Source organism: Streptomyces dioscori (genome assembly GCF_003024195.1).
Taxonomy (GTDB): domain Bacteria; phylum Actinomycetota; class Actinomycetes; order Streptomycetales; family Streptomycetaceae; genus Streptomyces; species Streptomyces dioscori.
Genome location: NZ_KZ679047.1, coordinates 170522 through 228192 on the forward strand (window position 1 = coordinate 170522; position 57671 = coordinate 228192).

Consider the following 57671-nt stretch of genomic DNA (forward strand, 5'->3'; position numbering starts at 1 on the left):
CGACGGTGAGTCGTTCCTGAAGTTCAGCCTGAACATCAGGATCACCAACTGCCTGCGCAAGAACGCCAGTTACGAACTGTCCGGCGCCGTCGCGCTCACCCGGGTGCTGGGTCCGGTACTGGCCGACCTGGCCGAACGGTTCCCCGGCAGCGCGGTGCTCCGCGAGCCCGCCTACCGCAGTCTCGCCCTGGCGGGCCCCGACGGGACACCGGACCGCGACCTGCTCGAAGGCTTCGGCGTCATCGTCCGCGAGGGCCTGGCCCACCGGCTCCTGCCCGGCACCACCCCGCTGCTCGCGGGCGCCGTGGCGGACGAGTACCCCACCGGTGCCGCGCACATCTCCCGGCTCCTCGACGGGGCCGGGCCTCGGGCCGCACTCGACTGGTGGGCCGCCTACCTGCGGCTCCTCGTGCCGCCCGTACTCGCCGCCTACTTCGACCACGGCCTCGTACTGGAACCCCATCTGCAGAACGTGCTGATCTGCGTCGACGGCGACGGCATGCCCGCCCAGGTCCTCTTCCGTGACCTGGAGGGCACCAAGCTGCTGCCCGAGCGGCACGCCGGGACCCTCGCCTCGCTGCCGCCCGAGGTCGCGGGCCCGATGACGTACGACGCGCAGCGCGGCTGGGACCGGATCGTCTACTGCCTGCTCGTGAACCACGTCGCCGAGCTGCTCGCGGCCCTCGCCGATCTGCACCCCCGTGCCGAGGCCGCGTTGTGGGCCGAGGTCCGGGGCGCCCTGAGGACGTACGCCGACCGCTACGGCTGCCCGCCGCCGCTGGCCGCGCTGCTCGCGGGCGTGCCCCTGCCCGCCAAGGCGAACCTGCTGACCCGCTGGGAGCGCAAGGCCGACCGCGAGGCCGGATACGTCCGGCTGCCCTCGCCCCTCGGCGAGCCGATCACTGCATCAACCGATGCCGCTGCCGCTACCGGGGGCACCCGATGACCGATCCCACCGACGCCGTACGGAACCGGGTGCTCTCCCTGCCCTCCGGCGAACTCCCCGCCTACCTCTACGACTTGGCGGCGCTGCGCGCGCACGCGGCGGCCGTGCGAGCCTCACTGCCCGAGCGCGTCGAGCTGTACTACGCGGCGAAGGCCAACCCGGAGCCGGAGATCCTGGCCGCGCTGAGTGCGTACGTGGACGGCTACGAGGTCGCCTCGGGCGGTGAACTCGCCCATGTCGCCCAGGCGGTGCCGGGCCGCCCGCTGGCCTTCGGCGGGCCCGGCAAGACCCCCGCCGAGATCGTCGCCGCGCTGGAGCTGGGCGTGGAGCGTTTCCATGTGGAGAGCGAGTACGAGCTGCACATGCTGGCCGAACTGGCCCGGCGGGTGCTGCCCGCCGGCCGGGTGGGCGTGCTGCCGCGCTTCAACCTCCCGGTGGCCGCGGGCTCGTTGGCGGCGAGTTCCCTCGCCATGGGCGGGCGTCCCTCCCCCTTCGGCCTGGACCCGGCCCAGGCGGACACGGTCATGGGTCTGCTCACCGATGACACATACCCGCAGCTCGAACTCAAGGGTGTGCACGCCCATCTGGCGAGCGGACTCCGGGCTCCCGAGCAGTTCGCGGTGGCCGAGTCCGTCGTGGAGTGGGCCGTCCGGCTCTCGGAGCGGCACGGGGTCCGGCCGGCGGAGGTCAACGTCGGCGGGGGCATGACGGTCGACTACACGGCCCCCGACGAGCGCTTCGACTGGGTCGCGTACGGTGCCGGGCTCGCCCGGCTCCTGTCGCGGCACCCGGATCTGGTGGTGCGTGTCGAACCCGGGCGGGCCCTGACGGCGTACTGCGGCTGGTACGCCACCGAAGTCCTGGACGTGAAGCCGAGTCACGGCGAGGAGTTCGCGGTGGTGCGCGGCGGCACGCACCACCTGCGCACTCCGGCGACCAAGGGGCACGACCAGCCCTGCACCCTGCTGACGGTGGAGGACTGGCCGCATCCGTGGGTCCGGCCGGCCGCCCGAGGCGAACTGGTCACGCTGACCGGCCAGTTGTGCACGCCGAAGGACGTCCTGGCCAGGAACGTCCCCGCGGCGGCGTTGCGCGCGGGCGACCGGGTGGCGTTCGGGCTGGCGGGTGCCTACGCGTGGAACATCTCCCACCACGACTTCCTCATGCACCCGCGCCCCGGCTTCCACTTCATCGACGCACCGGGCGGGTGACCGAAAGGGCATGACCCCTGGCGAGAAGGTTCAGCCCTGCTGGAACAGCTCCGCGGGCAGCGGCTTCAGCAGCGCGTACAGGTCGTCGGTGATGGGGCGGTCCCAGGCGGCGATCGTCACGAGGACCTTGTCGCTGCGGTCGAACTGCACACAGGAGATCCGCGTCTCGGAGAGCTTCAGGCGGCGCACGATGAGGAGGTTGTCACCCTGCATGACCGGCATGTCCTCGGCTCCGGTGACGACGACCTCTTCGTCGTTCTCCAGCGCCTGCAGCAGCTGGGCCACCTCGAACGGGACCTCTCCCTCGGCGACCTCCCGGGCCGGTGAGCCCTCCGGCAGATTGCCGATGATCATCGCCGGACCGCGGCCGCCGAACAGGTCGTAACGCAGGAACACACCCTGGCAGCTGCCATCGGGGGCGGGCAGCAGGCCCGCGCCGAGATTGCCCGGCCAGTCGCCCGGATCCATGGCCAGAACGTCGAAGTCTGGCCCGGCGGGAGTGGCGCTACGGCGGCGGAGGAAGGACATGCCGCAATGGTACGTGCATCGGAGGGCGTACGGCCGGGGGGTCGGCGGCCACGGACCCGGAGACGCACGGATCCCCGGGAGGGATCGCCGAGCGGCCCCCTATGCGCCGGGGCTCTCCCTCCTCGCCGTCCCCAGCGCCGCTCCGAGCCCCGTGCGCTCCGTTCCCACCTTCCGGTACACCGCCGACAGCAGCCGTACCACCGTCGTCTCCTCCGTGTGGAGCTGTTCGGCGATGGCCGCCGTGGTGAGGCCCCGCACGGCCAGTTCCGCGACCGCGCACTCCCGGGCGGTGAGCGTGTCCGTCTCCGCGCTGTGCAGGCGGCGGGGCCGCAGCCCGGCGGCCTGCAGTTCGTCGCGTGCCGCCTCGGCCAGTCCGTCGGCGCCGCACTGCACGGCCGCGTCGAGCCCCCGGTAGAGGTGCTCGGCGGCCTCTCCGGGACGGCTGCCGCGGCGCAGCTCGGCGCCGAGGGCGACCAGCGCGCAGGCCAGTTCGTACGCTGCCGGGGAGCGCTCCAGATGGTCGACGGCCTCCTCCAGGAGGTTGACGCGGGCCAGTCCCGAGGAGACGTCGGCCGCCGCGCGCAGCGCCTGGCCGACCGCCGACGGCGCTCCGTACAGCCGGGCCCGCCGCACCGCGTCGGCCGCCGTGGCCACGGCCCGTTCCGGGGCGTCGTGGCTCTCGGCGCGGGCCAGGTGCAGCTGCCACGGGCACCAGGCGGGGTTGCGCATGCCGCGCGGGTTGAGGCGGCGCCCGGCCGCGGCGAGTTCGGCGGCGGCGTCCTTCGCCAGGCCCCTGGCCAGCAGCAGCTCACCGTGCACGGTCTGGGAGTCGGGGAAGACCACGGCGGCGGGGAACGGCTCCTCGAAGGCGTGGTCCTCGGCGAGCTGCGTGGCCTCGGTGAGCCGGCCGCGGGCGAGGAGGACCTCGACGAGGATGCCGACCGCGTACCAGTGGGCCGGGGTGCCGGGGCCGACCCGCTCGGCGAGCCTGAGCCCCGCGCGGACGAAGTCCTCGGCCTCGGCGAGCCGGCCCCGGCGGAAGCGTACGTACGCCAGCAGGGTGTAGCCGAAGGAGAGGTGGGCGCCGTGCCAGCCCTGCCGTTCGAAGTCGGCGATCCCGGCGGCGAACAGTTCCTCGGTGCGCCCCGGCCGGTCGGCGTACATGAAAGTGAGGGCGACGAGGACGGGCACCTCGAATCCGCGGTCGGCCTCGGCCCAGCCGAAGCCGCCGGCCAGGGCGCGCTCCGCGTGGTGGACGGCGATGTGGGCGGGTTCGCCGCGCAGGGTGGCGTCCCAGGCGCGCAGGCCGATCACATAGCGTTCGGTGAGGTCGCGGCCGGTGAGGCGGTCGGCGAGCCGGGCCAGCCGGCGGGAGCGGGCCGGTGATTCGGGTTCGTCGGCGCGGAAGGCGTCCCACATGAACTGTTCCGACTGCATCCGCAGTCGTACGCGTACGTCCCCGGTCACCTTGATCTCGCGGGCGAGGGTGTCGGAGGCCTCGCCGAGCCGGTCGCTGTGGGCGAGGACCTGGGAGAGCCGGTAGACGATGTTGTGGCGCAGTCCGGGGTCGTCGATCGGCTCTTCGAGGGCGGCCCGCAGATGGTTGACGGTGGTCGCCGGTTCGGTGAGCAGGGAGGCGCAGCCGAGTTCGTAGAGGACGGCTGCGCGTTCCGCGAGGGGCGGGGGTTCCCGCAGGGCGCGGGCCAGGTGGCGGCGCGCGGCGTCGGGTGCTCCGGCGCGCAGGGTCTCGCGGGCGGCGGCCCGCAGTTGCTGGACGACCCAGGTGTCACCGTCGGGGTGGGTCTCCATGAGGTGGCGGGCGGCGGCGGACGGGCCGAGCCCCGCGTCGATGACGCACCAGGCGGCCTGTCCGTGCAGGGCGACCCGGAAGCTGCCGGGGATGGCCCGGTAGACGGCGGTGGCGATGAGCGGGTGGACGAATTCGAGAGGGCCCTCGCCCGTCCCGGCGCCGGTGAGGATACGGGCGTCGCGCAGGGCGTCCGCCGCGTCGGCCGCCTCCTCGGAGCCGAGGCCCGCCACGGCCGTGGCGAGCGTCGGGGAGATCTCGGTGCCGAGGAGGGCGCAGGCCCAGGCGAAGCGGACGGTGGAGGTGCCCAGGCGTTCGAGGCGGGCGACGAGGCCACTGCCCTTGACCGCGGCGGCCAGGTCGCGCAGCAGGTGCGCGCCGGGTTCGGTCGGGGTCAGGCCGCGGTCGCGTACCTTCGCGGTGAGTTCGACGGTCTCGAACGGGTTGCCCGCGGTGACGGCCCAGCACTCACGGCAGAACGCGTCGTCGGCCCGCGTGCCGAGGCTCTCGCGGACCAGGCGGGCGACGGCGTCGGCGCTCAGCGGTTCCAGGTCGAGGGGGCGCCCGCCCGCACGGCCGGGCAGACCTCTGAACGCCTCGGCGTGGTCCGGGAGTTCGTCGGGACGGTAGGCGACGACGAGGAGCAGGGGCAGTTGTTCGGCGCGGGGCGCGAACGCGGCGAGCCACTGCAGCGACTCGGGGTCGGCCCAGTGCGCGTCGTCGAGGACGAGCACCATCGGGGCCCGGCGCACGGCGAGATGGGTGAGGACCCAGTCGAGGCCGTCGCGCAGGCCCTGCTGGTCGGGCGGCGAGCCCTCCGTGGTAGCGCACAGGCCGAGCGCGGGTCCGACGATGGCGTACCAACTGCCCAGCGAGGTACGGAGTTCGGCCTCCGGGACGCCCGCGAGCTGGGGTTGGAGGAGTTGGCGTGCGACGTGGAAGGCGACGCGCTGTTCCTGGTCGCCGCCTCGTGCGGACAGGACCGTGCAGCCCATGGCCTCGGCGCGCCTGCGCACTTCGGCGAGGAGGCTCGTCTTGCCGATACCGGCCCGTCCGGCGAAGGCGAGCAGCCCGCCCCGGGGCCGGTCGGGCGGCTCGGCGCCGTCTCTGAGAGGGGCGGTGCTCCTGGGAGGGGTGGTGCTCCCGGGAGAGGTGGTGTTCCTGGGAGAGGTGGTGTCCCGTTGCGGCGCGGCGCCTTTTCGACGGGGCCACATGCCTTTGCGGTGCGGCTCGGCGCCTGGCCGGTGACGTTCGGTGCCTGGCCGGTGCGCCTCGGCGCCTTCGCGGTGCGGCTCGGTGCCGGGCCGGTGCGCTTCGGTGCCTTCGCGGTGACGTTCGGTGGCTTCGCGGTGCGGTTCATGAGCCGTTCGCTGCGGCTGAGGGGGCTCGGGGGTGTCCGGGTGAGCCCCGGTGGCGGTCGCACGGAGTCCGAGGGGGTCCGGGCCAAGTCCGTAGGTGCCCGTGCGCAGCCCGGTCACCTCGCCCAACGCCTCGTCCACCGCGGCGAGTTCCATCTCGCGCTCGAAGAGCGTTCCGCTGCTCCGCATGCCCTGCCGCCCCATGACGCACCCCCTGCCACGGTGGTGCGGCCGACGCGGGGAGACGGTGCGCACCGTGGCTTACAGGCACCTCAGCGTACGCCGGGGGCGAGTGCCACGGGCCGGTCCGGCCGTTACCGACCGGAGCGTTCGGCCAGCTGTTCCAGCAGGGTCACGGCCTCGGCGGCCCGCTCGTGCGGGACGAAGAGGTGGTCGTGGTGGAAGCCCGCGACGACGTTGCAGCTCAGACCCTCTGCGGCGAGTGCCTGGGCGACGGCGGCCGTGAGCCCGACGGCGTCCAGCGCCGAGTGGATGCGCAGAGTGATCCACCCGGCCACGTAGTCGTAGGTCAGACGTGCCCTGTCGGCGTCCTCCTGTTCGACGACGAGGGTGAGGCCCTCGTCCTCGACGACGGTGACGACGGGTGAGAGACCAGGGGGTGCCGTGCTGCCGGGGACGGCGGTGAAGACGTAGCGGCCGGGGTGCAGGGCGGGTTCCATACCGCTCAGCAGCCGACCGAGGTCACGTTCCGCGCCCGTTCCACCGCTCGCTCCGCTCATGCCAGGAGGTTATGCCGTTTTCTTGTGCCGCTCGTGGTGGCGGGCGACACGGGCACGGTTTCCGTACGAGGGTTCGCACCACTCCTGGCGCGGGTGGTCCTTGAGGAAGTAGCGCACACAGCGCGGTGCGTGGCAGGCGCGCAACCGCTGCCGGTCGGTGCTCGCGAGAAAGGCGATGGCGGCGCGGGCAAGGGTCGGCGCGAGGGTCGACCCGTCATATGCGGGCCCCTGACCTGCGGAGGGGTCTTGGCGTACGAACGGTTCCTGCCGCCGCATTGATTCGTGCCGTACGAGCGGTTCCTGCCGTACGAGCAGTTCCTGGCGTACGAACGGTTCCTGGCGTACGACGGGTTCGGCGCCCTCGGTCCACGACAGCACCTGGACGGTCGGAACCTGGGCGGCCCGTGCGTTGAGCCGTTCGACGGCGTCCCGTGGGTGTTCATGGGAATCTCGCCTCCGGAACGTCTTCTTCCGCTTCCTGTGGCCGGCCTCGCTCAGGCAGGACCCCAGGAAGGGGTCGAAGATCGCGTGTCCGGAAAAAGGGACGGGAAACTCCCCCTCCTCAGCCGGCGACCGGAGCTCACACCGGGCCGATTCCCTCAGGGGGTCGACTCGTGAGTCAGGTCGGATCCCGGCCGAGGCCGGATCTCAGGTGAGGTCGAACTCCCCCTCCCGCGCCCCCGACACGAACGCGCCCCACTCCGCGGGCGTGAAGATCAAGGACGGGCTTTCCGGGCGGCCGCTGTTGCGCATCGCGATGAAACCCTCGACAAAGGCGATCTGGACATCCCCCCGCCCACGGCTGCTCGAATGCCAGTCGGCGCTGCTGAGGTCAAGCTCCGGCTTGTCCCAGCCCGCGAGCGGGTGCTGCTGGATGGTGCTCTCGGCCACGTCCGTGCTCCTCCCGGTTCGTCGTCCGCGGCCAGCCTAGCTTTCGGCACCTGCCGCGCACAGGCCACGTAAGAAGGACAGTTCAGGAGGTGGGCGGCTCGGCTCCGACCAGCCACATCGAGAAGAACTGGGAGCCGCCGCCGTAGGCGTGCCCGAGGACCCGGCGGGCGCCGTCGACCTGGTGTTCTCCGGCCTGGCCACGCACCTGGAGTGCGGCTTCGGCGAAGCGGATCATCCCGGAGGCCCCGATGGGGTTGGTGGAGAGCACCCCGCCCGACATGTTCACCGGAAGGTCGCCGTCCAGTTCCGTGACCCCGGACTCGGTGAGCTTCCAGCCCTCGCCCTCGTCGGCGAAGCCCAGATTCTCCAGCCACATCGGCTCGTACCAGGAGAACGGGACGTACATCTCGACCGCGTCGATGTCCCGGCGGGGGTCCGCGATGCCCGCCTGCCGGTACACGTCGGCCGCGCAGTCCTTGCCGGCCTGTGGCGAGACGAAGTCCTTGCCCGCGAAGAGCGTCGGTTCGCTGCGCATCGCACCGCCGTGCATCCAGGCGGCCGGCCGCGGCGAACGGGCCGCGCCCGCCCGGTCGGTGAGGACCATCGCGCAGGCGCCGTCGGAGGACGGGCAGGTCTCCGAGTAGCGGATCGGGTCCCAGAGCATCGGCGAGGCCTGGACCTTCTCCAGCGTGATGTCGTGCTCGTGCAGATGCGCGTACGGGTTCTTGAGCGCGTTGCGGCGGTCCTTGTACGCGACCAGGGAGCCGACCGTGTCGGGCGCGCCGGTGCGCCGCATGTAGGCGCGCACGTGCGGGGCGAAGAAACCGCCCGCTCCGGCGAGCAGGGGTTGCTGGAAGGGGATCGGCAGGGACAGGCCCCACATGGCGTTCGACTCGGACTGCTTCTCGTAGGCGAGGGTCAGTACGGTGCCGTGGACGCGGCCCGCGATCAGGTTCGTGGCGACGAGCGCGGTCGAACCGCCGACGGAGCCCGCGGTGTGGACGCGCAGCATGGGTTTGCCGACCGCGCCGAGGGCGTCGGCGAGGTACAGCTCGGGCATCATGACGCCCTCGAAGAAGTCGGGCGCCTTGCCGATGACGACGGCGTCGATGTCGGCCCAGGTCAACTCGGCGTCTTCGAGCGCCCGTCGGGCTGCCTCGCGGACGAGTCCCGCGATCGACACGTCCCGTCGGGCCGCCACGTGCTTGGTCTGGCCGATCCCGACGACGGCCACGGGCTCCTTGCCCGTCGCGGGGGTCGTTGCCTGACTCGACGCCGGGCTCGATGCCCGACTCGACGCCGGGCGGGTTGCGGGGCTCATCGCGGGTCTCCTTCCAGTACGGCGACCAGGTTCTGTTGCAGGCAGGGACCCGAAGTGGCGTGTGCCAGCGCCCGGTCGGAGTCACCGCGCCCGATCCGGGCGGCGGCCTCGCCGATCCGGATGAGCCCCGCGGCCATGATGGGATTGGCGGCGAGCGCTCCCCCGGACGGATTGACGTCGACACCTTCACCCAGCCGCAGGGCTTTGCGCAGCACCACTTCCTGGGAGGTGAAAGGCGCGTGCAACTCAGCGGTGTCCACCGGCCGTTCGAAGGCACCCGCCCGTTCCGCCGCCAGCCGCGCGGAGGGTGAGTCGGTCAGATCGCGTACCCCCAGGCCGTGCGCCTCGATGCGGTGGTCGATGCCCCGTATCCAGGCGGGCCGCTCGCACAGTTCACGGGCCCGCTCCCCCGCTGCGAGGATCACGGCGGCGGCCCCGTCCCCGATGGGGGGACAGTCTCCGGTGCGCAGAGGGCGTACGGCGTGCTCGCCCCGTGGCACCGAACCCCGCAGCTGCGCATGGGAGTTGCCGGTGGCGGAGGCCCGGCTGCGAGTGGCGACGGCGGCGAGCGCCGGCTCGTCCGTGTCGCCCGCGTCGATGAGCGCCTGCGCCTGGAGGGCGGCCAGCGCGACGGAGTCGGGCCACAGGGGGGCCACGTAGTACGGATCGAGCTGTCGCGTCAGCACATCGCGTACGGAGCCGGGGGACGACTTGCCGTACGCGTACACCAGCGCGGTGTCCACGTCGCCGGTGAGGAGCTTCGTCCAGGCCTCGTACAGCGCCCACGCCCCGTCCATCTCCACATGCGACTCGGAGATCGGCGGCCAGGCGCCCACGCCGTCCAGGGCCATGGTGAAGGAGAAGGCCCGGCCCGCGAGATAGTCCGTGGAGCCGGAGCAGGTGAAGCCGATGTCGCTGGTCCTCAGCCCGGTCTGCGCCAGCACCCGGTGCAGGACCGGCATGAGCATCTCCACCTCGGAGAGCTCGTCGCTGGTGCGCCGGTGGTCGGTCTGCGCGAAGGCGACGACGGCGATGTCCCTGAGCGGGCGGGGGGCGGACCTCGGTGCGGGCATCTACAACAGCTCCTTGTACGTCTCGTAGTCCGCGTCGGGTTCGCCGGTGGGCCGGTAGTGGTCGGGATGGCCGCCCCCGTCCGACCACACCGGCTCGACCCGCAGCCCCATGCGCACCTGGTCGTAGGGGATGCCGCCGATCCGGCCGTGCAGGGCGAGGTCGGCGCCGTCGAGAGCGATGTGCGCGTAGACGTACGGCACCTCGATGTCGAGGTTCTTCGCCTTGATGTTGACGATGCAGTAGGTCGTCACTGTGCCGCGCGGACCCACTTCGACCCGTTCCGATGTGGCCACCCCACATGTGGGACACGCACCCCTCGGTGGGACGTACACCTTGCGGCACGACGGGCAGCGCTCCCCGACGACCCGCCGCTCGGCGAGCGCGTGGATGTAGGCGCTCTGGGCACGGCCCGGCGAGTACGTGTAGTCGAGCCGGGCGGGCGCGACGATGCCGGTCACCGGGTTCTCGAACCGCCCGTCACTGCCGGTGAGTTCGGCGATGCCGTCGTCGTGGGGCTCGAAGCAGGCGATGTCCGTGATGGCACCGGAGCGTTCACCTGCCCAGCGGACCCGGACGCGCATACCGGTGTGCACGGAGTCGGGCCCGCCGGGGGCGTCGAGAGCGTGCAGCAGCCCGGTGTCGGCCCCGTCGAGACGTACCAGCACCCAGGCGAAGGGCCGGTCCAGCGGCTGCCCCCGACGGGACTCATGATTCCAGGCCCAGGTGGTGACGGTCCCGGTCCCGGCGACCTCGACGAGCTCGCTCAGCTCTTCGGAGGTGACGGGGTCGTACTCGACGGGCGGCACCAGCGTGCGCCCGTCGACGGTCCTCACCCCCAGGACGACCCGCTCACGCAGCCCGGTCAGAAACGCGCTCTGAACGGGCCCGAGGGACCGCGTAAAAGGAAACTCGACGACAAGCGGAGCTTTGAGCACTTCAGGCACGGCATCTCCTCACACACAGGGGGCTCTCGGCCCCTTCAGGGGCAGCACCCCGCCAGGGGTGGCGCCCGTCAGGGGCGCGGGGAACTGCGCGCCCAGCCACATCGGACCCGCAGCAACAGACCGTCCCGCTGACGGCACGTCACTCCCGCCGATAGACCGGAGGTCGCCGCTCGGCGAAGGCCCGAGCCCCTTCCTTCGCATCGGCGGTGTCGAACACCGGCCACCCCCGCTTCAGCTCGGCAGCCAGCCCCTCCGGCTCGCTCATCTCGGCGGTCTCGTACACGGACGCCTTCACCGCCTCGACGGCGAGCGGCCCGCACGCGTTGACCTGCTCGGCAATACCGAGGGCCTTCTCCAGCGCGGTCCCGTCGGGCACGACATGCCCGATCAGCCCGATGCCGGCGGCCTCCCGCGCCGAGTACGGCCGCCCGGTCAGCAGCATCTCCAGCGCGTGCGTACGCGGGATCTGCCGCTGGAGCCGCACCGTCGAGCCCCCGATCGGAAACAGCCCGCGCCGCACCTCGAAGAGCCCGAACGTGGCGGACTCCCCCGCGACCCGGATGTCGGTCCCCTGGAGGATCTCGGTGCCGCCGGCCACACAGTGGCCCTCGACCGCGGCGATCACGGGTTTACGCGGCCGGTGATGACGCAGCATCGCCTTCCAGTGCAGATCGGGGTCGGCCGTCAGGCGCTCCCGGTGCTCCTGCCCCTCCATCCCCTTGCCCGCGAGGGCCTTGAGGTCCATGCCCGCGCAGAACGCGCCGCCCGCGCCGGTCAGGACGATCGAGCGGATGGCGTCGTCCTCGTCGGCCTCGACCCAGCCGTCGTACAGGCCGACCAGCATCGGCAGCGAGAGCGCGTTCTTGGCCTCGGGCCTGTTGAGCGTGAGCACCAGTGTGGCGCCTTCGCGCTGCACGGTGAGGTGTTCCGTCCCACCCATAGCCGTCCTCCCGTCTCAGGAACGAGAACAGGTTGCAGGAGGCGCCGAAGCAGTTCAAGGGTTTTCTGACAGGCAGTCAGATTTCTTCTGCGCGGACCCTTCACAGTTGAGGCGGGCTTTGCTCTGATGACCGGCGAAGCGATGACGCACGTCGAAGTCCGTCGATGCTTGCCGGGGTCTGGAGGAGCGGTGGAGTACAACCTTGCCGACCTGTTCGAGTCGGTGGTCGACGTGGTCCCCGACCGTGAGGCACTGGTCCACATCGACCATCCCGGTACGGGGGCCGAGCGCCGCCGCACCTACGCGGAGCTGGACGCGGCGGCCAACCGCATCGCCCACCAGCTGATCGACAGCGGCATCCGCCCCGGTGAGCACCTCGGACTGCACCTCTACAACGGCATCGAGTACCTGCAGACCGTCCTCGGGTGCCTGAAGGCGCGGATCGTACCGGTCAACGTCAACTACCGGTACGTCGAGGAGGAGTTGATCTACCTCTACCGGGACGCCGACCTGGTCGCGCTGGTCTTCGACGCGGAGTTCACCGAGCGGGTGGCCGCGGCCCTGCCGCGCACCCCGGCGCTGCGCCTCCTCATGCGGGTGGGGGTTCCGGCCCTGGACGCACCCCCGCTGCCGGCCCTGGACTTCACCGCCGCCGAGGCCACCGGGTCCCCCGGGCGGGGCTTCCCGCCACGGTCGGCCGACGACCAGTTCATCATCTACACCGGCGGCACGACCGGAATGCCGAAGGGGGTGATGTGGCGTCAGGAGGACCTGTTCTTCTCGGGGTTGGGCGGCGGCGCTCCGACCGGTGACCCGGTGAAGAAGCCGGAGGAGCTGGCCGAGCGGGTCGCGGCCGGCGGCGACGGGATCACCTTCTTCCCCACGGCTCCACTGATGCACGGCACCTCGACCCTCACCGCCTTCATCGGCTTCCACTTCGGTCAACGCATCGTGATCCACAGCAAGTTCGTGCCCGACCAGGTGCTGCGGACCATCGAGAAGGAGAAGGTGACGAGCGTGTCGCTGGTCGGCGACGCGATGCTCCGGCCACTGATCGACGCGCTGAACGGATCGATGAAGGGCACCGACTGCTCCTCCCTGTTCAGCGTCTCCTCGTCCGGCGCGATCATGTCGGAGACGGTGCGCGCCCAGTTCCAGACCCTCGTGCCGAACGTGATGCTGCTCAACAACTTCGGCTCCTCGGAGTCCGGCTTCAACGGCACGGCGACCGCCGACTCGGGCCCAGGGCGCGGCTTCCGCATCCAGGTCAACTCCCGTACGCGGGTGGTGGACCCGGCGACGTACGAACCGGTCGCCGTCGGCGAGCCCGGACGCATCGCGCAGCGCGGACACGTGCCTCTCGGCTACTACAACGACCCGAGGAAGACCGCCGAGACCTTCTTCGAGAAGGACGGCGAGCGCTGGGTGCTGCTCGGCGACATGGCGACCGTGGACGAGGAGGGCATCGTCACCGTGCTGGGCCGCGGCTCGCAGTGCATCAACACCGGTGGCGAGAAGGTGTATCCGGAGGAGGTCGAACAGGCGCTCAAGTCGCACCCCGATGTGTACGACGCGCTGGTGGCAGGAGTGCCCGACGAGACGTGGGGCAACCATGTGGCGGCCGTGGTGCAACTGCGGGAAGGCGGGGGCCGGCCCTCCCTGGACGAGATCCAGACCCACTGCCGTACCCATCTGGCGGGTTACAAGATCCCGCGGCAGCTGGTGATCACCGACTCCATCCAGCGGTCCCCGAGCGGCAAGGCGGACTACCGGTGGGCACGATCGGTGGCCGCGGAGGCGGCGGAGACGCCCCGCTGAAAGACCGGTTCACGCGCTGAAGGGCCGGCAGTCGGTTCATGTATCGAAGGGCCGGTAGTGGACGAGGGCGCGGCCGTCACCCTCGTCCCGTACCGTCACCTCCACCGCCACGGCACCCCCTTCGGCGTACGGGTCCAGGGTCAGGGTCCCGCAGCGGTCGGCATCCTCCTGGACACAGCCCGTACGCAACTCCAGGCCGGGATACACCTCGCCCAGCCAGGCGCCGAGGCCGGTTCGGGCGATACGGAACCGGATGTCGTACAGCGTGTCGATGCCGTGGTGCATGACGCAGGCCGCGTCCTTCGCTCCGGACGGCAGCCGCACCTGGTCAGCGAACCGCAACGCCTCCCGGCACGGCACCTTCACCCCGGCGGAGCGCGGGTCCCCGGTCCGCGCACCCTCGCCCTCGTCCAGCCCTGCGGAGGCCGTCGCCCACACCGCCCAGCCGAGACAGACCAGCGCCAGTGCGGCGACCAGCCCGCCCACCCCGGCGGCCCTTCCCCCAGTACGTGACACCCGCGCCCCTCCGTCCCCTGCTGCCGCACACCGGTCGTCCGTCCGTCCGCTCGGCAGGGAAGAGGGGTGATCGGCGGACCCGGTTCCCGCCGCACGCCTTGACGGCCGCCCGTACGGCTGGATTACTTGATCCGCAAAGGACACGACCGAATGATCGGTCGCCCGAAATGGTCCAGAGGTGAGGGAGAAGGCCTGTGGCGGATGTGACGGACGTGCTGGACGCGGGCGAGCGGCTCGACGCCGACGGCCTGCGCGCGCTCCAGCTGGAGCGGCTGCGGACCACCCTGCGGCACGCGTACGAGAACGTGCCGTTCTATCGCGACTCCTTCGACAAGGCGGGGCTGCGGCCGGAGGACTGCCGCTCGCTCGCCGACCTGGCCCGCTTCCCCTTCACCACGAAGGCGGACCTGCGCGACAACTACCCGTACGGGATGTTCGCCGTGCCCAGGGACCGTGTTCGCCGCATCCATGCCTCCAGTGGCACGACGGGGCTCCCCACGGTCGTCGGCTACACGGAGAACGACCTCTCCATGTGGTCCGACATGGTGGCCCGTTCGATCCGCGCGGCGGGCGGCCGACCTGGAGACATCGCACATGTGGCCTACGGCTATGGCCTGTTCACAGGTGGGCTCGGCGCCCACTACGGCGCCGAACGGCTCGGCTGTACGGTCATTCCCGCGTCCGGCGGCATGACCGCGCGCCAGGTCCAGCTGATCCAGGACCTGAAGCCCGGGATCATCATGGTGACGCCCTCCTACATGCTGACGATTCTCGACGAGTTCGAGCGGCAGGGTGTGGATCCGCGCCACACCTCGCTCCGCGTGGGCATCTTCGGTGCCGAGCCGTGGACCGAGGAGATGCGCCAGGAGATCGAGGAGCGGTTCGCCATCGACGCGGTCGACATATACGGGCTGTCGGAGGTGATCGGTCCCGGGGTGGCCCAGGAGTGCGTGGAGACGAAGGACGGACTGCACATCTGGGAGGACCACTTCTACCCGGAGGTGGTCGATCCGCTGACGGGCGAGGTGCTGCCGGACGGCGAGGAGGGCGAGCTGGTGTTCACCTCCCTCACCAAGGAGGCCATGCCCGTGATCCGCTACCGGACCAGGGACCTGACCACGCTCATGCCGGGCACGGCCCGGGTCTTCCGCCGGATGCGGAAGATCACCGGCCGCAGCGACGACCTGGTCATCGTGCGCGGGGTGAACCTCTTCCCCACCCAGGTCGAGGAGATCGTCCTGCGCACCCCGGGCGTCGCCCCGCACTTCCAGTTGCGGCTGACCCGCGAGGGCCGCCTCGACTCGCTCACCGTCCGGGCCGAGGCGCGCGCGGGCGCCACCCCGGAGATCCGCGACGCGGCCGCGCGCTCCATCGCGGCGGCCGTGAAGGACGGTATCGGCGTCTCGGCGCGGGTCGAGATCGTCGAACCGGAGTCGCTGGAACGGTCGGTGGGCAAGATCAGGCGCATCGTGGACCTGCGCCCGCGATAGCCCCGCACCGAGTGGCATATGGGTCCGAACCATATGGGTCCGGACCATATGCGTGTGGGCTACGGGTGGGGCGTCGAGCCGTATGCCGTCAGGAAGCGGTCGCGGAAAGAGTCCATCCGCCAGACCGGGGCCGTGTCGTCGGGCTTGAGGCCCTCGGTCCAGTTCCAGTCGTCGATCTTGTCGAGTACGGACTTGTCGTGGGCGACGATCGACACGGGCACGTCCCGGTTGGCATGGTCGCCGCTCACCCTGGCCAGAGGCTGGTGGTCGCCCAGGAAGACCAGCACGGTGTTCTTGTCGCCGTACTTGACCACGTAGTCGATGAGGCTGGTCACGGAGTACTCGATGGACCTGCCGTACTCCTCCTTGACCTTGGTGGAGTCGTAGAAGACGTCCGATGCTTTCTTGCCGTCCTTCTGGATGTCCTTGTAGACCGAGCCGTCGCCGACCTCGTCCCAGGGGATCGTCTTGGGGATCGGCGCCCACGGCTGGTGGCTGGAGGTCAGGATGATCTCCGACATCAGCGGCTTGTCGCGCTTCTTGCCGTGCTCAAGGCGCTGGTAGGCGCTCAGGGCGTACTGGTCGGGCATGGTCGACCAGCTGAACTTGGGACCCCTGTAGCCGAGTTCCCGGGAGTCGTAGACGTTGTCGAGGCCGTAGAACGAACCCTCGGGCCAGTTCTTCTGGACACCCGGCATGATGCCCACGGTCCGCCAGTCCCCCGTGCGCTGGAAGGCGCCGGTGAGCGTCAGGTGGTCGCCCGCGGTGACGGTGCGGTAGCGGGCCTGGTTGCTGATCCACAGCCCGGACAGGAAGGTGGAGTGGCCGAGCCAGCTGCTGCCGCCGTACGTCGCCGAGGTGAGCCAGCCGCTCTTGGCCGCGTACCCGGCCTCGGTCAGCTCCGCCGTCTTGTCGTCGAGCACGGCGTCGACCCCGGGTGCCGTGACCGGGTCCTCGATGGCGCTGCGGCCGTAGCTCTCGATGAAGGCGAAGATGACGTCCTTGCCTCGCAGATCGGGGACGAGCTGGGCCGGCGGCGTCTTCGCGAACTTGTCCTTCTTGGCGATCTTGGCGAACTCCGCCTCGTCCTTGAGGGTCGCCTGGACCCGGTCCACGCGGTTCTGGACGGCCCCCGCGGTGCTGCGGGCCGCGAACTGCACCCCGGCGAACTGCACGCCGAGCGCCGAGCAGGCCACCCAGACCGTCCCGGCGACCAGCGTGGCACGGGTCGCACGGCCGCTCTGGCGGGCCAGCAGGTTGGCGAGCCGGACGACGGAGAGGGCCATCAGCGCGAACACGGCGATGACGAGCACGATGACCGCGACCACGACGGCGACCGCGCCGGTCCTGCCCATCGAGTCCTCAAGGTACGTCCGGGCGTCGTCGAACAGGACCCAGTCGAGTACGAGGTTGAAGCCGCGTCCGAGGAATTCGTTGAAGCCGAGGTCGAGGAGGTTCAGGACGGTCATCGCGCCCAGGCTCAGACCGGCGAGGACGGCCGTGATCAGCCGGAGTGTCTTCGGCAGGACCATGAGGACGGCCGCGCCGAAGATCGCCTCCACCGGCAGCCGGAGGAACACGGCAGGCCGGAAGCGGTCGGGCTCGTTCGGCATGAGCAGCGCGAAGAGCACCAGCAGGGCGGCGAGGGTGGTGATCGTGTACGTCACGGTCCGGGCTGCGCCGGGATGCTTGGCTCGCCGGCCGCGGGGGGTGGGGGGCGCCTCGACCGTCTTATCTGAGCCTCCGGAGGCGTCCTCGGCGCTGCTGGAGGCCTCATCGGCGGCGTCGGGGACGGCGGACGCATCCGCGTCGGCGGATATGTCCACGTCGGCGGGTTCGGTCTCGTCGGTGGCCGAGTCCGTCTGTTCGGCCTGCTCGGCCTGCTCGGCGGGCGTGGCCGCCCTCTCGGCGGGCGTCCCCGCCTTCTCGGTGGGCGTGCTGTCCGCCGGAGGCGCTGCCTCGGGCATCTCGGGTTCCTTCGGGGTTGTCCGGTCCAGGTCCGGCAACTGGTGAGAGTTCGTGGTGCTAGACAACCCGAAGGTCCTTCCGTGCGAAACCCTGTGGTGGCTGGGCGGACCAGGCTCGGGTGGTCGGACCGCCGTAACGTAAGTGGTACGGCCCACCGGCGGGTTCAGTTCAGTGGGGCGGGGGTTCGCCCGGCAAAGAATCGGTCACCGGAGGGTCAAGGTCACCGGTGTCACCGGTGAGCGCCACCGGGGAGCTCTCCCCGAACCGGTCCCGCAACTGCCGCTTGAGGATCTTCCCGCTCGCGTTGCGCGGCAGCTCGTCCACGAACACCACCCGCTTCGGCGCCTTGAAGTGGGCGAGCTTCTCGCGGGCGTGGGCGAGCAGTTCGTCCTCCGTGACCTCGCCGCGGCGTACGACGACCGCGGTGACGGCCTCGATCCACCGCTCGTCGGGCAGCCCGACCACCGCGGCCTCGGCCACCTCGGGGTGGGTGTAGAGCGCGTCCTCGACCTGCCGTGAAGCGACCAGTACGCCCCCGGAGTTGATGACGTCCTTGACCCGGTCGACGACCGTGAAGTACCCCTCGGCGTCCCGCACCACGAGATCACCGGAGTGGAACCAGCCGTCCCGGAAGGCCTCGGCGCTCTCCTCGGGCTTGTCCCAGTAGCCCTCGCAGAGCTGCGGCGACCGGTAGACGACCTCACCGGAGGTGCCGTCGGGCACGTCCTTGCCGTCCTCGTCGACCACCCGCGCGTCCACGAACAGCACCGGACGCCCGCAGGAGTCCAACCGCTTCTTCCTGTGCTCGTGCGGCCCGAGAACCATGGCCAGCGGACCGATCTCGCTCTGGCCGAAGCAGTTGTAGAAGGCCAGCTTCGGCAGCCGGGCCCGCAGCCGTTCCAGCACGGGCACCGGCATGATCGACGCCCCGTAGTACGCCTTGCGCAGTCCGCTCAGGTCGCGGGTCGCGAAGTCCGGGCGGTTCGACAGACCGATCCACACGGTGGGCGGCGCGAAGAGGCTGTCCGCCCGGCCGGCCTCGACCAGGTCGAACAGCTGGTCCCCGTCGGGGGCGTCGACGATGGTGTTGGAGGCGCCGACCGCGAGGTAGGGCAGCAGGAACACGTGCATCTGCGCCGAGTGGTAGAGCGGCAGCGAGTGCACGGGCAGATCGCCCGCGCTCAGGTCGAGGGCGGTGATCGCGCTCAGATACTCGTGCACCAGCGCGCGGTGGGTCAGCATCGCGCCCTTGGGCAGGGCCGTCGTGCCCGAGGTGTAGAGCAGCTGCACCAGGTCCTCGGTACGCGGCTCGGGGCCGTCGTAGGGAGGCGTCGACCTCAGCCGGGCGAGCAGCGAGTCCTCGGCGTCGCGCAGCGGCAGCACCCGCACGCCGTCGGGAAGCCGGTCCGCGAGGTCCGGGTCGGCCAGGACCAGTGTGCTGCCCGACTGGCCGACGATGTACGCGAGATCGTCGCCGGTGAGGTTCTGGTTCACCGGCACATGGACGAGTCCGGCGCGGGCGCAGGCCAGGAAGCCGATGAGGTACGCGTCGGAGTTGTGCCCGTAGGCGCCGACGCGGTCGCCCGGGGCGAGCTGCGAGGAGCGCAGTACCCCGGCCGCGCGGGAGACGGCCTCGTCGAGTTCGGCGTAGGTCCAGGTGCGTTCGCGGTAGGTGACCGCGACGCGGGCCGGGGTGCGCCGGGCGCTGCGACGCAGCACCCCGTCAACCGTGCTGCCGTGTCCAGGCGTCATGGGACTTGATCCTGGTTCCGTCCAGGTCGCAGGTCAAGCCGGGCGGCACGGGCTGCGGAACGGGCGGTGCGGACGGTTACTTGTGGCATGGGACCACATAGGGCCGAAGAACATGCTGGCCGGATCCACATGGATCCGGACCACACGGGCCCGACCCACACAGGTCCAACCCCCACAGGCCCGACCCACACAGGCTCGACCCACACAGGCTCGGACCACACAGGTCCGGACCACACGGGCTCGACCGGACCGCATCCGCGCCGAGGCCTCACACCGGTCGCGTACGCCCCTCCCAGTACGGGTCCCGAAGCCGTCGCTTGTACAGCTTCCCGTTCGGGTCGCGTGGCATCGTCTCGATGAAGTCGACGCTCCCGGGGCGCTTGTACCCGGCCAGTTGCTGGGCGCAGTGTTCGAGGATCCGCGCGGCCAGTGCCTCGCCCGGTTCGAAGCCGGGAGCGGGTTCGACGACCGCCTTCACCGCCTCGCCCCAGTCGTCGTGCGGGATCCCGAAGGCGGCCGCGTCGGCGACGGCGGGGTGGGTGAGCAGCGCGGCCTCGATCTCGGCGGGATAGATGTTGACCCCGCCCGAGATGATCATGTCGATCTTGCGGTCGCGGAGGAAGAGGTAGCCGTCCTCGTCGATGTACCCCAGGTCGCCGACGGTGAAGAAGTCCCCGATGCGGTTCTTCCTCGTCTTGGTCTCGTCCTTGTGGTACGAGAATCCGCCGGTGCTCATCTTCATGTAGACGGTGCCGAGTTCGCCGGGCGGCAGCCTGTTCCCGTCGTCGTCGAAGACGGCGAGTTCACTGATCGGCCAGGCCTTGCCGACCGTGCCTGGTTTCTTCAGCCAGTCCTCGGCGGTGGCGAAGGCCCCACCGCCCTCGCTCGCCGCGTAGTACTCCTCGACGCTGTGGCCCCACCACTCGATCATGGCCCGTTTCACATGGTCGGGGCAGGGGGCGGCGCCATGGATGGCGTGCCGCATGGACGACACGTCGTACGCCTCCCTGGTGTGTTGCGGCAACGCCAGCAGGCGGTGGAACTGGGTCGGCACCATATGGGTGTGGGTGCACTGCTGGGTGTCGATGAGCCGGAGCATCTCCTCGGGCGTCCACTTGTCCATCAGCACCAGCCGGTGCCCGATGTGCAGGGACGCGCCCGCGAACTGCAGAACCGCCGTGTGGTAGAGCGGCGAGCACACCAGATGCACGTTGCCGTCGAACGGCCTGATACCGAAGATGCCGAGGAAGCCGCCGAGGTACGTCTCCTCGGGGAGCTTGCCGGGCAGCGGGCGGCGGATGCCGCGGGGCCGACCCGTGGTGCCGGAGGTGTAGTTCATGACCCAGCCGAGCGTCCGGTCCGCGGGCACGGTCCCGGGCTGCCCGTCGAGCAGGTCACCGTACGGCCGGAACCCCTCGATCGCACCGGCCGTGCCAGCCACACCGCCTGCACCGCCTGCACCGACCGCACCGACCGCGTACCGCCGGTCCGCGGGGAGTTTCGCCTCGTCGGCCGCGTGGCGTGCCGCGTCGCCGAACCGCTCGTGCGCGATGAGCGCCTTGGCCCCGGAGTCGGCGACGATCCAGGCGATCTCGGGGCCGACCAGATGGTGGTTGACGGGCACGAGGTAGAAGCCGGCCTGGGAGGCGGCGAGGTGGACGGTGAGGAACTCGACGCTGTTGGGCAGCACGACGGCGAAGGAGTCGCCGCGTTCCAGCCCGGCGGCGCGCAGTCCGTGGACCAGGCGGTTGGCCTCGGCGTGCAGCCGTCCCGCGGTCCACTCCTCGCCGTCGGTCGCGACGAGCACGACGCGTTCGGGGTCGGCGGTGGCCTGGGACCAGAAACCGTTGGGGGGCTGGCTCACTCGTGGCTCCTTCCGGCGATGCGGTCGAGTCGGTCCACGGCCTCCTCGAAACCGCGGGTGAGGTCGTCGACGACCTCCTGGACGGGGCGTTCACTGTTCATGCGGCCGACGATCTGTCCGACGGGTGTGCCGAGCAGCGGTTCGACCTCGTGCTTCTGGATCCGCGAGAGCGCCTCGGCGACCAGGAGTCCCTGGAGGGGCATGGGCAGCGTGCCGGGTCCGTTCGGGTCGTCCCAGGCGTCGGTCCACTCGGTACGCAGCTGCCGTGCGGGTTTACCGGTCAGCGCGCGCGAGCGGACCGTGTCGCCGGACCCGGCGGCGAGGAGTTTCCGTGTCACGGCGCGCGAGTGCATGTCGGCCTCTGTGGTGGTCAGCCATATGGAGCCGAGCCACACACCCTGGGCACCGAGAGTGAGTGCGGCAGCCATCTGCTGTCCGCTGCCGATGCCCCCGGCGGCGAGCACCGGCAGGGGCGCGACGGCTTCGACGACCTCGGGGGTGAGCACCATGGAGCCGATCTCACCGGTGTGGCCGCCGCCCTCGTAGCCCTGGGCGACGACGATGTCGATGCCCGCCTCGGCGTGCTTGCGCGCGTGCCGGGCGCTGCCCGCGAGGGCTGCCACGAGTACGCCCTTCTCGTGGGCGCGCTCGATGACGTCGGCGGGCGGCGAACCGAGCGCGTTGGCCAGCAGCTTGATCGGGTAGTCGAAGGCGACGTCCAGCTGGGTGCGGGCGACCTGTTCCATCCAGCCGGTGATGCGCCAGCCGGAGGCCTCGCCCTCGTCGAGTTCGGGGACCGCGTACTTGGCCAGGGTGTCCCGGACGTACTGGCGGTGGCCCTCGGGGATCATCGCCTCGACGTCGGCCTCGGTGACGCCCTCGACCTTCTTGGCGGGCATGACGACATCCAGCCCGTACGGCATCGAGTCGACGTGTGCCTCGATCCAGTCGAGGTCCCGTTTGAGCTCGTCTGGGTCGGTGTAGCGGACCGCGCCGAGCACACCGAATCCACCGGCCCGGCTGATGGCAGCGGCGACGGCGGGGAACGGCGTGAAGCCGAAGAGGGCGTGCTCGACGCCGAGTTTCTTGCTCAGCTCCGTCTGCATGGGCGCAGGATGCCGCAGTCCTGTGGACGAGGGAAGACCTTTTCTGATGACCCGTCAGTTTTTTGGACCGTGGAGGAGTCGGGGCGCCACCGTTGACACCGCCCTCCTCTGACATAAAAGTTTCACCGGGCACAGTGCGGGCGGAAAGATACTTTCAGGCGGCGCGACGGCGTGACGGGAGGCTCTTCAATGGCATCGATGTCATCGGCGGGGGACAGAGCGGGTGGCGGGCCGACCCGTCGGCAAGTGGGGCGGGGCCTCACGGCGTTGGGAGGCGCACTGGTCCTGGCTCCCCTGCCCGCGGCGTCGGCGGCGCCCGGCCAGGCCAGGAGCGACGCGGCAGGCCACAAGCACCCGACCCTGCGCCGCGGCTCCGCCGAACGCGCCGGTCTGCTTCCCGCTCCGCTGCGCCGACTCGTCACCGACGCCGAGACGTTCCTCGCCCCCTCCCCCAAGTACCCCTGGTACGCGGGTGCCGTGCTGCTCGCGGGCCGCGGCGGTACCGTCGCCCTGCACGAGCCGATCGGCAAGGCGGTGCGTTACTCGGCGTACGACGAGAAGACCGACACCGCCGTGGAGTTCCCCCCGGAGCGGCAGATCGCGATGGCCGAGGACACGGTCTTCGACCTGGCCTCGGTGTCCAAACTGTTCACATCGATCCTCGCCGTGCAGCAGATCGAGCGCGGCACGCTGGAGCTGGAGGGCAAGGTCGCCTCGTACCTCCCCGACTTCGGCGGCGCGGGCAAGCAGGACATCACGATCCGCCAACTGCTCACCCACACCTCGGGGTTCCGTGCCTGGATCCCGCTCTACAGCGCGCCTGCGTACGAGGAGAAGCTCCAGCTCATCTGGAAGTAGGCGCCTCTGAACCCGCCGGGCACCAAGTACCTCTACTCGGACCTGAACCTGATCTCGCTGCAGCTGGTCCTGGAGAAGGTCACCGGTCGGGCCCTGGACGTCCTGCTCCGCACCGAGATCACCGCGCCGCTCGGTATGCACCGCACCCGCTACAACCCGCCGGCTTCCTGGCAGCCGCGCATCGCCGCCACCGAGGACGCCCGCAAGCCGTGGTCGGGGCTCGACCGGGGGCTCGTGTGGGGCGAGGTGCACGACGAGAACGCGTACAGCCTGGGTGGTGTCGCGGGGCACGCCGGTGTCTTCTCCACCGCGTGGGACCTCGCGGTCCTCGGCCGGACGCTGCTCAACGGCGGGGTGTACGGCAGGGCGCGCATCCTGGAGCCGGAGTCCGTGGACCTGATGTTCACCGACTTCAACACGGCCTTCCCCGGCGACGAGCACGGTCTCGGTTTCGAGCTCTACCAGCACTGGTACATGGGCGCGATGGCCACTCCGCGCACCGCGGGGCACACGGGTTTCACGGGGACCTCGCTCGTCCTCGACCCGACGACCGACTCGTTCCTGGTCCTGCTCGGCAACTCGGTGCATCCGGTGCGCAGTTGGCGCTCCGGTTCCGCTCCCCGGGTCGCCGCCGCCGACAACCTGGCCCGCGCTGTTCCGGTGCGGCCCGCGCGGGGGCGTACGGCCTGGTTCTCCGGCATGGCGACCGCTGCCTCCGCGACGCTGACGCTGCCCGCGCTTGACGTGGGCGCCGGCGGGCGGCTGCGGTGCGCGCTGTGGTGGGACACCGAGCCGCAGGCCGACGCGCTCTTCCTGGAGTCGTCGGAGGACGGTGGGGAGACGTGGCAGGCGGTGCCGTTCACGACCGTCCGCGCCGGGGAGGCGCCGGCCGGGCATCCCGCCGGGTCCGTGACCGGCTGGTCGGGCCGGGTGTGGCATCGGGTCGGCGCGGACCTTCCCGTTGCCGCGCGGCTCGTGCTGCGGTGGCGGTACGCGACGGATCGGCTGTATGTGGGGCGGGGCGCGTACGTGGACGCGCTGCGGGTCGGTGACGCCGGGGGTGTCCTGTTCGACGACGGCCGTCCGGCGGACTCCGCGCGCGTCGAGGCCGTGGGGTGGGTGGCGTCCTCGGACTGAGGGCCCGGCCCCACGACCTGCCACGCCCGCCGCTGGACCTGCCCTAGCGGATGCGACTGCGGATCGTGGAGGTCGCCCGCGCCGTTCCCCGCGCCCCTGGAAGCCCCTACGGGGCTTCCAGGAGGGCCATGGCGGCGTTGTGGCCGGGTACGCCGCTCACTCCTCCGCCCCGCACCGCGCCCGCGCCGCAGAGGAGGATGTTGGGGTGGGTGGTCTCTACGCCCCAGCGGCCGGTCTCCTCCTGGGTGTGGGGGAAAGCGAGGTCGCGGTGGAAGATGTTGCCGCCGGGGAGCCTGAGGTCGCGTTCCAGGTCGAGGGGGGTCCTGGCCTCGATGCACAGGCGGCCGTCCCCGTCGGTCGCCAGGCAGTCGACGATCGGTTCGACGAGGTGTGCGTCCAGTTGCGCGAGGGTCGACTTCAGCAGTTCGCGGCGTACGCCGTCGTTGTCCTCGGCGAAGAGCCGGGCCGGAGTGTGCAGCCCGAAGAGGGTGAGCGTGTGGTAGCCCTGCTGGACCAGGTCGGGCCCCAGGATCGTGGGGTCGGTCAGCGAGTGGCAGTAGATCTCGGAGGGCGGCGCCTCGGGCAGCACACCGGACGAGGCCTGCGCGTGGGCGGTCGCCAGTTGCTCGTACCCCTCGGCGATGTGGAAGGTCCCGGCGAACGCCTCGCGCGGGTCGACGGAGGTGTCGCGCAGCCGGGGCAGCCGCTTCAGCAGCATGTTGACCTTGAGCTGGGCGCCCTCGGCGGGGGTGGGAGGCTCGTCACCGGTCAGCCGTGCGAGTTCCTGCGGGGAGGCGTTGACGAGCACGTGCCGGGCGGCGACGGTTCCCTCGCCGTCCGCGGTCCGGTACGTGACCTCGGCGGCGCGTCCGTCGGTCTCCACCCGGAGCACCTCGTGGCCGGTGGCGAGGACCGCGCCGGCGTTGCGCGCGGCGGTGGCCAGCGCGTGGGTGAGGGCGCCCATGCCGCCGACCGGGACGTCCCAGGCTCCGGTGCCGCCGCCGATCACGTGGTACAGGAAGCAGCGGTTCTGCCGCAGGGTCGGGTCGTGGGCGTCGGCGAAGGTGCCGATGAGGGCGTCGGTGAGGACGACGCCTCGGACGAGGTCGTCGGCGAAGGTGTCCTCGACGGCGATCCCGAGCGGCTCCTCGAAGAGGATGCGCCAGGCGTCCTCGTCGTCGATGCGGCGGCGCAGTTCGTCGCGGGTGGGGAGCGGTTCGGTGAGGGTCGGGAAGACCTTCTTGGCGAGGCGGCCGGTCATGCCGTAGAAGCGCTGCCAGGCCTGGTACTCGGTGCCCGAGCCGGTGAGCTTGGCGAAGGCCTCCCGGGTGCGCCGCTCGCCGCCCCCGACGAGCAGTCCGGCGGGCCGGCCGCCGCGCTCGGTGGGGGTGTACGAGGACACGTTGCGGCCGCGGACCCGGAAGTCGAGGCCCAGGTCCCGGACGATCTTCCGGGGCAGCAGACTGACCAGATAGGAGTAGCGCGACAGCCGGGCGTCGACCCCGGCGAACGGCCGCGTCGACACGGCGGCGCCGCCGGTGTTCGCCAGCCGCTCCAGAACGAGCACGGACTTCCCCGCGCGGGCCAGGTAGGCGGCGGCCACCAGCCCGTTGTGCCCTCCGCCGACAATGACGACGTCGTGTTCCCGGTATCCCTCGTGAGCACCCATCCCCCTAGGTAACACGCAAAGATCCACACCGACCACCCCCACACGCACCCGGCGGCCCCCCATATGAACCTATTGGCAGCACAGGCAACAGCACGCCCACCCCCACCCCCTGAGGGGCGCGAGGAACGGCGCGACCAGCCACGGCCGGCCCGCACCCCGAAGAACGGCCCACCCCCGCCCCTCAGGGGCGCGGGGAACTGCGCGACCAGCCACGAAGAGCCCGCACCCACCGAACCCGCCCGGCCCCCACCCACCCAGGAGCGCGGGGAACTGCGCGACCAGCCCCCACCGGCCTGCACCCCAAGAACGACCGGGGGCCGAGGGGCGCAGCCCCCGTTCACCGAAGGGCAGCGCGGTACGTCAGTACGCCCCGGAAACCCCCTGCCGCAGAGCAGCGACCTTCCGGTACAACGACGCCGCCTCCCCCGCCCGCCCCAACTGCTCCAGACAGTGCGCCTCGTCGTTCCGGCTGGCCAGCGCATCGGGATGGTCGGCGCCGAGCACCCGCTCACGGGCCCCGGCCACCTGCCGGTACTCCGCGAGCGCGTCCCCCCACCGCCCCAGCCAGCCGAGCCCGACGGCGACCTCGCGGCGGCTCACCAGGGTGTCGGGGTGGTCGGGCCCGAGGATCCGCTCCCGGATGGCGCACACGTCACGGGATTCGGCGAGCGCCTCCTCCCACCGGCCGAGCCGCCCGAGGTTGACTCCGAGGCCGTGCCGGGCGCGCAGGGTCTCGGGATGGGCGGGCCCGTGCACCCGGGTCCGGTCGTCGATCAGCCCCCGGTACAGCTCCAGGGCCTGCGCGCTGTGCCCGAGCCGGCCGAGGCTGATGCCGACCTCGTAGCGGGCGGCGAGCGTGTCCGGATGGTCGGGGCCGAGCGCCTGTGCCCGCGCCCCGGCGACCTCCTGGTAGGTGCCCAGCGCCTCGGTCCAGCGTCCCAGCTGGCCCAGTGCGTAAGCGACTTCGTACCGGGTGACGAGGGTGTCGGGATGGTTCGGGCCGAGCACCCGGGCGCGGGCCGCGGCCACCTCGCTCGCCATCCGGTACGAGTCGTCGAGGCGCCCGAGCCTGCTGAGGTTGAAGGCGAGGTTGTGGCGGCAGCGCAGGGTGTCCGGATGGTCGGGTCCCATGGCGCGTTCCCGGGTGGCGAGTACGCCCGTGTAGACCTGGTGGGCGTCGAAGTGGCGCCCCAACTGGCCGAGTACGTAGGCCATTTCCTGGCGGGCGGCCAGGGTGTCCGGGTGCTCGGGGCCGAGTACGTGCTCCCTGGTGCGGGCCACGTGCGTGTATTCGCGCAGCGCGTCGGCGGGGCGGCCCGTGCGGCTGAGGGTGAAGCCGACCTCGTAGCGGCTGGCCAGGGTGTCGGGGTGGTCCGGCCCCAGGGCGTGCTCGCGTTCGGCGGCGACGGCGCGGTGCACTTCGCCTGCCTCCGCCCAGCGGCTCAGCCGTCCCAGGCTCAGCCCCGCGTTGTGGCGGCCGGTGAGTGCGGTGAGCAACTCCGGTGCCGGGACGGGTCGTTCGGCGGGCAGGGGGTCCGGGGCGCCGCGGGTGTCGGTGCGGGCGATCCAGTCACCTGTGAGGCCCGCGGCGGCGTCGGGCGGTGTGGCGCGCAGTCCCGCGCCGGTCCCGGTCGCCTTGTGTCCTGTGGTCATGCCGCGGGTCCAGGACGGCATCCGCGCCTCGCGGGAGACGGGCCGCCCGGCCACCACAGGGCCTTCCGCGGCGTCGGGGCCGCCCGCCGCTTCAGGACGCGCTGTCGCCCCAGGGCGTCCCGCCGCCTCGGGCCACTCCCGCACCTCGGGCCACCTCACCTCCTCGGGCCGCACGGGCGCCGACACCATGGTCGGCACGTACGCCGGTGTGGTGCGGCCCGCGCCGATCCGGCGGCCCAGCTCGCGGGCGTCGTGCGGTCGCCGTCCGGGCTCCTTGGCCAGCAGGTCGAGGATGATCCGGTCGAGGAACTCGGGGAGTTCGGCGCGGTGGCTGCGCGGCGGCTCGGGTGCCGTGTCGCGGTGTCCGACGAGGACCGCCCACGCGTCGTCGAGGTCGAACGGCGGGGCGCCGGTGGCGATCTCGTACAGGACGCAGCCGAAGGAGTAGAGGTCGCTGCGCTGGTCGACCTCGGTGCCGCCGATCTGCTCGGGTGACATGTAGTGCGGGGTGCCCATGGCGATGCCGGTGCCGGTGAGGCGTGAGGTGAAGCCGATGTCGTGGCCGAGGCGGGCGATGCCGAAGTCGCAGATCTTCACCGTGCCGTCGTCGAGCCGCATGATGTTGGCGGGCTTCAGATCGCGGTGCACGATGCCCTGCTGGTGGGTGTAGGCGAGGGCGGCGGCGACCTGTTCGGCGACGTCCACGATGTCGCCGACCGGCAGGGGATGCTGCCTGTTGTCCTCCAGGAGCTGGCTCAGATTGCGGCCGTCGAGCAGTTCCATCACCAGGTACAGGACGCCGTCGGACTCGCCGAAGTCGTGGACGACGGTCACGCCGCGGTGCTGGAGGGCCGCCGCCACCCGCGCCTCGCGCCGGAAGCGCTCCCGCAGCACACGGGTGAACGCGTTCTCGTGATGATGGCCCAGCGGTTTGAGGCACTTGACGGCGACCTGTCTGCCCAGCGACTCGTCCCGCGCCCGCCACACCTCTCCCATGCCGCCTCGACCGATCAGGTCGAGCAATCGGTACCGGCCCTGGATGAGCCTGGTCTCCCCCATCTGCCGCGATCGCCCCCGTCGTCCGGACCCGCCCTCCCCTGGCCCGCCCAGTATGACGAGCTATGGTCCGACTTTGTACGGTGCGGGGCGCGAGCCGGGGCCGAGCCGTGACATGGCGCGGATAATGTGTTTGGGCGGCAGTTGCCAGCGCAGACGTGCGGGAACGCAGCGCAGCACGGTGCCTGTGAGGCGCAGCCGCCGGGTCACCGCCCGGGGCGACCGTACGGATCTTCCGTACAACTCATGGGCGTGGGGCGGCAGTGAGGCGTACGCGGTCTGCGCCACCCAGCGCCACAGCAGGGCCCGCGCCGGGACCAGCAGCGGGTGGACGGGCGGCCTGCACAGGAAGTCGTCGACGTCCCGCGCCTCCGGACCGGCGGTCAGTTCGGGGCGGACCTTCTCGAAGTACGCGGCCAGTTCCCGCTGGTCGGACGGTACGCCGGCGGGGGCGAGGCCCACCAGGCGTGCGCTGACGCGGTGTTCGTCGATGTACCGGTCGGCCTGCGCGTCCGTGAGCGGGAGGCCGGAGCGGCGCAGGACGTGCAGATAGGAGTCGATCTCGGCGCAGTGGACCCACAGCAGCAGCGCGGGTTCGTCGACGCCGTAGCGCTCCCCCGTGCCGGGGTCGGTCGCCGTGAGCATCGTGTGGATCCTCCGCACGCGCGCCCCGGCCTTCTCCGCCGCCTCCTTCGTCCCGTACGTGGTGGTGCCGACGAAGTGGGCCGTCCGCATCAGCCGGCCCCAGGCGTCCTTGCGGAAGTCGGAGTTCTGCATGACGCCACGGACCGCGCGCGGGTGCAGGGCCTGGAGGTAGAGCGCGCGGACACCGGCGATCCACATCATGGGATCACTGTGGAGCTGCCAGGTCACTGAGCTCGGACCGAACAGCCCCGGATCGCCTGTGTGCTCCACACCTGTGTGCTCCACACCTGTGTGCTCCACATCCATATGTTCACCGTAACTGCCGTATGCACCTATTGACTTGCATATGGCGCGGGCACCGTCCCGGTGATAGCCATGAGGGGACGTCACCGATCGGCACAGGCCGGTGGTACGAGCCGGCACTCCGTATGAAGGGAGACGGCACATGCCGCGTCTTGCCCGTTCCGAGTGGTACGACCTGACCCGTGACATGAACTGGTCCCTGTCCTACGTCAAGGAGGAGGAGGTCTGGCCGGCCGAGCTCTCCAACGGCTTCGGGCTGCCGGCCGAGGCGTGGTGGGTGTGGGACGAGCCGTACAAGGTCACGTACCCCGAGTACGTGCACAACCAGTACGGCAAGGACGCCGGTGTCTACGCGGTCAACGCCGTCATCGGGCGGTCGAAGGTCTACGAGCAGCTGGACCCGGGGTGGAAGTCGGCGATCATCGCGCACTACGGAGTGATCGCGATCCCGGAGTACCTGGCGAGTCTCGCGGAGTCCCGGATGGGCCGGTTCGGGCGCGCGGCGGCGTGGCGGAACATGGCGACGTTCGGCACCCTCGACGAGATGCGCCACGGCCAGATCCAGACCTACTTCCCGTACGGGCTGCTGGCCAAGGAGCCGCGGGCGGACTGGGCGCACAAGGCCCTGCACACGAACGAGTGGGGCGCGCTCGCCGCCCGCAGTCTCTTCGACGACATGTTCACCGCGAACGACGCGGTGTCCACGGCCGTCCAGCTGACCTTCACGTTCGAGACCGGCTTCACCAATCTGCAGTTCCTCGGGATGGCCGCGGACGCCATGAAGGTCGGGGACGTGGACTTCGGGGCGCTGATCTCCTCGATCCAGACCGACGAGGCGCGCCACTCCCAGCAGGGGGAACCGACCATCAAGCTCCTGGTGGAGCACGGCCGCAAGGATGTCGCGCAGCAGTTGGTGGACCACATGTTCTGGCGGTCGTGGCGGCTCTTCGCCCTGCTGACCGGCCTGTCGATGGACTACTACACGCCGCTGGAGCACCGCGGCCACTCCTTCAAGGAGTTCATGCGGGAGTGGATCTGCAAGCAGTTCCTGGACCAGTTCCGCGACTTCGGGCTGGAGAAGCCCTGGTACTGGGACGAGCACTTCCTGCCCGAACTCGACTGGTACCACCACGCCCTGCAGCTCGGCATCTGGTACTGGCGCCCGACCGTCTGGTGGAACCCCGACGCGGGTGTCGCCCCCGAAGAGCGGGAGTGGCTCGAAGAGAAGTACCCGGGCTGGCACGACACCTTCGGCGGGCACTGGGACGTCATCGACCGGTTCCTCGGCGGGCAGATACAGCCGCCGACGATGGAGGGCGCGCTGGCCTGGATGGGGCTGTCGCCCGACGAGATGGGCCGGGACGCCACCGACTACGCCTGGGCGCAGGCCGCACCGCACGACCGCAGCGCCGCCCGCGGCTGACCCCCGGGCCGCGACGACGCGAACGACCCGGATGGAAGGGGAGGCTCGGCGATGGCGCTGTTTCCTCTGCAGGCCCTGTTCGACGGGGACCTGGTGGTGCTGCTGTTGCCGGTGGACGACGGGGACCCGATGACCGTGGTCGCCGACAAGGTGGCCCACCATGTGGTCGACCACCGTGTGGCCGCGCAGGACCGGCCGCTGCGGGTGCGGCACGACGGGAGGACGCTGCCCGACGACGCCACCGTGGTGAGCGCGGGGGTGCGGCCACTGGACGTGGTGGTCGTGGGGTACGCGTCATGAGCGACGCTCCGGTGCGGTGGTTCGACGTGCCGGAGGCCGAGGGGTTGTGGGAGGGCGATCTCGTCGAGGCGGAGGTCGCCGGTGAGCGGGTGCTCGTGGTCCACCACCTCGACGGGTCCTTCGCCGCGTACCAGGGGGTGTGCCCGCACCAGGAGTTCCCGCTGGCCTACGGCAAGTGGGACGAGGAGGAGAACATTCTCACCTGCGCCGGACACGGCTGGGAGTTCGACCTGGACTCCGGCGCGGGCGTCAACCCGTCGGGCTGCCGGCTCTACCGGTACGCGATCCGGGCCACCGACACGGGCGCCGTACGGATCGGCGTCCCGCAGGACGGCGAGGCCCATCACCACAGCTCCCGAGAAGTGTGAGGACACGACGATGACCGTATCCGGCACCAGCGCCGACAAGCGGGTGGGACCCGTGATCCGCGGCATCGACGGCGACCTCGCCGAGGCGGTGGCCGCCGCGGTCGAGCAGGACAATCCCGGCGCCGAGGTGGTCGTCGACGATCAGGGCGGATACGTACGGATCAGCGTTCCCCGGCGGTGCGTGCTGACCCGCGCCGGCCTGGAGGAGGAGCTGGGCCGGGCGTTCCGGCTGAGTGAACTGGAGCCCGCGCTGGCGGCGTTCGCCGGGCGCCTCCGGCAGACCGAGGAGCAGTGGGTCTGGTACCTGGAGAGGCAGGACTGAACCATGACCGGTGCAGCGAACAGGCGGCAGCAGAAGACCTGGAGCATGTTCGGCGACGTCCGGCGCAGGCCGACGCCCTACGAGGTGGTCACCGGCAGGTTCCACTACCACTTCCGGCGCGATCCGGTCCCCTTCGAGATGGACCCCGAGTGGAGCCTGAACCAGTGGTACCTCGCGCACCGGGAGGGATCGCCCTTCCAGGTGGACGACTGGGAGGGCTTCCGCGACCCCGCGAAGCTGACGTACCGCGACTATGTGGCGCTCCAGCACGACCGCGAGATCTACCTGGACGCCCTCGTGGACCGGTACGAGGGGAACGGGACGGCGGCGACGCCGAGGTCCGGACAGGCGAACCCCGGACAGGCCGCCCCCGGACGGCCCGGCCCCGGTTGGGTGGACACGTTGCGCACGCTGTTCGTCCCCTTGCGTTTCCCGCTGCACGTCCTGCAGATGGTCGGCCTGTACGTCGGACAGATGGCGCCCTCGTCGTACATCACCAACTGCGCGCACTTCCAGGCCGCCGACGAGATGCGCCGGATCCAGCGGATCGCCTACTGGACCAGGGTGCTGGCCGACGCGCACGGCGACGACCTCGCGCGGACCGCCACCGCCCGCCGGGCCTGGGAGGACGGCCCCGCCTGGCAGCCGCTGCGGCAGACCCTGGAGCACCTCCTGATCGCGTACGACTGGGGTGAGGCCTTCACCGGGCTCAACCTCGTGGTCAAACCCGCGGTGGACACCCTCGTCAACGAGATGTTCGGGCAGCTCGCCGAGGCCAACGGGGACCGGTTCCTCGCCGAGCTGTGCACCGAGTTCGCCAGGGACGCCCGCCGCAGCCAGGACTGGACCCAGGCCCTGACGGGCTACGCGATCGAGCGGCGGCCGGAGCTGGCCGGGGTGCTCGACGACTGGGTGACGACGTGGCGGCCCCGCGCCGACGAGGGCGTCGAAGGCCTGGCGGAGCTGTTCACGACCGCGCCCCGGCCGCTCGCCGCCGACGTCACCGCGCGCGTCCGCGAGGTGCACGACGAATTCCTCGTCGGTACCTCCATCTGAGTCGGTACCTCCATTTGACGGCAGGGCGGCTCGCACCGGCTGGGGACGACGGACTGCCGCAGGGTGGCTCCACCGGCGTAGTGTTTTTGTCGCGATGCAGAGCGGGCACGCGCGCTGCGCGATGGGGGGGGAAGACGATGATCTACCTGTTATTGGCTGTGACAGCAGTCGTGTCCATCGGGGTGTCCGCCACGGTGGTGTTGGTACGCCGGCAGCGGCGCCGGACAGGTTCCGGTTCGGAGGCACAGCGAATCGAAGCGGCGGCCACGAGCCGCCGACGCGATGCGCGTCGCCAGGCTCATGCCCATCAGTACTTCAACGACGGCGCCGGCCTCAGCGCCGTACGAAACCGTGACTCTCGTATGTAGCGGCCGACGGGCCGGCGCGACTGATCCAACGTCGCGACACTGCAACGCGATGCGATCCTCGCTGCAGCCCGCTAGCGCCGCACCCTGGGCATGCCCAGTCCGATCCACGAGATGATCTCCCGTTGGATCTCGTTGTTGCCGCCGCCGAAGGTGAAGATGACGGCCGAGCGGTAGCCGCGCTCCAGGTCTCCGTGCAGGACCGCGCCCGCCGACCCGTCCTTCAGGGCACCCGCGGCGGCGACGATCTCCATGAGACAGGCGTACGCGTCACGGCGGGCCTCGGACCCGTACACCTTGACCGCGGAGGCGTCCTGCGGGGTGAGGGTGCCCTCCTGGACGGCGTTCACCATCTGCCAGTTGAGGAGTTTCATCGCGTCGAGCCTGAGGTGGGTCCGGGCGAGGGTCCGGCGCACCCAGGGCAGGTCGACGACGCGGCGTCCGTCGGCGAGTTTGGTCTCCATGGCCCAGCGCTGTACGTCGTGCAGGGCGCGGATGGCCATGGTGCCGTGCGCGGCGAGCGTGACGCGCTCGTGGTTGAGCTGGTTGGTGATCAGCCGCCAGCCCTTGTTCTCCTCGCCGACGCGGCGGGAGGCCGGGACGCGGATGTTCTCGTAATAGCTGGCTGTGGTGTCGTGCGAGGCAAGGGTGTTGATGAGCGTGCAGGAGTAGCCGGGGTCGGAGGTCGGCACGAGGAGCATGGTGATGCCCTTGTGCGGCGGCGCTTCGGGGTCGGTGCGGACGGCGAGCCAGACCCAGTCGGCCGTGTCGCCGTTCGTCGTCCAGATCTTCTGGCCGTCGACCGTGTAGTGGCCGGTCTCGACGTCTCCCTCCCTGACCGCCCGCGTCTTGAGGGCGGCCAGGTCCGTGCCCGCGTCGGGTTCGCTGTAGCCGATCGCGAAGTCGATCTCGCCGGAGAGGATCCGCGGCAGGAAGTGGGCCTTCTGCTCGTCCGTGCCGAACCTCATGATGGTCGGGCCGACCGTGTTCAGCGCCATCAGCGGCAGCGGTACGCCGGCCTGGGCGGCCTCGTCGAAGAAGATGAACTGCTCCATCGGCGTCAGCCCGCGCCCGCCGTACTCCTTCGGCCAGCCGACGCCCAGCCAGCCGTCGGAGCCCAGCCGGCGGATGGTGTCACGGTAGAAGCGCTTCTGCGCGGGCGGGTCGGCGTACCGGGCGTGCACGTCGTCCGGTACGAGTTCGGCGAAATAGGCGCGCAGTTCGGTGCGCAACCGCTGCTGCTCCGGCGTGTATTCGAGATGCACGGCGCCTCCCTGGTTCCCCGACCCGCTGCGGCGGGCACCCGGACCTGACGGCGCACACCGTAGAACGCGTTCCAGAAATAGGGAATGCCGGTGACAGGCCCGGCTGGGTCACCGCAGCTGGGCGAGGAATTCCGTACAGGCACGGGCACAGTCGCGGCAGGCCTGGGCGCTCTCCCCGGAACCGGAACCGGTGCCGGTGTCGGTGCCTGTGTCGGCGTCGAAGACCTGGGCGGTTTCGAGGCAGACAGTGCGGCACCACTCGACCTGGGAGCGCATGGTGTCCTCGGACTGGGTGACCTGCTCCGCCAGGAGACGGCAGGTCGCGTCGCAGACCTCCGTGCACAGCATGCCCTTGCGCCGGATCAGTTGCTGGCCCTCGGGACCGTCGATGTCGGCGAGGCTCGCACGCAGGGCACACACCCTCGCGCACTCGGTGCAGGCCTGCGCACAGGCGAACCGGTCCTCAAGGAAACGAACGAGTTCCTGAAGCTCTGTCACTGACACATGGTTCGGGTAGCCGGACGCCGCCGCGCCAAACCTGGCGAGAACAAGCGCACCCCGAGTGACCGCACATGTCCGACGGGTCGGGCGCGCTGAAGTTATTGACGTGGTCACGACCGCGCCCTACGTTCTGACCGGCTCGCCGAACCTTGTTCGACATATCGGCCCATCCCTTCCTCGGCAACCAACCCGGTGCGGGCGACCACTGATCCGCGACAACGTACGGATCGGCAGACAAGGAGACCTCGTGCGCACTGCGGGCATGCTCACAGGGACGGCGCTGGGTGCCGTGCTGACGACGATGGCGACCCCGGCGCCGGCGACGGCCGCAACGGCCGCGCCCACCGCCGCGACGATCGTGGTGGCGGTCGACGGTGACGACTCAGCCGCGGGCACCCTCGGACAACCGCTGCGGACCATCCAGAAGGCCGTCGACAGGGCGAGGCCGGGTGACGTCATCGCCGTGCGCGGCGGCACCTACGTCCTGACCGACAACATCACCGTCACCACCTCGGGAACGGCGTCGCAGCCGATCTCCCTCGGCGCCCACGAGGGCGAACGGGTCGTCATCGACGGCGAACAGCTGCCCGCCAGTCACACACCGGTCGGCGGCAGCATCCCGCGCGCCGAGCGTGGCGCCGTCCACCAGGAGGCCTCGTACTGGAAGGTCTCGGGTCTGGAGATCGTCAACGGGCCCTACGGCTACTACTGCGACGGCTGCAACAACAACGTGTTCTCCCGCCTCACCACGCACGACAACTACGAGTCCGGCTTCCAGCTCCAGGGCGCCTCGGCGGGCAACCAGATCCTGAACCTGGACAGTTACGGCAACCGCGACCCGCGCAAGAACGGCGAGAGCGCCGACGGGCTGGCCATCAAGGAGGGCAGCGGGAGCGGCAACATCGTGCGGGGCGCGCGGCTGTGGAACAACGTGGACGACGGTTACGACGCCTGGAAGTTCACCTCGCCGGTCGCGGTGGAGAGCACTGTCGCGTACGGCAACGGCTACAACCGCTGGAACTTCCCCGACTTCGCGGGCGACGGCAACGGCTTCAAACTGGGCGGCGGGAGTCCGGCCCCGGCGGTGGCCCACACGCTGCGCAACTCGGTCGCGTACCGGAACGCGGCGCACGGCGTCACCGACAACGGCAATCCCGGCGCGCTCGCCCTGAGCCGCAACACGACGTTCCGCAACGCGGGAACGGGTTTCGACGCGGACGGCTCGGGCGGGACGGCGGTCCTCACCGCCAACCTCTCCGTCGCGGACTCCCGGGCCGCCGCCCTCGGCCCCACGACCACGTCCTCGGGCAACTCCTGGGAGCTGGGCGGCGCCTGGGGCGAGTCGTCGGTCGTGAGCACGGACCCGGGCGCCGTCACCGGCCCACGCTCGTCCGACGGCGCACTGCCGCCCGCCCGGGACTTCCTGGTCCCGCGGGACGGCACGCCGATCGGCGCCAGGTTCTGAACCACCCGTCTCAACCGGCCCGCCGAGCCGGACACCTGACCACTGAGCCGGACACCAACCGCCGCACCCGAACCGCCGGCCCCACGGTCCACCGCACCACGGTCCACCGCACCACGAACGGCAGGCACGCGTCCCCTAGGAGAGCCGCACATGATCACGCCAGACAGACCCGCCGGGTTCACCGGATCCGCCCCCACGCCGGACGCGACCGGTACGCCCCGACCCTTCGCCCCCTCGCGCCGGAGCCTGTTGCGGGCCATGGCCGCCGTGCCGGTCCCGGCCCTCGCCGTGGGCGGGCTGCCGGGCCTGCTCGGTCCGGCCGCGGCGGCGGCACCGCCCAGCGGCTCCGCCACCCGCTACACCATCGTGCCGTTCCTCAACAGCAACGACGGCACGGTGAACGTCTACCAGTCGGACGACGCGACGGACTTCCGGCTCCTCAAGTCCTCCGCGTACACCCCGCCGGCGAACCGGATCCGGGACGCCAGCATCCTCAAGCACACCGACGGCTACTACTACATCACCTACACCACCCACACCTGGCAGGACACCAGCACCACCATCGGCTTCGCCCGCAGCTCGGACCGCAGCAACTGGACGTTCCTGTACGACTACACGGTCCCCATCACCAATTTGTCGCGCGCCTGGGCGCCGGAGTGGTTCGTCGACAGCGACGGCAGTGTGAACATCCTGGTGTCCTGCTCGACCACCAACGACGAGTGGATCTTCACCCCGTACCGGCTGCGGGCCACCAACTCGGCACTCACTGGGTGGAGTTCGCCGGTCGCCCTGTCCGGTATCGGCACCAACCACATCGACACGTTCGTGGTGCGGACCGGCTCGACCTATCACGCCTTCACGAAGAACGAGACGTCGAAGTACATCGAGTACGCCACGGCCGGCGCGCTCACCGGGCCGTACACCATCAGCCGGACCGGCAACTGGGCGGGCTGGGGCGGCACGCGTGAGGGTGCCGCGCTGATCCAGCTCGACAACGGCGCATGGCGCATCTTCTTCGACGGGTACGGCGACGGCAGTTACTACTGCAGCGACAGCTACGACGGCTTCACCACCTGGAGCGCGCCCCGGGCGCTGCCCGGCATCTCCGGTACCGCGCGCCACTTCACCGTGCTCAAGGAGACGGTGTCCGGCGGGGTGAGCCTGCCGACGGGGGTGACCCGTTCGCTCCGGTCGGGCAACTACACCACCCGTTACTGGCAGGACCAGTCCGCCCTGCTCAACCTCCCCGTGGTGACCGCGTCCAGCACGGCCGCGGAGAAGCAGGCGTCCACGTTCACCATCGTGGCGGGCCTCGCCGACGCGAACGGCTACTCCTTCCGCAACGCGGCCGGCAACTACCTGCGGCACTGGGACTTCCGGGGCCGTTTCGACGCGAACGACGGCTCGTCCACGTTCGCCGGGGACGCCACGTTCATCGCCCGTACGGGCACCGCCAGTGGTTCGGTCCGGCTGGAGTCGTACAACTATCCCGGCCGCTACCTCCGCCACTACAGCTACCAACTGCGGGTGGACGTGCCGGACGGCACCGACCTCTTCCGGCAGGACAGTTCGTTCGTCGCCACCACCGCCTGGGCCTAGGGCCTGTCTGACAATTCCCGTCTGCCGGACACGCGTCCGGCGGCCGGGCGAACCTCCATGGGGGAAGAGAGGTCCGTCCGGCCGCCGGATGTCAGCGTGTCCCGGGGTGGTGTCCGGGCCGGCGCTTCCGGGTGGGGCCGGGAGCGCCGTCCGGGGCGGAGCTTCTTGCAGCGGAGCTGGGTGGCGCGTCTCGCGTTCGCGGTGCCGGATGCAGGTCACGCTGATGAACCGGAACGTATTCGGTAAGCGCTTTCTAGTCAACGCCTCCCGCAGTTCGCATCCGGCCAACTCCGTCGACACGTGGCCAGACGCAGCCAGACGTGGCCACACGCGGCCGGACACCCCGTGGGCCCTGCCGCACCCCGCCCGCCCGTACCGGAACCCAGCGTCCGGCGAGTGGCACCGGCCGGGGTGTAATGGGGGCCGGAGACCGAACCACCGGGAGTGTCCATGGCCGCCGACCGGCCCAGACTGCTGTTCGTGACCGATCTGGCCTACCCCGCCAAGGGCCGCCGGTACTGCGACGAGGACATCTTCCTGACCTCCCGGCTCCGCGAGGACTTCGACCTCGCGCTGTGCCACCCGCTCGACGCGCCCGCGCTGATGGACTCGCCCGGCTTCGACGCCGTGGTGGTCCGCAACAGCGGGCCCGTCCTGCACCACCAGGCCGCGTACGACGCCTTCCGCGAGCGGGCGACGAGCCACGGGGTGCCGGTCTGCACCCAGCTGACGGGCAAGGGCGACCAGGCCGGGAAGCAGTATCTCGTCGACCTCACCGCCCAGGGCTTTCCGGTGATCCCGACCGTCGACCGGCCGGAGGATCTCGGGCTGCTCCCGCACGCGGCCGCATACGTGGTGAAACCGAAGCTCGGCGCGGACTCGATAGGCCTGGAGTTCGTCCCCCGGGAGCGGCTGCGGACCCTGTCGTTCGACGACGGCCCGGGCCTCCTCGTCCAGCCGCGCATCGACTTCCGGTACGAGGTGTCGTTCTACTACGTCGACCACACCTTCCAGTACGCCCTGTACGCGCCCCGCCCCGACCGCCGCTGGCACCTCGAACGCTACGAACCGACGCCCGCCGACCTGGACTTCGCGGCGCGGTTCATCGACTGGAACGACATCGACCACGGGATCCAGCGCGTCGACGCCTGCCGCGCGCCGGACGGCGCGCTGCTGCTGGTCGAACTGGAGGATCTCAACCCCTATCTGTCCCTGGACCTCCTCGACGACGCGACCCGTGACTCCTTCGTGGCGGCCTTCAAGGCGTCGCTGCACCGTCTGCTCGACCGCGCCTGATCTTCACCGTTCGCCGCCGTTCGCCGCCCTTGCCCACCGACTGTCGCCGCTCGCCGCCGTACGCGCACCGGCGCGGGCCCGTGACCTGGCGCGACGCGGGACAGCACAGTCCGTCACGGGCAATGCGGGTCCGCCCGACGGCTCTTGACACGCCCGGACCAGGTCGCTTTACTCCATCCAACGCCAGCCGAGCACCTGGCGCGAGAGGGACGCCCAGCCGGTAGACGGTCCACGCACCGTGAGCCCGGACAAAGTCGCCAGGACGGCCGCACAGCGGCGGATTCCGAGGCGGGGACGTACCCCCCGGTCCCTGGAGCTCATCATGTTCCTCCCCCTCCCCCACCGGACGATCCCGTTCGGCCGCCACGTGAGCGTGGCCGGGTGCCAGGAGCCGACCTCCCCGCGAGTGCGACACCGTACGCGCTGATCGTCCCGGCGCTGCCCACGCACAGCGCGCATGCGCATCGCGCACTCCGCGTCCTCGGGCAGCCCGCGCTGCCGACCACCCCGGCACCACCGTCGCCGCCGGCGGCAGCGCGCGTCACCCCACCTCACCGACCCGCACCGCCGGCCGTGTCGTGGCGCCCCGCACCACCTTCCCGTAACCGCCTCACGCACGTACTCCTGGGGGCTCATATGGCCGCAGCACATCGCCCGAGCGGCACTTCCGGACGACCGACCCGCCGCACGGTGCTGCGGCGCAGCGCGGCCGTGGTGGGAGGGGCCGCGGCCTCGGCGGCCCTGTCGGCATGCGCGGGTCCCGGCAGCGGTGTCGACGCCGACGGCCGGGTCAGGATCGAGGTGTGGCACGGGCAGACCGACACCGGCCGCGCCGCGATCGAGGACCTGACGGCCGAGTTCAACCGGACCCATCCGCGGATCCGGGTCGACCTCGGCGGCGGTGTCCTCTCGGACGCGATGCTGCAGAAGATCACCGCCGCCCTCGCCTCCGGTTCGTTCCCGGACATCGCCTACATCTTCGGTTCCGACCTGGCGAGTGTCGCCCGCAGTCCCTCCGTGGTGGACCTGACGGACACGTTCCACTCCGGTCCCGTCCCGTGGAAGGACTTCTGGGCGCCGGCCCGCGAGGCGGTCACCCTCAACGGCCAGGTGCGGGCCGCGCCCGCGCTCATCGATTCCCTGGCGGTCGTGTGCAACAAGAAGCTCTTCCGTGACGCCGGTCTGCCGCTGCCCCGGCCCGGCTGGAGCTGGGACGACTTCACCAGGACGGCGGCCAGGCTCACCGACCGTGCGCGCGGCGTGTTCGGCACGGGCTGGCCCGGCGTGGGCGACGAGGACACCGTGTGGCGGCTGTGGCCGATGATCTGGGACCTCGGAGGTGACGTCACCAGCCGGGACGGACGGCGGATCGGCTTCGAGGACACCGGCCTGCGCGCCCTGCGGACCGTGGAGGACCTGGTGAAGACGCGGAGCGTCTACGTCGACGCCAAGCCCGGCAGCGAACAGATGTACCGGGTCTTCCTCTCGGGCCGGATGGGCATGGCCGTCACCGGCCCGTGGCAACTCCCCGACATCCGGCAGGCGAAGGTCGACTACCACGTCGTACCGCTGCCCAGCTACAGCGGAAAGCCCATCACCATCTCAGGGCCCGACACCTGGACCGTCTTCGACAACGGCTCCGCGCGCGTCGAAGCCGCCCGCACCTTCGTGACCTGGCTGTCGCGGCCCGCCCAGGACGTGCAGTGGGACATCAACGCCGGCAGTCTGCCCATGAGCCGGGGCACCCAGGCGCTGCCGGCCTGGCAGAAGCAGGAGGCCGGCACGCCGGGGCTGCGGGTGTTCACCAAGTCCCTGGAGTCGGCGCGGGTGCGGCCGGTGCATCCGGCGTATCCGCAGATCTCGCAGTCCCTCGGCCAGGCGATCACCGCCGTGCTCCTCGGCCGCAGCTCCCCCGCCGAGGCCCTGCGCGACTGCGTGGACGAAGCCAACGCCGCCCTGCTCATCCCGCGTTGAGAGGACCTGTCATGCCCCGCCTGCCCACCCCCGTGACGCTCCCGGACCGGGGGGAGAAGCGCAGTCCCCGTACGCGAACCCGACCCTTCCTCGCCCTCGGCAAGGGCGGGACGGCCCCGGACAACCCGGCGGGCCGCAACCGGCCGGGACGGCGCATACGCCAGGAGACGGCGACCGCCTGGGCGTTCGTCGCGCCGTCCGTGCTCGTCATCCTCGGACTGAGTGTCGTCCCCGTGGTCTGGTCGCTCCTGCTGTCCTTCCAGGCCGACGACCTGGTGACACCGAGCCGGTGGGTCGGCCTCGACAACTACCGGGCCCTCGCCCAGGATCCCCACTTCGACCAGGCGGTCCGCAACACCCTCGTGTACACGCTGCTGTACGTACCGCTGAGCATCGGCTTCGGGCTGCTGCTCGCCCTCGCCCTGAACCGGCGCATCCGGCTCGTCGGGCTCTACCGGACCCTCATCTTCGTGCCGTTCGTCATCTCGGCCGCCGCGCAGGGCGTGCTGTTCTCCTTCATCCTCGACCCGGAGTTCGGAGCGGCCAACGCCGTCCTGGACAAGGTCGGGATCTCTCCCCAGGGCTTCCTCAACGACCCGGGCCAGGCGCTCGCCGCCCTGCTGGCGATCTCCCTGTGGAGCGGCACCGGCTTCTGCGTGGTGGTGCTGCTGGCGGCGCTGCAGGACGTCCCGCCCTCCCTCGTCGAAGCGGCCCGGCTCGACGGGGCAGGACGGCTGCACCTGCTGCGCCATGTCGTCCTCCCCTCGCTCGGACCCGTCATGGTCTTCCTCCTGCTGTGGCAGGCCATCACCTCCCTGCAGGTCTTCGACCTCGTCTACGTCACGACGAAGGGCGGCCCGCTGGGGTCGACGACGGTGATCGTCTACTTCATCTGGGAACAGGCGTTCAAGAACTTCACGGCGGGTTACGGCGCGGCGGCCGCGTACGCCCTGGCGCTCGCCCTGCTGGTGCTCGCCGCGGTGCCGCGGCTGACGCGCAGCGTGCGCGACCGGACCCGCGCGGACCGGCACCTCGAAGGAGCCGCACGATGACGACCGCTTCCCCCTCGCCCGCCGCTTCCCCCTCACCGGCCGCGTCCACCTCGTCCGCCTCGTCCAGCGTGTACGCGGACACCGCCTGCCCTCCGCCCACCGGGGCTGCCACGGGACCGCGCCGGCGCCGGACGCTGCTGCCGTTCAGTCCCTGGCACCTCCTGCTCGCCCCGCTCTGTCTGCTCTTCGCGATCCCGCTGATCTGGCTGCTGCTCAGTTCCGTCATGAGCGACGCCGAGATCAACCGGTTCCCGCCCTCGCTGTGGCAGTCGGGGATCGACCTGGAGGGCTACCGGTACGTCATCGGCAACGCGATGTTCCCCCGGTGGTTCGCCAACTCGCTGATCGTGTCCCTGACCGCCGTGGCGTCCAACCTGGTACTGGGTTCCCTGGGCGGTTATGCCTTCGCCCGGATGCGGTTCGCCGGTTCGCGGATCCTGCTGGCCCTCATGCTGGCCACGATGGCGATCCCGTTCCAGCTGACGATGATCCCGACGTTCCTGGTCATGAAGCGGCTGGGCCTCATCGACTCGCTGGGCGCGCTGATCGTCCCCTCGCTGGTCACACCGTTCGCGGTGTTCCTGCTGCGCCAGTTCTTCCTGTCGCTGCCCAGGGAGCTGGAGGAGGCGGCCTGGCTCGACGGCTGTTCACGGCTGGGCGTGCTCTGGCGGATCGTGCTGCCGCTGTCCCGGCCGGCGCTGAGCACCGTGGCCGTCCTGACGTTCCTCACCACGTGGAACGACCTGACCTGGCCGTTGATCGCCATCAACCACGACACCCAATACACCCTGCAACTGGGCCTGACGACCTTCCAGGGCCAGCACCACACCAGGTGGTCCGCGGTCATGGCGGGGAACATGATCACCGTGCTGCCCGTGCTGCTGGCCTTCCTGTTCGCGCAGAAGACCTTCATCCAGTCGATCACGTCGAGCGGCCTCAAGGGGTAGCCCTCCGTCCGGCATCACTCGTACTCCGGCCGGTCCGTCGCCCGGCCCGTCGCCCGGCTGCCCACCGCGGTTCCGCCCGCACGCCCTCGCGCCCGCACTCGCTCTCGGTCCCTCTCAGTCCCTCTCAGTCCCTCTCAGGAAGACGTATGCCGCACACCTTCGACTTCGACCTGCTCGTCATCGGGGACGTCGATCTGGCCATGCACGGCCCGCACGTGGTCGTCAAGAACGGTCCGGACGGGGCCGTCGCCCACGACGGCTTCACCGTGCTGCGCACGGACGGCATCCCCGCCGAGCCGGTGGACACCGTCGGGGCGGGCGACAGCTTCGACGCCGGCTTCGCCGCCGCGCACCTGCGCGGACTGTCCACCGCCGACGCCCTCGCCTGCGCCGCGGCCTGCGGCGCGCTGTCCACCCGCGCCCACGACGGCACCCCGTCCCAGCCCACCTGGGACGAGGCCATGGCCGCACTCTCCCGTAACGGAAAGAACCTCTGATGACTCTCAGTACCCCGAAGATCGCGTTCATCGGCGCGGGCAGTGTCGTGTTCACCCAGGGCCTGCTGGCCGATCTGCTGGCCTTCCCCGAACTGCGGGGCGCCCACATCGCGCTGCACGACATCGACTCCGAGCGCCTGGCCACCGCCGAGGGCGCGGCCCGGCAGATCGCGGACCGGCTCACCGGGAGCGGCTCCTCCCACCCCCGGGTGACCGCTCATCCGGATCGCCGCGCGGCCCTCCAGGACGCCGACTTCGTCATCAACATCGTGCAGGTCGGCATGGGTGAGGCCACCCGGACCGACTTCGAGATCCCGCAGCGCCACGGCCTGTGGCAGACCATCGGTGACACCCTGGGCATCGGCGGCATCTTCCGCGCGCTGCGCACCTTCCCCGTACTGAAGTCGCTCGCCGCCGACATCGCCGAACTCTGCCCGGACGCCTGGCTGCTCAACTACACCAACCCGATGGCCATGAACGTCCAGTACCTGACCCGGGCCACCGGCCTGACCCGCGTGGTGGGACTGTGCCACTCGGTGTACTGGACCATCCACGACCTGGGCGAACTGCTCGGCGTCCCGCACGAGGAGATCACCTACCGTGCCGCCGGTGTCAACCACCAGGCGTGGGTGCTGCGCCTGGAGCACCAGGGCACCGACCTCTACCCGCTCCTCGACAAACTCATCGAACAGGAACCGGAGTTGCGGCGCCGTGTCCGCGTCGACATGTACCGGCGCCTCGGCTTCTATCCGACCGAGACGAGCGAGCACTCCTCCGAGTACGTGCCCTGGTACCTGCACCACGACAGCGAGATCGAACGGCTCCGGCTCCCGGTCGGCGCGTACCTCGGCATCGTCGACGAGAACGTCGCGGCCTACGAGGAGACCCGCAGGGCACTGGCCGCCGGTACGCCCCTCACGGTCGAGGGCACCATGGAGTACGCGCCGCAGATCATCCACAGCATCGTGACCGGCACCCCGCGCACGGTCTACGGCAATGTCCCCAACCACGGTCTGATCGACAACCTCCCGGCCTCCGGAACCGTCGAAGTGCCCTGCCTGGTCGACGACATGGGCGTCCAGCCGACGAAGGTCGGACCGCTGCCCGCCCAGTTGGCGGCGCTCAACCGCAACTACCTGAGCATGAACGAGCTGGTGGTCCGCGCCGCCGTCGAGGACGACCCCCGGTCGATCCGCCAGGCCGCCATGGCCGATCCCGCCACCGCCGCCGCCCTGCCGGTCGAGCGCATCTGGGACCTGTGCGACGACATGGTACGAGCCCACGCGGACCTCCTCCAGCCGTCGCTGCGGGCCACCCTGGGCCACTGAGGCCGCGCCGATGTAGTGCGTGGGCACCAGGGCATGGGTGCGGCTGGTCCGTTCGCACCAGGGCGGGACGGCGGCGGGGAACGATGCCCGGCCGGGCGCCGGAAGGAAGTCTGGGAGACGCGTGAACCGCACGCGTCTCCCCATCCTCACGGTGTCTGGAGTGATCTACAGGTGGCAACTTTTCTCTACCGGATCGGGCGGTGGGCCTTCCGGCGCCGGCGGCTCGTGGGTGGTCTGTGGCTGGGTGCGCTGTTCCTGGCCGTGGCCGCCGCAGCACTGGCGCCGGCCGGGGAGGAGGAGGACCTCTCCATGCCCGGCACCGAGTCGCAGAAGGCGTTCGACCTGCTCGACGAGCGCTTCCCCGAGAGCAACTCCCAGGGCGCCGAGGCCCGGTTGGTGTTCCGGGCCCCGGACGGGCAGCGGGTGACGGCCCAGCAGAACAGGGCGGCCGTCGAGGACACCCTCGGCTCGCTCGACGGGAGCGACCAGCTCGCGTCGGTCTCCGACCCCTATGAGTCGGGCGCGGTCAGTGACGACGGCACGATCGCCTACTCCACGGTCACCTACGCCGTGGACGCCGTCGACCTGACCGAGCCGACGAAGAGCGCCCTGGAAAACGCCGCCGACCGGGCCCGGGACGCGGGACTGACCGTGGAGATCGGCGGCTCCGCCCTTGACGCGGAGGAGGAGCCGGGCGGTACCACGGAGATCATCGGCGTGGCCGTGGCGGCGGTGGTCCTGGTCCTCGCCCTCGGATCGCTGGTCGCGGCCGGGCTGTCGCTGCTGACCGCCGTCGTGGGCGTGGCCATCGCCTTCGGCCTGGTCTCCGCGCTGGCGCTGCCGCTGGGCCTGACGTCCACCGTCGCCATCCTGGCGCTGATGCTGGGCCTCGCGGTCGGCATCGACTACGCCCTCTTCATCACCTCCCGCTTCCGCGACGAGTGCGCCCGGGGCAGCGACCCGGAGGAGGCCGCCGGGCGGGCGGTGGGCACGGCCGGTTCCGCCGTCGTCTTCGCCGGCGCGACCGTCTTCATCGCCCTGGTCGGCCTGGGCGTCGTCGGCATCCCCGAACTCACCAAGATGGGCCTGGGCGGCGCGGGCGCCGTGGCCCTCGCGGTGCTCGTCGCACTGACCCTGGTCCCCGCGCTGTTCGGCTTCTTCGGCCGGCGGGTACTGTCCCGGGCCGTCCGCAAGGCCGATCGGCGGGGCGGGGAGCACGTGCACCAGGCGCCCTCCGCGGCCGGTCGCGGAGGGCTCGGCACCCGCTGGGCGCGGTTCGTGCTGCGCCGGCCGGGAGCCGTGCTGCTGACCGCCGTACTCGGTCTCGGGGCGGTCGCCCTGCCGGCGCTGAGCCTCGAACTCGGGCTGCCCGGCGACGAGTCCAAGTCGGTGGAGACCACCCAGCGCCGCGCCTACGACCTGCTGTCGGAAGGCTTCGGCCCCGGCTTCAACGGCCCGCTGACCGTGGTCGTGGACACCTCGCAGTCCAAGGACGCCGGGACCGCCACGGACTTGGTCGCCCGGACCGTACGAGGAGTGGACGGGGTGGCGTCGGTCGGTGATCCGGTGCTCAGCCGGACGAAGGACACGGCCGTCCTCACCGCCGTCCCGCGGACCGCGCCGAACAGCGCCGAGACCAAGGACCTGGTGCAGGCGATCCGGGACGCGGTCTCCGGCGTCGAGGCAGGCACGGGCGCCACCGTCCTGGTGACCGGCACCACCGCGCTGAACATCGACATCTCCGAAGCCATGTCCGACGCCCTCCTCCCCTATCTGACCGTGGTCATCGGCCTGGCGGTCCTCCTGCTGGCGGTGGTCTTCCGCTCGCTCCTGGTCCCGGTCAAGGCAGCGCTCGGCTTCCTGCTGTCGGTGGGTGCCGCCTTCGGTGTCCTGGTCGCCGTCTTCCAGTGGGGCTGGGCGGCCGACCTGCTCGGCATCGAGCAGACCGGACCGGTCATGTCACTGATGCCGATCCTCATCATCGGCATCGTGTTCGGCCTCGCGATGGACTACGAGGTCTTCCTCCTCACCCGGATGCGGGAGGCCTACGTCCATGGCGCGTCACCCGGCGAGGCGGTCGTCACCGGCTTCCGGCACAGCGGACGTGTGGTGGCCGCGGCGGCGATCATCATGATCAGCGTGTTCGGCGGTTTCGTCGGGATGAGCAGCCCGACCATCCAGACGATGGGTGTCGGTCTGGCCGCCGCCGTGGCCTTCGACGCCTTCGTGGTCCGGATGGCGATCGCACCCGCGGTCCTGGCGCTGCTCGGCCACCGGGCCTGGTGGCTGCCCCGTATCCTGAACCGCGTGCTGCCGAATGTGGACATCGAGGGTGAGGCACTGAGCAGGCATGCCCCGGCCTCCGCGACCGGACCTGGCCCGGCGGTGCCGCAGTTCCCCGCCGGCCGGCACTGAGCCGGCCATGGCGAGCACAGGTGGCGGTGACCCGCGATCTCCTGGCACGCGATCACCCGGCACATGGCGGCGGGGCGCGGTCCCGGCGACGGCGTTCGTGCTCTGTCTGCTCGGCGGTGTGATCCAGGTCGACGACACCCTGTCGGCGCCGCCCGTCGCCGCCTGCTTCATCGCCGTGGTGTCCTGTGCCGTGCTGTCGGTACGGCACAGGGCGCCCCTGGCCGCCCTCGCGGCCACGACCGCGGCAGGAGTGCTCGTACAGCCCCTGGGCCTCCTGCTGAGCCCGCTCATCGTGGCCCCCGCCCTGATCACCGCCTACTCCTACACGCTCGCCGCGCGCACCGAACGGCGCGCGGCGGGCGCGGTGTCGCTCAGCGCCGCCGTACTGCTGGTGGCGTCCATCCCCTTGGCCGGGGACCTCTCGTGGCAGGACGCGAGCCGGGTGGGAGTGGTGGCGGCGTTCCCGCTGGTGGCCGGCGTGCTCGGTCACTCGGTGCGCAACCGGCGGGCCTATCTGGCGGCCGTGGAGGAGCGGGCCCGGCGGGCCGAGGAGAACCGGGACACCGAGGCGCGCCGGCGCGTTGCCGAGGAGCGGGTGCGTATCGCCCGCGAGCTGCACGACCTCGTGGCCCACCAGATCACCCTGGCCAACGCGCAGGCCACGGTCGCCGCCCACCTCTTCGACACACGCCCGGAGCAGACCCGTAAGAGCCTCGGGGAGCTGGTCGAGACCACGGGGCACGCGCTCGACGAACTGCGGGCCACGGTCGGCCTGTTGCGGCAGTCCGGGGACGCGGCCGCGCCCGCCGAACCTGCGCCGGGGCTGTCCCGGCTGCCCACGCTCATCGAGTCCTTCCACCGCGCGGGTCTTGAGGTGTCGGTGCACCAGGAGGGCGCGGCCAGGCCGCTGCCGCCGGGGGTCGACCTCACCGCCTACCGCATCGTCCAGGAGGCCCTGACCAACGTGACCAAGCACTCCGGTACCCGCAGCGCCCGGGTGCGTCTCGACTGGCACCGCGATCGCGTGACCGTCACGGTCGCCGACGACGGAGGGAGTGCCCGTACGGCGCCGGCCGGGTCCGCGCGACCGGGTCCGTCCGCGACCGCGGACCGTTCCTCGCCCGGTTTCGGTCTGATCGGGATGCGGGAGCGGGCCACCGCGGTGGGGGGCCACCTCTCCGCGGGCAGGCGCGCGGAGGGCGGCTTCCTGGTCTCCGCGCAGCTGCCGGTGCCGCCCGCCAAGGACGCCGGAGACAGCGGAGACACCGGGAACGCCGGGGACACCGCCGACACCGGGGGCACCGGGGGCACCCAGGACAGCAAGGTCGGCGGGGATGCGCAGTGACGACACTCAGGGTGCTCCTCGCCGACGATCAGGCGCTGTTGCGCGGTGCCTTCCGGCTGCTGCTCGACAGCGCCGACGACATCACCGTGGTCGGCGAGGCGGGCGACGGCAGAGAGGCGGTACGGCTCACCCGGGAGCTGCGCCCGGATGTGGTGATCATGGACATCCGTATGCCCGAGGTGGACGGTCTCACCGCCACCTCGGAGATCTGCGCGGACCCGGAACTGCGTACCAGCCGCATCCTGATCCTCACCACGTACGAGACCGACGAGTACGTCGCCCAGGCGTTGCGCGCGGGGGCCGGCGGCTTCATCGGCAAGGGCATCGGGGCCGAGGACCTGCTGGACGCCGTACGGACGATCGCCGCCGGCGACACCCTCCTGTCCCCCGCCGCGACCCGTTCCCTGGTGGCCCGTTTCCTGGCCACGCCGGACAACGCCCTGCCGCGGCACGCCGAACAACTCGCCGTGCTCACCCCGCGCGAACGCGAGATGGTGGCGCTGGTCGCGACCGGACTGTCCAACCAGGAGATCGCCGAGCGGATGTTCCTCAGCCCGTTCACCGTACGCGCCCATGTGCAGCGCGCCATGACGAAACTGGAGGCCCGCGACCGGGCCCAGCTCGTCGTCATCGCCTACCGGACGGGCCTGGCCCACGCCGCCCCCGACGGCCTGTCGTAGTACCCGGCCCGGGGGCGGCCGTTCCCACGGCTGCTACTCACGGCTGCTACTCACGGCTGCTTCTCTCGGCTACTGGGCCGACTCGGGCAGAGTAAGGGCCGAATGGGCCGGTCGTGCCGGAGCCGAGGGCAGGGTGACGAGGTCGCGCAGCATGGCGTTGCGTTGCTCCAACGCCCGTGCCGTGGTGGGGAAGAGCGAGGCCGCGCCCTTGTCGACCAGGGCCTGGTTCATGGCCACGAACCCGCGGGTGTCGCGTTCGTAGGCGGCGAAGGCCGTGGTGTGGTCCCGGTGGGTGGCCAGTGCGTCGGCGAGCATGTAGGCGCCGGCCAGCGCGAGGCTCGATCCCTGTCCGGTGAGGAACGAGGGTGCGTACGCGGCGTCGCCGACGAGCGCGACACGGCCGCTGGACCAGCGGGGCATACGGATCTGACCCGCCGTGTCGAAGAACAGGTCGTCCGTGTGGCGCATGGCGTCGACGATGTCGGGGACCCTCCATCCCGCGCCCGCGAAGGCCGTGGCGACCAACTCCCGCTGGGCGTCGGGGTCGTGGAGGACGTCGGGGGCGCGTACGGTGCCGCGGCCTCGGCGGGCGCCGAAGGGCGGGTCAGGCCGGTGGAAGTTCAGGAAGGCGTGCAGTTCGTCGTCGCCCCCGACCGCGTACAGGGCCGCGGCCTTTCCCGGGGTGTTCCACAGCATGACCTCACGGGAGAGCCCGAAGGTGTTGGGCATGGTGAACAGGGCGAAGCAGTAGCCGAGATAGCGGTGGAACCGTTCCTCGGGGCCGAACACCAGCTCCCGGGTGTGCGAGTGCATGCCGTCGGCGCCGATCACCAGGTCGAACGTACGCCGTCGCCCGCTGCGGAAGGTGACGTCGACGCCTTGTCCGTACCGACCGGGGGCGTCGGGGGCCTCGGGGGTGTTGCGCGCGCTTGGGGTGTTGCGCGCGCGGGGGGTGTCGAGGGTGTCTATGGAGTCGTCGAACAGGAACTCCACGTCGTCGCGGACCAGCGCGTACAGCAGCGCGGCCAGATCACCGCGGCGCACCTCCAGGTCCTGTCCCTCGACGCCGCGGGCAACGGCGCTCGGGCTGACCGAGGCCACCGTGCCTCCGTCGGAGTCGAGGAATGTGACACGGCGCGAGTCGATGTGCGCGTCCCGCAACCGCGGCAGTATCCCCATCCGCCGGACGACCTCGATCGCGGTGCCGCGGATGTCGATCGGGTAACCGCCGGCGCGCAGTGAGCCCGCCTTCTCCACCACGGTGACCGCGCAGCCGGAGCGGTGCAGCCAGTACGCCAGCGCGGGCCCGGAGATGCTGGCCCCGGAGATCAGGACATGCCGTTTCACGGAGTTGCTCATGTGCTTCGCGTCCTTCGCGTCCTTCGCGTCCTTCGCGTCCTTCGCGTCCTTCGCGTCCTTCATGTTCTTCATGTTCTTCATGTTCTTCGTCATCCTCGTGTTCCTCAGGTCCGTCGGCAGAGCTGTCGGTGTCAACCCTGGGCTCCCCTCTTCGTGAGACGGACGACGAGCAGTGCCGGCGCGGCGACCAGACCGGCCACGGCGAACCCTGCGGCGAAGGCGGATTCAGCCGGCAGGCCCGTCACCGGTCCGGCCCCGGCGTCGAGGATCGCGCCGGCCACCTGGGCGCCCAGCGCGACGCCGATCACGCGCGTCACCACGAGCAGGCTGGTCGTGATGCCGATGTCCTTGGTCGCCACGGCGGTGGCGGTCCCGGCGAGCAGGGCCGTGGTGCCGACCCCCGCGGCGAACGCGGTCAGCACCTTCGCGAGGACGAGTTGCCACTCCGCGCTGTGCAGCCATGCCAGGGCGAGCATTGTGGCCGCCGTGGCGACGGAGCCCACGGCGACCACGGCACGCGAGCCGAAACGCCGCACCGCCAGCCCGCCGACCGAGTCGCTCACCGCTCCGGCGACGGCGCCGGGCAGCAGGAACAGGCCGATGTCAGTGGTGTCGGCTCCGAAGCCGTAGCCGTCGGCCGATACGGCGAACAGCTGCGGGAGCAGGAAGAGCACCATCCCGGAGCTGGTGGTGATGACGAAGGTGAGCACGCACGCCTGCCACATCGCGGGCTTCGCCAGCACGCGCAGATCGACCATCGGCGAGGCCGCCCGGCGCTCGACGGTGACCCACCCGGCCGCGAGGGACGCCACGACCACCACGACGGCACCGACCGCGAGGGGCGGCAGCCCGCCGTCCCTCGTCACCGTCACGAGCCCGAGCATGAACGCGAGCAGCGTGCCGCTGAGCAGCACCACGCCGGGCCAGTCGATCCTGTCGTCCGTCAGGGCCGGCGGATCGTGCGGCATCAACCGGCTCACGGCCACCGTCGTCGCGATGATCGCGATCGTCGGCAGCGCGAACATCCAGTGCCAGGACAGTCCTTCCGCGATCGGCCCGGCGAACAGCATGCCCGCCATGCCGCCACCCGTGAACAGCGCGACGACCACTCCGATCGCCACTTGTGACTCTCCTGGCGGGAGGTGTTTGCGCACCAGGATGAAGGAGAGGGGCAGTGCGCCCACCATCACGCCCTGCAGCACCTGGCCGAGCAGCAGCATCGGGAGGTTCGGCGCCAGGGCGGCCAGCAGGCCACCGGCCGAGACCACGGCCATCAGCCGGATCAGTACCCGTTTACCGCCGTGGCGGTCGCCGAGTTTGCCCGCGACGGGCGTGATGACCGCGCCCGTGATGAGTAACGTGTTGCCGACCAGCGCCCCTTCGCCGGGGCTGACCCCCAACTCGTCCTGCAGCAGCGGAAGTGCGGGCTCCACCACCGACTGCAGGGCGCCGAGGGAGAGTGCCAGGACACCGAGGGCGGCGATCGGCAGTCTCCCGAGGCGGACCGGGGAACGTGCGCCTTCGGACGGAGACGTCCTCGTCATCACCTGTTGATCACTCCAGACACCAGGAGGAAGGGGGTTCGTGGGATTCACGCGTCCCCCACACTTCCCCCCGGCGCCCGTGCCGGGCATCGTCCCCGGCCGCCGACTCCCCCTGGTGCGCCCGGACCAGACCCTCACCCGTCCTGGTGCCTACGCACTACGGGCGCGGCGTGGGCCGGCCCCGAGGACGCCGTCGGGGCTCCCCGCGGGCAGCACCTCGGACGAGTTGTGCTCGCGGACGATCCGCCAGCCGTCCGGCGTCCGGCGTCCGGCGTCCGGCGTCCGGCGTCCGGCGTCCGGCGTCCGAGCAGAACGGCGCGTCCCCCTCGTCGCGCTCCCGTCCGAACACCCTGGGCAGGGTCCGTCGCACCCACCCAGGGGACGGTCACCAGGTCCGAGGCGGGCAGCTCGGCGGCCACCGTGGCGAGCAGCGCCAGGCCTGCCGGGAAACGCTGCCGGGCTCGGCTCGGCCCGGTCCGCGACGAGCTGCCGGTCCGTCGCGCTGTCCACGGTGAACGAGTCGTAGGTCAGGGTCGGTTCGCCGACCTCGTGGTGGTTGAAGGACTTGGCCTCATGGCCCGTGCCCCGGACGTGGTGACGGGCCCACAGCGCGCGGAGTAGCTGGACCTGCCGCGGGTCGCCCTGGAAGCGACCGGGAACGTAACCCTGACAGAAGCTCCTGACAAGAGAATCTGACACTGTCAGGTAAATCTCCTCCTGCCAAAGAAGCCCTTGTCTCACTAGCGTCGTTCCCGGCGACGAAGAGCGCGGCCCGCGCCCCCTCCGGCGGGGCGCAGGGGCTCCGCGACGCATTGTGCCGACTCCGGTTCGGCCGACGCTCTCGCCTTTCACCGAGGAACATCGAAGGAGACATCCCGTGTTCGAACGCATGGCCGAATTGGCGATCCGCCGATCTCGGCTGGTCCTGGTCGTCGCCGCCCTGGCCGTGGCCCTCATGGGCGTGGTGGGCGCAGGCGCCTTCGAGAAGCTGAAGGGAGGCGGCTTCGACGACCCCGCCTCCCAGTCCACCCGAGCGGCGAACGTCATCGACGAGAAGTTCGGCGGCGAGGTCAACCTCGTCCTGCTGGTCCGCTCCCCCGACGGCCGTATCGACACCCCCGCCGCTCAGGACAGCGGCCTGGCCCTGGCCGGCGACCTCAAGAAGGACGAGCGGCTCAGCAACGTCGTCTCGTTCTGGGAGACGAAGAGCGCCGACCTGCGTTCCGAGGACGGCCGCGAGGCCATGGTGCTCGCCCATGTGCGAGGCGACCCGACGGAGCAGCGGGAGAACGCCAAGGAGGTCATCGACACCTTCAGCGGCACCTACAAGGACACGCTCACCGTGCAGGCAGGCGGCGGCGCGGCCGTCGGCGCCGACCTGTCGAAGCAGGTGGTCGACGATCTGATCCTCGCCGAGGCGATCGCCATACCCCTGACCCTCGTACTGCTCCTGTTCGTCTTCGGCAGTGTGGTCGCGGCCCTGCTGCCGCTGGTCATCGCGATCATCGCCATCATGGGTTCGTTCGCCCAGCTCTTCCTGCTCGGCAGTGTCACCGATGTCGCCGACACCGCGACCAACCTCACCACCGCCCTGGGCCTCGGACTGGGCATCGACTACGCCCTTCTGATGGTCAGCCGCTTCCGGGAGCAGCTCGCGGCCGGGGCGAGCGTGGACGACGCCGTCCGGCGCACGGTGCACACGGCGGGCCGCACGGTCGCCTTCTCCGCCGCGACGGTCGCGGCGGCCCTGGCGGCACTGCTGGTGTTCCCGCAGTACTTCCTGCGTTCGTTCGGCTTCGCCGGGGTCGGTGTCGTCGCCATCGCCGCCCTCAGCACCCTGTTCGTGATGCCGGCCCTGCTGAAGGTACTGGGGCACCGGGTCAACAGCGGGCGGCTGCCGTGGGCGAAGGCGCAGCGCTCCGACGCCCGCACTCCTCTGTGGGGACGGCTGGCCCGTACCGTCATGCGGCGGCCCGCTCTCACCGCGCTGCCCGTTCTCGCCGTACTGCTGTTCGCGGCGAGCCCTCTGCTGAACATCTCCTTCGGCACGCCGGACGAACGCGTGCTGCCCAAGGACGCCGGGAGCCGCCAGGTCTCACAGGTGCTGCGGGAGCACTTCGGGGGCAGTGAGGACTCGGCCCTGAACATCGCCGTCGACCAGTCCGTGGACAAGGGTCCGTTGGCGTCGTACGCGGGTCAACTGGCCGCGCTCAAGGGTGTCTTGAGGGTCGAGACCAGCGGAGGGACCTACAGCGGGGGACAGTCCGAGGCGAGCGGCCCCGGCAACGCGGCGCTCGGCCGGCCCGACGCACAGCGGATCAGCGTGGTGAGCAGCCTGACACCGAAGTCGGACGCCGCCCAGGACCTGGTCGAGCAGGTGCGCTCGCTCACCCCGCCCGCCGGGACGCACCCCCTGGTCGGAGGGCCGGACGCCGTCCTCGTCGACGCCAAGCAGTCCGTCGCCGACCGGCTTCCCCTCGCGGTGGCCCTGGTCGTCCTCACCACCTTCCTGCTCCTCTTCCTGTTCACCGGCAGCGTCGTGCACCCGGTGCGCGCACTGGTCCTCAACGCGATCAGCCTGGCCGCCACCCTCGGCGTGATGACCTGGATCTTCCAGGACGGCAACCTCTCCTCACCGCTCGGCTTCACCGCGCAGCCGATGGAGGTGTCGATGACCGTGCTGATGTTCTGCATCGCCTTCGGCCTCTCGATGGACTACGAGGTCTTCGTCACCAGCCGTATCAAGGAACTCCACGACCAGGGCGAGGACAACGAGTCCGCCGTCGTCAACGGTCTCGGCCACACCGGACGCATCGTCAGCGCGGCGGCCTGTCTGCTCGCGGTGAGCTTCTTCGCCTTCGGCACGGCCAAGCTCAGCTTCATGCAGATGTTCGGCCTCGGCAGCGGACTCGCCGTCCTCCTCGACGCCATCGCGGTGCGCGGTGTCCTTGTGCCCGCGGCGATGCGTCTGCTCGGCGGCTCGGCCTGGTACGCGCCCGGCTTCCTGCGCGCCTTCCACGGACGGTACGGCCTCAGCGAAGGCGGTCCCGAGCCGACGCCCGCGTCCGCCGCACCGGCCGGGTCCTCGGCGGCTCCGACGGACACGAAGAGCTCGGCCGGGGTCTGACTCTCTCCCCCTGATCTCCGGCCTCGGGCGTCGAACGGCGCCCGAGGCCGGACCGCGGGCGGTGGCGACTGTCCTGTTCACCAGCGGCGGCGACCATGCTGTGCTCCGGCGCCGCGAAGCCGGTACGGCGAGTCCTGCCGTCGAAGGATCCCCTGGTCGGTGCCCGCGGACCGATCGAGAGTGGACACATCAGGTGAAGCGATGCGGTCGCACGTGTGCGAGCTGTGCGTTCCGCCGCGTCACTCCAGGAGAGGCTGTTTCCCGATGTCCACGACCACACCCGCCCGCAGCCTGATCGCCGTCACGGGCGCCTCCACCGGGACAGGCGCGGCGACCGCGCGTGAACTCGCCCGGCGCATCGCCTCCGACCCGCAGGGCCGGCCTCTTTGCGCGCTGGTCAACAACGCGGGCGTCGCCGCGAACGCTCCGCAGGAGCCGCTCCCGCTCGCCGACCGGCGGTGGGTGTTCGAGGTCGACGTCTTCGGTCACATCCCGGTCGCCCAGACGCTGCTGCCCGCGCTGCCGGCCAGTCCCGTTCAAAACCGTTGGGCCGCCTACCCGGGCAGCGCGCCGCTCTGTGCCGCCCTGCGGTGGCGCGCGGACAGGCGGGAGCCGGACTCGCGCCGGGCGGCGCGGCGCAGCAGCGGCACCGCGAGGAGGAATCCGAGGACCGCCCAGGCGCTCAGGACCAGGGCGACCATGGGCAGCTCCCAGGAGCCGGCTGCCTCGGCGGTCCGTGCCGTGTCGGGGAGCAGCGCCGAACGCAGGCCCTGGGCCATCCACTTGAGCGGGAAGACCGATGCCACCTGCTGGACCGGCACGGGCAGTGAGGTGATCGGGAACACCGTTCCCGAGGTGAACAGGAGCCCCATCGTCGGCAGCATGATCAACGCCAGCGCCTCGCGCGGGTTGGGCAGCACGGCGCCGATGGCCGCGCCCAGCGGCACGACGGCCAGCAGTCCGAGGGTGGTGACCCACAGCAGCGTCAGCCAGCCGCCGGGCCCGTGCGGCAGTGGCCCGTCCGCCAGCAGCGCCGCGACCGCCAGGAGCAGGGCCAGCGTGCCGACGGCCACGGCGACCACCAGCAGGGTCTTGGCGACGAGGTAGGCCGGTATGCCACCGGGGGTGGCGCGCAGCCGCAGCAGAGTGCCCTCCTCCCGCTCGGTCACGAGTATCTGCGGGAGGTTGACCAGCCCGATCTGGAAGAGCAGATAGGCGGCGAAGCCCGCGAGGAGGAGATGTGCCATCGGCACATGGGTGCCGGGCACATGGCCGGTGACGTAGGCGGCGATCACCAGGGCCACGACCACATTGGTCAGATGGCCGGACATCTCCTTGGGACTGCGCAGGAGGTGCCGCAGTTCGATACGGCCGCGCTGGAGCCCGGCACGCCAGGCGTTCGTCATGGGTGTCCCTTTCACGCGGCCCGTGCCGTTCCGTCGGTGCCATCGGTGCCGTCAGTGCCATCGGTGCCGTGAGTGCCGTCGGTGCCGTCGGTCTCCCGGTGCAGCATGTGCAGGTAGGTGTCCTCCAGCGTCGGGCGGCGGACCTCCAGGCCGGCGATCGGGCCGTTCGCGTCCCGGTGGAGTTCCCACACCAGCCGCGAGGGGTCCGCGGCGCGTTCACGGCGCGGCGTCCCGTCGTCGGCCGTCCAGCGGACCTCGGCCCGGGCGGCGGCCTGCCGCGCCAGCTCCGTGGGCGTGCCGCAGGCCCGGATCCGGCCGCCGACCAGCATGGCGATCCGGTCGGCGAGCCGCTCGGCCTCCATGAGGTCGTGCGTGGTGAGCAGGACGGTGACGCCTTCTTCCCTGGCGAGCCGTTCGACCAGTACGTGGAACTCGTGCCGGG

The 57671-nt window shown here is 71.1% G+C and carries 44 protein-coding genes and 2 pseudogenes (2 of these 46 running past the window's edge); 22 read left to right on the forward strand and 24 right to left on the reverse strand.

Features of this window, described 5'->3' with window-relative positions:
• On the forward strand, positions 1-946 hold the 3' portion of the coding sequence (locus C6Y14_RS25055) for an IucA/IucC family protein (RefSeq protein WP_107019073.1). The gene continues 884 nt to the left of window position 1, outside the view; 946 of the gene's 1830 nt are visible here — the last part of the coding sequence; its start codon lies off the left edge, out of view; its stop codon occupies positions 944-946.
• The gene (locus tag C6Y14_RS25060) at positions 943-2157 is read left to right on the forward strand and encodes a type III PLP-dependent enzyme (protein ID WP_107019074.1); all 1215 of its coding nucleotides are present in this window, start codon (positions 943-945) and stop codon (positions 2155-2157) included. Before C6Y14_RS25055 ends, C6Y14_RS25060 begins: the two co-directional genes overlap by 4 nt.
• Before the next feature lie 30 nt (positions 2158-2187).
• Here C6Y14_RS25060 and C6Y14_RS25065 read toward each other — a convergent pair whose 3' ends face one another.
• The 9 genes and pseudogenes from C6Y14_RS25065 to C6Y14_RS25105 form a co-directional block, all read right to left on the reverse strand.
• The gene (locus C6Y14_RS25065; protein WP_107019075.1) at positions 2188-2685 is read right to left on the reverse strand and encodes a hypothetical protein; all 498 of its coding nucleotides are present in this window, start codon (positions 2683-2685) and stop codon (positions 2188-2190) included.
• 99 nt (positions 2686-2784) lie between these two features.
• Entirely contained in the window at positions 2785-6039 is a 3255-nt protein-coding gene (locus C6Y14_RS25070) for an ATP-binding protein (RefSeq protein ID WP_225891260.1), read from the reverse strand.
• 125 nt (positions 6040-6164) lie between these two features.
• The gene (locus C6Y14_RS25075; protein ID WP_107019076.1) at positions 6165-6590 is read right to left on the reverse strand and encodes an ACT domain-containing protein; all 426 of its coding nucleotides are present in this window, start codon (positions 6588-6590) and stop codon (positions 6165-6167) included.
• Positions 6591-6599: 9 nt separating this feature from the next.
• Positions 6600-7019, reverse strand: a pseudogene (locus C6Y14_RS45145) (CGNR zinc finger domain-containing protein); the annotation flags it as partial.
• Positions 7020-7238: 219 nt separating this feature from the next.
• Positions 7239-7481 carry a DUF397 domain-containing protein gene (locus tag C6Y14_RS25085; RefSeq protein ID WP_107019077.1) on the reverse strand — a complete coding sequence of 81 codons (243 nt, stop codon included), beginning with the start codon at positions 7479-7481 and terminating at the stop codon, positions 7239-7241.
• 82 nt (positions 7482-7563) lie between these two features.
• The gene (locus C6Y14_RS25090; RefSeq protein WP_225891261.1) at positions 7564-8802 is read right to left on the reverse strand and encodes a thiolase domain-containing protein; all 1239 of its coding nucleotides are present in this window, start codon (positions 8800-8802) and stop codon (positions 7564-7566) included.
• Entirely contained in the window at positions 8799-9875 is a 1077-nt protein-coding gene (locus C6Y14_RS25095) for a thiolase domain-containing protein (protein ID WP_107019079.1), read from the reverse strand. The genes C6Y14_RS25090 and C6Y14_RS25095 overlap by 4 nt, the downstream gene beginning before the upstream one ends.
• Positions 9876-10820: a Zn-ribbon domain-containing OB-fold protein gene (locus C6Y14_RS25100; RefSeq protein ID WP_107019080.1), complete on the reverse strand. Its 945-nt coding sequence runs from the start codon at positions 10818-10820 to the stop codon at positions 9876-9878.
• A gap of 139 nt (positions 10821-10959) precedes the next feature.
• On the reverse strand, positions 10960-11760 hold the full coding sequence (locus C6Y14_RS25105; RefSeq protein WP_107019081.1) for a crotonase/enoyl-CoA hydratase family protein: 801 nt from the start codon (positions 11758-11760) through the stop codon (positions 10960-10962).
• 189 nt (positions 11761-11949) lie between these two features.
• Between C6Y14_RS25105 and C6Y14_RS25110 the strand changes: the two genes are divergently transcribed.
• Entirely contained in the window at positions 11950-13578 is a 1629-nt protein-coding gene (locus C6Y14_RS25110) for an acyl-CoA synthetase (RefSeq protein WP_107019082.1), read from the forward strand.
• Between the two features lie 36 nt (positions 13579-13614).
• On the opposite strand, the gene C6Y14_RS25115 is transcribed toward C6Y14_RS25110, so the two are convergent.
• On the reverse strand, positions 13615-14094 hold the full coding sequence (locus tag C6Y14_RS25115; protein WP_159074308.1) for a hypothetical protein: 480 nt from the start codon (positions 14092-14094) through the stop codon (positions 13615-13617).
• 194 nt (positions 14095-14288) lie between these two features.
• On the opposite strand from C6Y14_RS25115, the gene paaK reads away from it, so the two are divergent.
• The gene (gene paaK, locus C6Y14_RS25120) at positions 14289-15584 is read left to right on the forward strand and encodes a phenylacetate--CoA ligase PaaK (protein WP_107019084.1); all 1296 of its coding nucleotides are present in this window, start codon (positions 14289-14291) and stop codon (positions 15582-15584) included.
• A gap of 59 nt (positions 15585-15643) precedes the next feature.
• On the opposite strand, the gene C6Y14_RS25125 is transcribed toward paaK, so the two are convergent.
• The 4 genes from C6Y14_RS25125 to C6Y14_RS25140 form a co-directional block, all read right to left on the reverse strand.
• Positions 15644-17551, reverse strand: coding sequence for a sulfatase (locus C6Y14_RS25125; protein ID WP_318658066.1), 1908 nt, complete (start codon positions 17549-17551; stop codon positions 15644-15646).
• A 169-nt stretch (positions 17552-17720) separates the two neighbouring features.
• Positions 17721-19304 (reverse strand): acyl-CoA synthetase, encoded by a 1584-nt coding sequence (locus C6Y14_RS25130; RefSeq protein WP_107019086.1) that lies wholly within the window; start codon positions 19302-19304, stop codon positions 17721-17723.
• Positions 19305-19572: 268 nt separating this feature from the next.
• Positions 19573-21168 (reverse strand): acyl-CoA synthetase, encoded by a 1596-nt coding sequence (locus C6Y14_RS25135; RefSeq protein ID WP_107019087.1) that lies wholly within the window; start codon positions 21166-21168, stop codon positions 19573-19575.
• Entirely contained in the window at positions 21165-22274 is a 1110-nt protein-coding gene (locus C6Y14_RS25140; protein ID WP_107019088.1) for an NAD(P)H-dependent flavin oxidoreductase, read from the reverse strand. Before C6Y14_RS25140 ends, C6Y14_RS25135 begins: the two co-directional genes overlap by 4 nt.
• 189 nt (positions 22275-22463) lie before the next feature.
• Between C6Y14_RS25140 and C6Y14_RS25145 the strand changes: the two are divergent.
• Positions 22464-24269: pseudogene (locus C6Y14_RS25145) on the forward strand (serine hydrolase).
• Between the two features lie 106 nt (positions 24270-24375).
• Here the strand turns inward: C6Y14_RS25145 and C6Y14_RS25150 are convergent.
• The 3 genes from C6Y14_RS25150 to C6Y14_RS25160 all read right to left on the reverse strand — a co-directional run bounded on the left by C6Y14_RS25150 (position 24376) and on the right by C6Y14_RS25160 (position 29598).
• Entirely contained in the window at positions 24376-25938 is a 1563-nt protein-coding gene (locus C6Y14_RS25150) for a phytoene desaturase family protein (protein ID WP_107019089.1), read from the reverse strand.
• A 360-nt stretch (positions 25939-26298) separates the two neighbouring features.
• A complete protein-coding gene (locus C6Y14_RS25155; RefSeq protein WP_107019090.1) occupies positions 26299-28650 on the reverse strand; it encodes a serine/threonine-protein kinase in 2352 nt (783 codons plus the stop codon).
• A gap of 60 nt (positions 28651-28710) precedes the next feature.
• A complete protein-coding gene (locus C6Y14_RS25160; RefSeq protein WP_107019091.1) occupies positions 28711-29598 on the reverse strand; it encodes an oxygenase MpaB family protein in 888 nt (295 codons plus the stop codon).
• A 139-nt stretch (positions 29599-29737) separates the two neighbouring features.
• On the opposite strand from C6Y14_RS25160, the gene C6Y14_RS25165 reads away from it, so the two are divergent.
• From C6Y14_RS25165 to C6Y14_RS25185, 5 genes are read left to right on the forward strand one after another with little or no spacing between them, the layout of a single operon-like run.
• Complete coding sequence (locus C6Y14_RS25165) at positions 29738-31018, forward strand: ferritin family protein (protein ID WP_107019092.1); 1281 nt, start codon at positions 29738-29740, stop codon at positions 31016-31018.
• A 51-nt stretch (positions 31019-31069) separates the two neighbouring features.
• A complete protein-coding gene (locus C6Y14_RS25170) occupies positions 31070-31318 on the forward strand; it encodes a toluene-4-monooxygenase system B family protein (protein ID WP_107019093.1) in 249 nt (82 codons plus the stop codon).
• Entirely contained in the window at positions 31315-31686 is a 372-nt protein-coding gene (locus tag C6Y14_RS25175; protein ID WP_107019094.1) for a Rieske 2Fe-2S domain-containing protein, read from the forward strand. Before C6Y14_RS25170 ends, C6Y14_RS25175 begins: the two co-directional genes overlap by 4 nt.
• A 10-nt stretch (positions 31687-31696) precedes the next feature.
• Entirely contained in the window at positions 31697-32008 is a 312-nt protein-coding gene (locus C6Y14_RS25180) for an MmoB/DmpM family protein (RefSeq protein WP_107019095.1), read from the forward strand.
• 3 nt (positions 32009-32011) lie between these two features.
• Positions 32012-33064, forward strand: coding sequence for a ferritin family protein (locus C6Y14_RS25185; RefSeq protein ID WP_107019096.1), 1053 nt, complete (start codon positions 32012-32014; stop codon positions 33062-33064).
• A gap of 439 nt (positions 33065-33503) precedes the next feature.
• Here the strand turns inward: C6Y14_RS25185 and C6Y14_RS25190 are convergent, their stop codons facing one another.
• Positions 33504-34694, reverse strand: a complete 1191-nt coding sequence (locus tag C6Y14_RS25190) for an acyl-CoA dehydrogenase family protein (protein WP_107019097.1) — start codon at positions 34692-34694, stop codon at positions 33504-33506.
• A gap of 108 nt (positions 34695-34802) precedes the next feature.
• On the reverse strand, positions 34803-35198 hold the full coding sequence (locus C6Y14_RS25195) for a ferredoxin (protein ID WP_107019098.1): 396 nt from the start codon (positions 35196-35198) through the stop codon (positions 34803-34805).
• 298 nt (positions 35199-35496) lie between these two features.
• Here C6Y14_RS25195 and C6Y14_RS25200 point away from each other — a divergent pair, with 298 nt between their 5' ends.
• From C6Y14_RS25200 to C6Y14_RS25255, 11 genes are all read left to right on the forward strand, one after another.
• Positions 35497-36660: a right-handed parallel beta-helix repeat-containing protein gene (locus C6Y14_RS25200; protein WP_225891275.1), complete on the forward strand. Its 1164-nt coding sequence runs from the start codon at positions 35497-35499 to the stop codon at positions 36658-36660.
• 258 nt (positions 36661-36918) lie between these two features.
• Positions 36919-38259 carry an AbfB domain-containing protein gene (locus C6Y14_RS25205; protein ID WP_225891276.1) on the forward strand — a complete coding sequence of 447 codons (1341 nt, stop codon included), beginning with the start codon at positions 36919-36921 and terminating at the stop codon, positions 38257-38259.
• A gap of 450 nt (positions 38260-38709) precedes the next feature.
• Positions 38710-39555, forward strand: a complete 846-nt coding sequence (locus C6Y14_RS25210) for an ATP-grasp domain-containing protein (protein WP_107019101.1) — start codon at positions 38710-38712, stop codon at positions 39553-39555.
• 636 nt (positions 39556-40191) lie between these two features.
• The gene (locus tag C6Y14_RS25220) at positions 40192-41529 is read left to right on the forward strand and encodes an ABC transporter substrate-binding protein (protein WP_107019103.1); all 1338 of its coding nucleotides are present in this window, start codon (positions 40192-40194) and stop codon (positions 41527-41529) included.
• Between the two features lie 11 nt (positions 41530-41540).
• Positions 41541-42581: a carbohydrate ABC transporter permease gene (locus C6Y14_RS25225; RefSeq protein WP_199854849.1), complete on the forward strand. Its 1041-nt coding sequence runs from the start codon at positions 41541-41543 to the stop codon at positions 42579-42581.
• On the forward strand, positions 42578-43528 hold the full coding sequence (locus C6Y14_RS25230; RefSeq protein WP_107019104.1) for a carbohydrate ABC transporter permease: 951 nt from the start codon (positions 42578-42580) through the stop codon (positions 43526-43528). Before C6Y14_RS25225 ends, C6Y14_RS25230 begins: the two co-directional genes overlap by 4 nt.
• Positions 43529-43674: 146 nt before the next feature.
• Entirely contained in the window at positions 43675-44025 is a 351-nt protein-coding gene (locus C6Y14_RS25235; protein ID WP_107019105.1) for a PfkB family carbohydrate kinase, read from the forward strand.
• Entirely contained in the window at positions 44025-45353 is a 1329-nt protein-coding gene (melA, locus tag C6Y14_RS25240) for an alpha-glucosidase/alpha-galactosidase (RefSeq protein WP_107019106.1), read from the forward strand. Before C6Y14_RS25235 ends, melA begins: the two co-directional genes overlap by 1 nt.
• Positions 45354-45524: 171 nt before the next feature.
• Positions 45525-47768: an MMPL family transporter gene (locus C6Y14_RS25245; protein ID WP_107019107.1), complete on the forward strand. Its 2244-nt coding sequence runs from the start codon at positions 45525-45527 to the stop codon at positions 47766-47768.
• Between the two features lie 7 nt (positions 47769-47775).
• Positions 47776-49113, forward strand: coding sequence for a sensor histidine kinase (locus tag C6Y14_RS25250; RefSeq protein ID WP_107019240.1), 1338 nt, complete (start codon positions 47776-47778; stop codon positions 49111-49113).
• Entirely contained in the window at positions 49110-49793 is a 684-nt protein-coding gene (locus tag C6Y14_RS25255; RefSeq protein ID WP_107019108.1) for a response regulator transcription factor, read from the forward strand. The genes C6Y14_RS25250 and C6Y14_RS25255 overlap by 4 nt, the downstream gene beginning before the upstream one ends.
• Before the next feature lie 69 nt (positions 49794-49862).
• Here the strand turns inward: C6Y14_RS25255 and C6Y14_RS25260 are convergent, their stop codons facing one another.
• From C6Y14_RS25260 to C6Y14_RS45150, 3 genes are all read right to left on the reverse strand, one after another.
• Positions 49863-51152, reverse strand: a complete 1290-nt coding sequence (locus tag C6Y14_RS25260; protein WP_107019241.1) for a Rossmann-fold NAD(P)-binding domain-containing protein — start codon at positions 51150-51152, stop codon at positions 49863-49865.
• 131 nt (positions 51153-51283) lie between these two features.
• Positions 51284-52696 carry an MFS transporter gene (locus C6Y14_RS25265; RefSeq protein WP_107019109.1) on the reverse strand — a complete coding sequence of 471 codons (1413 nt, stop codon included), beginning with the start codon at positions 52694-52696 and terminating at the stop codon, positions 51284-51286.
• A gap of 150 nt (positions 52697-52846) precedes the next feature.
• Positions 52847-53653 (reverse strand): MmyB family transcriptional regulator, encoded by an 807-nt coding sequence (locus C6Y14_RS45150; protein ID WP_318658067.1) that lies wholly within the window; start codon positions 53651-53653, stop codon positions 52847-52849.
• On the opposite strand from C6Y14_RS45150, the gene C6Y14_RS25280 reads away from it, so the two are divergent.
• Complete coding sequence (locus C6Y14_RS25280; RefSeq protein ID WP_107019110.1) at positions 53574-55823, forward strand: MMPL family transporter; 2250 nt, start codon at positions 53574-53576, stop codon at positions 55821-55823. The two genes, C6Y14_RS45150 and C6Y14_RS25280, sit on opposite strands and share 80 nt — an antisense overlap.
• A gap of 554 nt (positions 55824-56377) precedes the next feature.
• Here the strand turns inward: C6Y14_RS25280 and C6Y14_RS25285 are convergent.
• Entirely contained in the window at positions 56378-57229 is an 852-nt protein-coding gene (locus C6Y14_RS25285; protein ID WP_107019111.1) for an ABC transporter permease, read from the reverse strand.
• An 11-nt stretch (positions 57230-57240) separates the two neighbouring features.
• Positions 57241-57671 carry the final stretch of an ABC transporter ATP-binding protein gene (locus C6Y14_RS25290; protein ID WP_107019112.1) on the reverse strand. It continues 460 nt past the right edge of the window, so only the last 431 of its 891 coding nucleotides appear in the window; its start codon lies beyond the right edge, outside the window; the stop codon is at positions 57241-57243.

Coding starts and splice junctions, on each gene's coding strand:
- C6Y14_RS25060 (WP_107019074.1), top strand. CDS start 943: ATGACCGATCCCACCGACGCCGTACGGAACCGGGTGCTCTCCCTGCCC.
- C6Y14_RS25065 (WP_107019075.1), bottom strand. CDS start 2,685: ATGTCCTTCCTCCGCCGCCGTAGCGCCACTCCCGCCGGGCCAGACTTC.
- C6Y14_RS25070 (WP_225891260.1), bottom strand. CDS start 6,039: ATGCGGAGCAGCGGAACGCTCTTCGAGCGCGAGATGGAACTCGCCGCG.
- C6Y14_RS25075 (WP_107019076.1), bottom strand. CDS start 6,590: ATGAGCGGAGCGAGCGGTGGAACGGGCGCGGAACGTGACCTCGGTCGG.
- C6Y14_RS25090 (WP_225891261.1), bottom strand. CDS start 8,802: ATGAGCCCCGCAACCCGCCCGGCGTCGAGTCGGGCATCGAGCCCGGCG.
- C6Y14_RS25095 (WP_107019079.1), bottom strand. CDS start 9,875: ATGCCCGCACCGAGGTCCGCCCCCCGCCCGCTCAGGGACATCGCCGTC.
- C6Y14_RS25105 (WP_107019081.1), bottom strand. CDS start 11,760: ATGGGTGGGACGGAACACCTCACCGTGCAGCGCGAAGGCGCCACACTG.
- C6Y14_RS25125 (WP_318658066.1), bottom strand. CDS start 17,551: ATGCCCGAGGCAGCGCCTCCGGCGGACAGCACGCCCACCGAGAAGGCG.
- C6Y14_RS25130 (WP_107019086.1), bottom strand. CDS start 19,304: ATGACGCCTGGACACGGCAGCACGGTTGACGGGGTGCTGCGTCGCAGC.
- C6Y14_RS25140 (WP_107019088.1), bottom strand. CDS start 22,274: ATGCAGACGGAGCTGAGCAAGAAACTCGGCGTCGAGCACGCCCTCTTC.
- C6Y14_RS25150 (WP_107019089.1), bottom strand. CDS start 25,938: ATGGGTGCTCACGAGGGATACCGGGAACACGACGTCGTCATTGTCGGC.
- C6Y14_RS25155 (WP_107019090.1), bottom strand. CDS start 28,650: ATGGGGGAGACCAGGCTCATCCAGGGCCGGTACCGATTGCTCGACCTG.
- C6Y14_RS25160 (WP_107019091.1), bottom strand. CDS start 29,598: ATGGATGTGGAGCACACAGGTGTGGAGCACACAGGTGTGGAGCACACA.
- C6Y14_RS25165 (WP_107019092.1), top strand. CDS start 29,738: ATGCCGCGTCTTGCCCGTTCCGAGTGGTACGACCTGACCCGTGACATG.
- C6Y14_RS25170 (WP_107019093.1), top strand. CDS start 31,070: ATGGCGCTGTTTCCTCTGCAGGCCCTGTTCGACGGGGACCTGGTGGTG.
- C6Y14_RS25175 (WP_107019094.1), top strand. CDS start 31,315: ATGAGCGACGCTCCGGTGCGGTGGTTCGACGTGCCGGAGGCCGAGGGG.
- C6Y14_RS25180 (WP_107019095.1), top strand. CDS start 31,697: ATGACCGTATCCGGCACCAGCGCCGACAAGCGGGTGGGACCCGTGATC.
- C6Y14_RS25185 (WP_107019096.1), top strand. CDS start 32,012: ATGACCGGTGCAGCGAACAGGCGGCAGCAGAAGACCTGGAGCATGTTC.
- C6Y14_RS25200 (WP_225891275.1), top strand. CDS start 35,497: ATGGCGACCCCGGCGCCGGCGACGGCCGCAACGGCCGCGCCCACCGCC.
- C6Y14_RS25205 (WP_225891276.1), top strand. CDS start 36,919: ATGGCCGCCGTGCCGGTCCCGGCCCTCGCCGTGGGCGGGCTGCCGGGC.
- C6Y14_RS25210 (WP_107019101.1), top strand. CDS start 38,710: ATGGCCGCCGACCGGCCCAGACTGCTGTTCGTGACCGATCTGGCCTAC.
- C6Y14_RS25220 (WP_107019103.1), top strand. CDS start 40,192: ATGGCCGCAGCACATCGCCCGAGCGGCACTTCCGGACGACCGACCCGC.
- C6Y14_RS25225 (WP_199854849.1), top strand. CDS start 41,541: ATGCCCCGCCTGCCCACCCCCGTGACGCTCCCGGACCGGGGGGAGAAG.
- C6Y14_RS25230 (WP_107019104.1), top strand. CDS start 42,578: ATGACGACCGCTTCCCCCTCGCCCGCCGCTTCCCCCTCACCGGCCGCG.
- C6Y14_RS25235 (WP_107019105.1), top strand. CDS start 43,675: ATGCCGCACACCTTCGACTTCGACCTGCTCGTCATCGGGGACGTCGAT.
- melA (WP_107019106.1), top strand. CDS start 44,025: ATGACTCTCAGTACCCCGAAGATCGCGTTCATCGGCGCGGGCAGTGTC.
- C6Y14_RS25250 (WP_107019240.1), top strand. CDS start 47,776: ATGGCGAGCACAGGTGGCGGTGACCCGCGATCTCCTGGCACGCGATCA.
- C6Y14_RS25260 (WP_107019241.1), bottom strand. CDS start 51,152: ATGAGCAACTCCGTGAAACGGCATGTCCTGATCTCCGGGGCCAGCATC.
- C6Y14_RS25265 (WP_107019109.1), bottom strand. CDS start 52,696: ATGACGAGGACGTCTCCGTCCGAAGGCGCACGTTCCCCGGTCCGCCTC.
- C6Y14_RS45150 (WP_318658067.1), bottom strand. CDS start 53,653: ATGAGGGCCACGGCCAGGGCGGCGACGACCAGGACCAGCCGAGATCGG.
- C6Y14_RS25285 (WP_107019111.1), bottom strand. CDS start 57,229: ATGACGAACGCCTGGCGTGCCGGGCTCCAGCGCGGCCGTATCGAACTG.